The organism is Streptomyces sp. NPDC058469 (genome assembly GCF_042721125.1).
GTDB lineage: Bacteria > Actinomycetota > Actinomycetes > Streptomycetales > Streptomycetaceae > Streptomyces.
Genome location: NZ_JBHXME010000052.1, coordinates 1 through 54,507 on the forward strand (window position 1 = coordinate 1; position 54,507 = coordinate 54,507).

The 54,507-nt window shown below is 69.3% G+C and carries 55 protein-coding genes and 1 pseudogene (1 of these 56 only partly in view); 31 read left to right on the forward strand and 25 right to left on the reverse strand.

The window, feature by feature from the left end:
• Window positions 1–277 (forward strand): hypothetical protein (locus tag ACFWP5_RS22520; RefSeq protein WP_384159252.1); only part of this gene is annotated, 277 nt, incomplete at its 5' end.
• 19 nt (window positions 278–296) lie between these two features.
• On the opposite strand, the gene ACFWP5_RS22525 is transcribed toward ACFWP5_RS22520, so the two are convergent.
• Together ACFWP5_RS22525 and mca are read right to left on the reverse strand one after the other, a co-directional pair.
• Complete coding sequence (locus tag ACFWP5_RS22525; RefSeq protein WP_384159255.1) at window positions 297–566, reverse strand: hypothetical protein; 270 nt, start codon at window positions 564–566, stop codon at window positions 297–299.
• Entirely contained in the window at window positions 559–1,419 is an 861-nt protein-coding gene (mca, locus tag ACFWP5_RS22530; RefSeq protein ID WP_384159415.1) for a mycothiol conjugate amidase Mca, read from the reverse strand. Before mca ends, ACFWP5_RS22525 begins: the two co-directional genes overlap by 8 nt.
• A 148-nt stretch (window positions 1,420–1,567) precedes the next feature.
• On the opposite strand from mca, the gene ACFWP5_RS22535 reads away from it, so the two are divergent.
• Entirely contained in the window at window positions 1,568–1,966 is a 399-nt protein-coding gene (locus ACFWP5_RS22535) for a DUF4307 domain-containing protein (RefSeq protein ID WP_384159258.1), read from the forward strand.
• 168 nt (window positions 1,967–2,134) lie between these two features.
• Window positions 2,135–2,635 carry a transcription elongation factor GreA gene (gene greA, locus ACFWP5_RS22540; protein ID WP_363100201.1) on the forward strand — a complete coding sequence of 167 codons (501 nt, stop codon included), beginning with the start codon at window positions 2,135–2,137 and terminating at the stop codon, window positions 2,633–2,635.
• Between the two features lie 116 nt (window positions 2,636–2,751).
• Here the strand turns inward: greA and ACFWP5_RS22545 are convergent, their stop codons facing one another.
• The 3 genes from ACFWP5_RS22545 to ilvA all read right to left on the reverse strand — a co-directional run bounded on the left by ACFWP5_RS22545 (window position 2,752) and on the right by ilvA (window position 6,050).
• Entirely contained in the window at window positions 2,752–3,609 is an 858-nt protein-coding gene (locus ACFWP5_RS22545; protein WP_384159261.1) for an ABC transporter permease, read from the reverse strand.
• Entirely contained in the window at window positions 3,606–4,622 is a 1,017-nt protein-coding gene (locus ACFWP5_RS22550; RefSeq protein ID WP_384159264.1) for an ATP-binding cassette domain-containing protein, read from the reverse strand. Before ACFWP5_RS22550 ends, ACFWP5_RS22545 begins: the two co-directional genes overlap by 4 nt.
• A 198-nt stretch (window positions 4,623–4,820) precedes the next feature.
• A complete protein-coding gene (ilvA, locus tag ACFWP5_RS22555) occupies window positions 4,821–6,050 on the reverse strand; it encodes a threonine ammonia-lyase (RefSeq protein ID WP_384159267.1) in 1,230 nt (409 codons plus the stop codon).
• A 163-nt stretch (window positions 6,051–6,213) separates the two neighbouring features.
• Between ilvA and ACFWP5_RS22560 the strand changes: the two genes are divergently transcribed.
• From ACFWP5_RS22560 to ACFWP5_RS22570, 3 genes are all read left to right on the forward strand, one after another.
• On the forward strand, window positions 6,214–6,711 hold the full coding sequence (locus ACFWP5_RS22560) for a MarR family winged helix-turn-helix transcriptional regulator (protein ID WP_384159270.1): 498 nt from the start codon (window positions 6,214–6,216) through the stop codon (window positions 6,709–6,711).
• A gap of 149 nt (window positions 6,712–6,860) precedes the next feature.
• A complete protein-coding gene (locus ACFWP5_RS22565) occupies window positions 6,861–7,364 on the forward strand; it encodes a sigma factor-like helix-turn-helix DNA-binding protein (protein WP_384159273.1) in 504 nt (167 codons plus the stop codon).
• Between the two features lie 34 nt (window positions 7,365–7,398).
• Complete coding sequence (locus tag ACFWP5_RS22570) at window positions 7,399–7,647, forward strand: hypothetical protein (protein ID WP_384159276.1); 249 nt, start codon at window positions 7,399–7,401, stop codon at window positions 7,645–7,647.
• A 52-nt stretch (window positions 7,648–7,699) separates the two neighbouring features.
• Here ACFWP5_RS22570 and ACFWP5_RS22575 read toward each other — a convergent pair whose 3' ends face one another.
• The gene (locus ACFWP5_RS22575) at window positions 7,700–8,854 is read right to left on the reverse strand and encodes a cystathionine gamma-synthase (protein WP_384159279.1); all 1,155 of its coding nucleotides are present in this window, start codon (window positions 8,852–8,854) and stop codon (window positions 7,700–7,702) included.
• Between the two features lie 224 nt (window positions 8,855–9,078).
• Here ACFWP5_RS22575 and ACFWP5_RS22580 point away from each other — a divergent pair, with 224 nt between their 5' ends.
• The 8 genes from ACFWP5_RS22580 (at window position 9,079) to ACFWP5_RS22615 (ending at window position 15,390) form a co-directional block, all read left to right on the forward strand.
• The gene (locus ACFWP5_RS22580) at window positions 9,079–10,197 is read left to right on the forward strand and encodes a hypothetical protein (protein WP_384159282.1); all 1,119 of its coding nucleotides are present in this window, start codon (window positions 9,079–9,081) and stop codon (window positions 10,195–10,197) included.
• Between the two features lie 129 nt (window positions 10,198–10,326).
• Window positions 10,327–10,995 carry a peptide-methionine (S)-S-oxide reductase MsrA gene (gene msrA, locus ACFWP5_RS22585; RefSeq protein ID WP_384159286.1) on the forward strand — a complete coding sequence of 223 codons (669 nt, stop codon included), beginning with the start codon at window positions 10,327–10,329 and terminating at the stop codon, window positions 10,993–10,995.
• The gene (locus ACFWP5_RS22590; RefSeq protein WP_384159289.1) at window positions 10,988–11,437 is read left to right on the forward strand and encodes a DUF4304 domain-containing protein; all 450 of its coding nucleotides are present in this window, start codon (window positions 10,988–10,990) and stop codon (window positions 11,435–11,437) included. The genes msrA (ACFWP5_RS22585) and ACFWP5_RS22590 overlap by 8 nt, the downstream gene beginning before the upstream one ends.
• 154 nt (window positions 11,438–11,591) lie before the next feature.
• Window positions 11,592–12,185, forward strand: coding sequence for a DUF4291 domain-containing protein (locus ACFWP5_RS22595; RefSeq protein WP_384159418.1), 594 nt, complete (start codon window positions 11,592–11,594; stop codon window positions 12,183–12,185).
• Window positions 12,166–12,819 carry a hypothetical protein gene (locus ACFWP5_RS22600; RefSeq protein WP_384159293.1) on the forward strand — a complete coding sequence of 218 codons (654 nt, stop codon included), beginning with the start codon at window positions 12,166–12,168 and terminating at the stop codon, window positions 12,817–12,819. The genes ACFWP5_RS22595 and ACFWP5_RS22600 overlap by 20 nt, the downstream gene beginning before the upstream one ends.
• Before the next feature lie 95 nt (window positions 12,820–12,914).
• Window positions 12,915–13,934, forward strand: coding sequence for a threonine/serine dehydratase (locus ACFWP5_RS22605; protein ID WP_384159295.1), 1,020 nt, complete (start codon window positions 12,915–12,917; stop codon window positions 13,932–13,934).
• 83 nt (window positions 13,935–14,017) lie between these two features.
• A complete protein-coding gene (locus ACFWP5_RS22610; protein ID WP_384159298.1) occupies window positions 14,018–14,326 on the forward strand; it encodes a hypothetical protein in 309 nt (102 codons plus the stop codon).
• A 134-nt stretch (window positions 14,327–14,460) separates the two neighbouring features.
• Complete coding sequence (locus tag ACFWP5_RS22615; protein ID WP_384159421.1) at window positions 14,461–15,390, forward strand: DUF5829 family protein; 930 nt, start codon at window positions 14,461–14,463, stop codon at window positions 15,388–15,390.
• A 55-nt stretch (window positions 15,391–15,445) separates the two neighbouring features.
• On the opposite strand, the gene msrA (ACFWP5_RS22620) is transcribed toward ACFWP5_RS22615, so the two are convergent.
• Both msrA (ACFWP5_RS22620) and ACFWP5_RS22625 read right to left on the reverse strand, forming a co-directional pair.
• Window positions 15,446–15,958 carry a peptide-methionine (S)-S-oxide reductase MsrA gene (msrA, locus tag ACFWP5_RS22620; protein ID WP_384159301.1) on the reverse strand — a complete coding sequence of 171 codons (513 nt, stop codon included), beginning with the start codon at window positions 15,956–15,958 and terminating at the stop codon, window positions 15,446–15,448.
• A gap of 137 nt (window positions 15,959–16,095) precedes the next feature.
• Window positions 16,096–17,550, reverse strand: coding sequence for an amidase (locus ACFWP5_RS22625; RefSeq protein WP_384159304.1), 1,455 nt, complete (start codon window positions 17,548–17,550; stop codon window positions 16,096–16,098).
• A gap of 407 nt (window positions 17,551–17,957) precedes the next feature.
• On the opposite strand from ACFWP5_RS22625, the pseudogene ACFWP5_RS22630 reads away from it, so the two are divergent.
• Window positions 17,958–18,134: pseudogene (locus tag ACFWP5_RS22630) on the forward strand (oxidoreductase); the annotation flags it as partial.
• 52 nt (window positions 18,135–18,186) lie between these two features.
• Here ACFWP5_RS22630 and ACFWP5_RS22635 read toward each other — a convergent pair.
• Window positions 18,187–19,278: an aldo/keto reductase gene (locus tag ACFWP5_RS22635; protein WP_384159307.1), complete on the reverse strand. Its 1,092-nt coding sequence runs from the start codon at window positions 19,276–19,278 to the stop codon at window positions 18,187–18,189.
• 162 nt (window positions 19,279–19,440) lie between these two features.
• Between ACFWP5_RS22635 and ACFWP5_RS22640 the strand changes: the two genes are divergently transcribed.
• Both ACFWP5_RS22640 and ACFWP5_RS22645 read left to right on the forward strand, forming a co-directional pair.
• Window positions 19,441–20,343, forward strand: a complete 903-nt coding sequence (locus ACFWP5_RS22640) for an AraC family transcriptional regulator N-terminal domain-containing protein (protein ID WP_384159309.1) — start codon at window positions 19,441–19,443, stop codon at window positions 20,341–20,343.
• Between the two features lie 48 nt (window positions 20,344–20,391).
• A complete protein-coding gene (locus tag ACFWP5_RS22645) occupies window positions 20,392–21,192 on the forward strand; it encodes a hypothetical protein (RefSeq protein ID WP_384159312.1) in 801 nt (266 codons plus the stop codon).
• A gap of 1 nt (window position 21,193) precedes the next feature.
• Here ACFWP5_RS22645 and ACFWP5_RS22650 read toward each other — a convergent pair whose 3' ends face one another.
• Window positions 21,194–21,589, reverse strand: coding sequence for a VOC family protein (locus ACFWP5_RS22650; RefSeq protein WP_384159315.1), 396 nt, complete (start codon window positions 21,587–21,589; stop codon window positions 21,194–21,196).
• 117 nt (window positions 21,590–21,706) lie between these two features.
• Between ACFWP5_RS22650 and ACFWP5_RS22655 the strand changes: the two genes are divergently transcribed.
• The 3 genes from ACFWP5_RS22655 to ACFWP5_RS22665 are packed head-to-tail and all read left to right on the forward strand — an operon-like array spanning window position 21,707 to window position 24,913.
• Entirely contained in the window at window positions 21,707–22,735 is a 1,029-nt protein-coding gene (locus tag ACFWP5_RS22655; RefSeq protein WP_384159318.1) for an ABC transporter substrate-binding protein, read from the forward strand.
• Window positions 22,736–22,769: 34 nt separating this feature from the next.
• Window positions 22,770–23,759, forward strand: coding sequence for a FecCD family ABC transporter permease (locus tag ACFWP5_RS22660; RefSeq protein WP_384159321.1), 990 nt, complete (start codon window positions 22,770–22,772; stop codon window positions 23,757–23,759).
• Window positions 23,756–24,913 (forward strand): FecCD family ABC transporter permease, encoded by a 1,158-nt coding sequence (locus tag ACFWP5_RS22665; RefSeq protein ID WP_384159324.1) that lies wholly within the window; start codon window positions 23,756–23,758, stop codon window positions 24,911–24,913. Before ACFWP5_RS22660 ends, ACFWP5_RS22665 begins: the two co-directional genes overlap by 4 nt.
• 70 nt (window positions 24,914–24,983) lie before the next feature.
• Here ACFWP5_RS22665 and ACFWP5_RS22670 read toward each other — a convergent pair whose 3' ends face one another.
• A complete protein-coding gene (locus ACFWP5_RS22670; RefSeq protein ID WP_384159327.1) occupies window positions 24,984–26,024 on the reverse strand; it encodes an NAD(P)-dependent alcohol dehydrogenase in 1,041 nt (346 codons plus the stop codon).
• A 171-nt stretch (window positions 26,025–26,195) separates the two neighbouring features.
• On the opposite strand from ACFWP5_RS22670, the gene ACFWP5_RS22675 reads away from it, so the two are divergent.
• On the forward strand, window positions 26,196–27,128 hold the full coding sequence (locus ACFWP5_RS22675) for a helix-turn-helix domain-containing protein (protein ID WP_384159329.1): 933 nt from the start codon (window positions 26,196–26,198) through the stop codon (window positions 27,126–27,128).
• Here the strand turns inward: ACFWP5_RS22675 and ACFWP5_RS22680 are convergent.
• The 5 genes from ACFWP5_RS22680 to ACFWP5_RS22700 all read right to left on the reverse strand — a co-directional run bounded on the left by ACFWP5_RS22680 (window position 27,118) and on the right by ACFWP5_RS22700 (window position 34,558).
• Window positions 27,118–27,630, reverse strand: coding sequence for a hypothetical protein (locus ACFWP5_RS22680; RefSeq protein ID WP_384159331.1), 513 nt, complete (start codon window positions 27,628–27,630; stop codon window positions 27,118–27,120). The two genes, ACFWP5_RS22675 and ACFWP5_RS22680, sit on opposite strands and share 11 nt — an antisense overlap.
• 34 nt (window positions 27,631–27,664) lie before the next feature.
• Entirely contained in the window at window positions 27,665–28,435 is a 771-nt protein-coding gene (locus tag ACFWP5_RS22685) for a group II truncated hemoglobin (RefSeq protein WP_384159334.1), read from the reverse strand.
• Between the two features lie 83 nt (window positions 28,436–28,518).
• A complete protein-coding gene (locus tag ACFWP5_RS22690) occupies window positions 28,519–31,854 on the reverse strand; it encodes a S8 family serine peptidase (protein WP_384159337.1) in 3,336 nt (1,111 codons plus the stop codon).
• A gap of 329 nt (window positions 31,855–32,183) precedes the next feature.
• Window positions 32,184–32,870 carry an ABC transporter ATP-binding protein gene (locus tag ACFWP5_RS22695; RefSeq protein ID WP_384159340.1) on the reverse strand — a complete coding sequence of 229 codons (687 nt, stop codon included), beginning with the start codon at window positions 32,868–32,870 and terminating at the stop codon, window positions 32,184–32,186.
• Window positions 32,871–33,082: 212 nt separating this feature from the next.
• Complete coding sequence (locus tag ACFWP5_RS22700; protein WP_384159343.1) at window positions 33,083–34,558, reverse strand: ABC transporter permease; 1,476 nt, start codon at window positions 34,556–34,558, stop codon at window positions 33,083–33,085.
• 234 nt (window positions 34,559–34,792) lie between these two features.
• On the opposite strand from ACFWP5_RS22700, the gene ACFWP5_RS22705 reads away from it, so the two are divergent.
• From ACFWP5_RS22705 to ACFWP5_RS22720, 4 genes are read left to right on the forward strand one after another with little or no spacing between them, the layout of a single operon-like run.
• Window positions 34,793–35,299, forward strand: coding sequence for a hypothetical protein (locus ACFWP5_RS22705; RefSeq protein WP_384159424.1), 507 nt, complete (start codon window positions 34,793–34,795; stop codon window positions 35,297–35,299).
• 28 nt (window positions 35,300–35,327) lie between these two features.
• Entirely contained in the window at window positions 35,328–36,014 is a 687-nt protein-coding gene (locus tag ACFWP5_RS22710) for a hypothetical protein (RefSeq protein WP_384159346.1), read from the forward strand.
• Window positions 36,014–40,708 (forward strand): putative T7SS-secreted protein, encoded by a 4,695-nt coding sequence (locus tag ACFWP5_RS22715; RefSeq protein WP_384159348.1) that lies wholly within the window; start codon window positions 36,014–36,016, stop codon window positions 40,706–40,708. Before ACFWP5_RS22710 ends, ACFWP5_RS22715 begins: the two co-directional genes overlap by 1 nt.
• A gap of 20 nt (window positions 40,709–40,728) precedes the next feature.
• Window positions 40,729–41,244, forward strand: coding sequence for a hypothetical protein (locus ACFWP5_RS22720; RefSeq protein ID WP_384159351.1), 516 nt, complete (start codon window positions 40,729–40,731; stop codon window positions 41,242–41,244).
• Window positions 41,245–41,430: 186 nt separating this feature from the next.
• On the opposite strand, the gene ACFWP5_RS22725 is transcribed toward ACFWP5_RS22720, so the two are convergent.
• Window positions 41,431–41,802 carry an ATP-binding protein gene (locus ACFWP5_RS22725; RefSeq protein ID WP_384159354.1) on the reverse strand — a complete coding sequence of 124 codons (372 nt, stop codon included), beginning with the start codon at window positions 41,800–41,802 and terminating at the stop codon, window positions 41,431–41,433.
• Window positions 41,799–41,984 carry a hypothetical protein gene (locus ACFWP5_RS22730; RefSeq protein ID WP_384159357.1) on the reverse strand — a complete coding sequence of 62 codons (186 nt, stop codon included), beginning with the start codon at window positions 41,982–41,984 and terminating at the stop codon, window positions 41,799–41,801. Before ACFWP5_RS22730 ends, ACFWP5_RS22725 begins: the two co-directional genes overlap by 4 nt.
• A gap of 112 nt (window positions 41,985–42,096) precedes the next feature.
• On the opposite strand from ACFWP5_RS22730, the gene ACFWP5_RS22735 reads away from it, so the two are divergent.
• Together ACFWP5_RS22735 and ACFWP5_RS22740 are read left to right on the forward strand one after the other, a co-directional pair.
• A complete protein-coding gene (locus ACFWP5_RS22735) occupies window positions 42,097–42,960 on the forward strand; it encodes a helix-turn-helix domain-containing protein (RefSeq protein WP_384159360.1) in 864 nt (287 codons plus the stop codon).
• Window positions 42,932–43,213 carry a DUF397 domain-containing protein gene (locus ACFWP5_RS22740; protein ID WP_384159363.1) on the forward strand — a complete coding sequence of 94 codons (282 nt, stop codon included), beginning with the start codon at window positions 42,932–42,934 and terminating at the stop codon, window positions 43,211–43,213. The genes ACFWP5_RS22735 and ACFWP5_RS22740 overlap by 29 nt, the downstream gene beginning before the upstream one ends.
• Before the next feature lie 695 nt (window positions 43,214–43,908).
• Here ACFWP5_RS22740 and ACFWP5_RS22745 read toward each other — a convergent pair.
• The gene (locus ACFWP5_RS22745) at window positions 43,909–45,159 is read right to left on the reverse strand and encodes an Ig-like domain-containing protein (protein ID WP_384159366.1); all 1,251 of its coding nucleotides are present in this window, start codon (window positions 45,157–45,159) and stop codon (window positions 43,909–43,911) included.
• Window positions 45,160–45,368: 209 nt separating this feature from the next.
• Window positions 45,369–45,722, reverse strand: coding sequence for a hypothetical protein (locus tag ACFWP5_RS22750; protein ID WP_384159369.1), 354 nt, complete (start codon window positions 45,720–45,722; stop codon window positions 45,369–45,371).
• A gap of 130 nt (window positions 45,723–45,852) precedes the next feature.
• On the opposite strand from ACFWP5_RS22750, the gene ACFWP5_RS22755 reads away from it, so the two are divergent.
• Both ACFWP5_RS22755 and ACFWP5_RS22760 read left to right on the forward strand, forming a co-directional pair.
• Window positions 45,853–46,146, forward strand: coding sequence for an LAETG motif-containing sortase-dependent surface protein (locus ACFWP5_RS22755; RefSeq protein WP_384159427.1), 294 nt, complete (start codon window positions 45,853–45,855; stop codon window positions 46,144–46,146).
• A gap of 41 nt (window positions 46,147–46,187) precedes the next feature.
• Window positions 46,188–46,994, forward strand: coding sequence for a hypothetical protein (locus tag ACFWP5_RS22760; RefSeq protein WP_384159371.1), 807 nt, complete (start codon window positions 46,188–46,190; stop codon window positions 46,992–46,994).
• A gap of 42 nt (window positions 46,995–47,036) precedes the next feature.
• Here the strand turns inward: ACFWP5_RS22760 and hutH are convergent, their stop codons facing one another.
• From hutH to ACFWP5_RS22775, 3 genes are all read right to left on the reverse strand, one after another.
• A complete protein-coding gene (gene hutH / locus ACFWP5_RS22765) occupies window positions 47,037–48,575 on the reverse strand; it encodes a histidine ammonia-lyase (protein ID WP_384159430.1) in 1,539 nt (512 codons plus the stop codon).
• A gap of 75 nt (window positions 48,576–48,650) precedes the next feature.
• On the reverse strand, window positions 48,651–49,796 hold the full coding sequence (locus ACFWP5_RS22770; RefSeq protein ID WP_384159374.1) for a diguanylate cyclase domain-containing protein: 1,146 nt from the start codon (window positions 49,794–49,796) through the stop codon (window positions 48,651–48,653).
• 314 nt (window positions 49,797–50,110) lie between these two features.
• Window positions 50,111–50,917, reverse strand: coding sequence for an enoyl-CoA hydratase/isomerase family protein (locus ACFWP5_RS22775; RefSeq protein ID WP_384159377.1), 807 nt, complete (start codon window positions 50,915–50,917; stop codon window positions 50,111–50,113).
• Between the two features lie 146 nt (window positions 50,918–51,063).
• Between ACFWP5_RS22775 and ACFWP5_RS22780 the strand changes: the two genes are divergently transcribed.
• A complete protein-coding gene (locus ACFWP5_RS22780; RefSeq protein WP_384159380.1) occupies window positions 51,064–51,678 on the forward strand; it encodes a hypothetical protein in 615 nt (204 codons plus the stop codon).
• A 4-nt stretch (window positions 51,679–51,682) separates the two neighbouring features.
• Here ACFWP5_RS22780 and ACFWP5_RS22785 read toward each other — a convergent pair whose 3' ends face one another.
• Window positions 51,683–52,810 carry an adenylate/guanylate cyclase domain-containing protein gene (locus tag ACFWP5_RS22785; RefSeq protein ID WP_384159383.1) on the reverse strand — a complete coding sequence of 376 codons (1,128 nt, stop codon included), beginning with the start codon at window positions 52,808–52,810 and terminating at the stop codon, window positions 51,683–51,685.
• Window positions 52,811–52,928: 118 nt separating this feature from the next.
• A complete protein-coding gene (locus ACFWP5_RS22790) occupies window positions 52,929–53,792 on the reverse strand; it encodes a biotin--[acetyl-CoA-carboxylase] ligase (RefSeq protein WP_384159386.1) in 864 nt (287 codons plus the stop codon).
• Window positions 53,793–53,903: 111 nt separating this feature from the next.
• On the opposite strand from ACFWP5_RS22790, the gene ACFWP5_RS22795 reads away from it, so the two are divergent.
• On the forward strand, window positions 53,904–54,507 hold the 5' end (the start) of the coding sequence (locus ACFWP5_RS22795; RefSeq protein ID WP_384159389.1) for an acyl-CoA carboxylase subunit beta. 998 nt of this gene lie beyond the right edge of the window; the window shows 604 of its 1,602 coding nt (coding positions 1–604); the start codon lies at window positions 53,904–53,906; its stop codon lies off the right edge, out of view.

Below are 54,507 nucleotides of genomic sequence, written 5' to 3' on the forward strand. Positions count from 1 at the left end.
GGACTGGGCCCACTTCCTGCGCTCCACGCTGCTGCCGTACGCGGCCCCCGGCGGGGTCGAGGTCGGCACGGCGGTCGCCCAGGAGGAACTGGCCCAGCTGTCCCGCGCCGGCCACCCGTACCGCGACGAGAAACTCGACGACTACGTGGAGGCGTACCAGCTGCTGCTGGAGCGGGGCGTGAACCTGGAGGCGGGCTGGCAGGCGTGGCGGCTGGGCATGGTGCCGAGCCGGCATGCGCGGGAGGTGATGGGGGTGGCGGTGTCCGGCACCCCCTGACCTCCCCGGATCGGCCGGGTCAGCCCTGCTTGGCCTTGGGTTCGGCCGGGGCGGACTCCGACTCGACCCTCGACTCGGCCTTGGACCCGGCCTTCGGGTCCGAGCCCTCCTTGAAGTCGACCTTGTTCATCTGCTTGCTCATGGACTTCATCAGTCCCCAGACGGCCAGGGCCATCACCGCGAACACGATGAAGCCGAGGACGCCGGGGGTGACCTTGTTCTCGTCGACCTCGGCGAGGGGGACCAGGTGCGTCATTGCCAGGGCTGCGCTTGAGCTCATGTCAGGCATTGTCGCGGATGCCCGCAAAGAGGTCGTCCTCGGGGAGGGAGGTAGCGACGAGGGACTTCGCGAGCTCGTACTCCTCGGTCGGCCAGACCTCCTTCTGGATCTCCATCGGCACCCGGAACCAACCGCCGTCGGGGTCGATCTGCGTGGCGTGCGCGAGCAGCGCCTTGTCACGGATCTCGAAGAACTCGGCGCACGGGATGTGCGTGGTCAGCACCCGCTCCGTCCGCTCGTTCTCGTTCCACCGCTTCAGCCAGTCCTCGTACGGCGACTCCAGGCCGCGCGCCAGGAGCGCGTTGTGCAGGGCCTCGGTGCGCTGACGGTTGAAGCCCTGGTTGTAGTACAGCTTCTGCGGCTGATACGCCGGGCCGTACTCCGACTCCGGGTACTTCTCGGTGTCCGTCGCGCCCTCGAACGCCACCATCGAGATCGTGTGGGTCATGATGTGGTCGGGGTGCGGATAACCGCCGTTCTCGTCATAGGTGGTGATCACCTGCGGACGGAACGAACGGATCTGCTTCACCAGCTCACCGGCCGCCTTGTCGACGTCCTCCAGCGCGAAGCAGCCGTCGGGCAGCGGCGGCAGCGGGTCGCCCTCGGGCAGCCCCGAGTCGACGAAGCCGAGCCACTCCTGCTTGATGCCGAGGATCTCGCGGGCCTCGTCCATCTCCTTCTTGCGTACCTCGTGGATGTGGTCCTCGATGTACTTGTCGCCCTGGAGCTTCGGGTTGAGGATGGAACCGCGCTCCCCGCCCGTGCAGGTAACGACCAGCACGTCCACCCCCTCGGACACGTACTTCGCCATGGTGGCCGCGCCCTTGCTCGACTCGTCGTCGGGGTGCGCGTGGACGGCCATCAGTCGCAGCTGGTCAGTCAAGACTCAATCCTCAGTAAGTCGGCGCCCCGGTGTCTTGGGGTGCGATCGGCGACTTCTATAGTGACCGAATCCGGGGGCGAATAATTCCGGGGGCCTGCTTCTACGGCCCCTTGCCGAAAGGACGATCATGAGTACGGCGAGTGCGCGACTGCCCGAGGGCCGTTACGGCCGCTCGTCGGACGAGCGTGCCGACCACAAGCTCAAGGTCGCCGGCGCCGTCCTCGCGGCGGGCCTGCTCGCCCTCGTCGGGTACTTCGCCTACCACTATGTCGTCGAGGCCAAGATCAGCGCCGAGGTCATCACCTTCCAGGCCTCCGGCAACGAGGTCAAGGTGCATCTTGAGGTCCACAAGGACTCCGGGACCACCGGCTACTGCACCCTGCGCTCCCAGGCCGCGGACCAGTCCGAGGTGGGACGCGCCGACTTCCACTTCGACGGCTCCGCGACCCGCATCGACAGGGTCGTCACCCTGCGCACCACGGCCAGGGGCACCACCGCCGAGCTGCTCGGCTGCCACTCCGACTGACGTCACCCTTGTTACGTAGGCGCTGACCAGCGTTGACGTATGTCTGACGGCTTATGTCCTCCCCCTGACGCCGTTGAATTGTTAGGCTCGTGGTTTCGCCCTTCCATGAAGGAACATTCTTCTGGGTAGGGCGATGCTTTGTATTCCCAGTACCTACGAGGAGCACCTGTGACCCAGACCAGCGAAGACGTCACCTGGCTCACGCAGGAGGCGTACACCAAGCTCAAGGACGAGCTGGAGTACCTGTCTGGTCCCGCGCGCGCCGAGATCACCGTGAAGATCGCGGCCGCTCGCGAGGAGGGCGACCTGCGCGAGAACGGCGGGTACCACGCGGCCAAGGAGGAGCAGGGCAAGCAGGAGCTCCGCATCCGCCAGCTGACCCAGCTTCTGGAGAAGGCCAAGGTCGGCGAGGCTCCCGCGTCGACGGACGGCGCGGTCGCGCCCGGCATGGTCGTCACGATCGCCTTCGACGGCGACGAGAGCGACACCACGACCTTCCTGCTCGCCTCGCGCGAGTACGCGAGCGCCGACATCGAGACCTACTCGCCGCAGTCCCCGCTGGGCTCCGGCGTGCTCGGCCACAAGGTCGGCGAGGAAGCGCAGTACGAGCTGCCCAACGGCAAGAAGGCCTCGGTGACGATCCTCAAGGCCGAGCCGTACAACGGCTGACCTGCGGTATCTGCCTTTCGGCTTCCATCGGCTTTCGACGAGCCCCCGGCGACCTTGCGGCGCCGGGGGTTTCGTCATGCTCGGGAGCTGCCGCGAGAAGCGGTTCGCGTGGCTCCTCAGGCCGTCGCCGAGCGGTACTTCCGCACCGCCAGCGTCCGGAACACGAGGATGATCAGCAGCGAGTAGATCAGTGACGCCCACACCGGGTGCACCATGGGCCAGGCGTCCGAGGGCGACTGTCCCGGGTTGGCGAAGAGCACCCGGCAGGCCTGCACGGTGGCGCTGAAGGGGTTCCACTCGGCGATGTGGCGCAGCCACGGGGTCATGTTGCCGGTGTCCACGAACGCGTTCGAGATGAACGTCACCGGGAAGAGCCAGATCAGCCCGCCGGAGGTGGCCGCCTCGGGCGTACGGACACTGAGCCCGATCAGGGCGCCGATCCAGGTGAACGCGTACCCGAGCAGAAGCAGCAGCCCGAAGGCACCGAGGACCTTCCCGGCGTTGGTGCCCCCGTCCGACCCGACCCGCCAGCCGACCAGCAGGGCGACTATCGCGAGGACCAGCAGCGTCAGCGCCGTCTGCAGGAGGTCCGCGAGCGTCCGCCCGGTCAGCACCGCGCCGCGCGCCATGGGCAGCGAACGGAACCGGTCGATGAGGCCCTTGTGCATGTCGTCCGCGATACCCGCGCCGGAGCTTGCGGTGGCGAAGGTGACGGTCTGCGCGAAGATGCCGGCCATCAGGAAGTTCTTGTAGTCGGTGGCGCTGGTGCTGCCGCCGATCTGCATGGAACCGCCGAAGACGTAGGTGAACAGCACCACGAACATGATGGGCTGGATGAGCCCGAAAATTACCATTTCGGGAATTCGGGACATGCGAATCAAATTCCGCTTCGCGACGACCAGCGAGTCGTGCACGGACTGGCCCAGCGCGCTGCTCGGCGCCGCGACCGGCGCGGCATCGGTGACGGCACTCACTTCGCGGCCTCCTTCTTGTGCTTGCGGTCCTTGGGGTTCTGGTTCGCGTCCGTGCCGTTCTCCTCGGCCTTCTCCTCGGCCAGGTGGCCTGTCAGGGACAGGAACACGTCGTCGAGGGTGGGGCGGCGCAGGCCGATGTCGTCTATCTCGATGCCGCGGGAGTCGAGCTCGCGGATCACCTCGGCGAGGAGCTTCGCGCCGCCGGTGACGGGCACGGTGAGCTTGCGGGTGTGCTCCTCGACGGTCGTGTCGCCCTTGCCGAAACCGAGCAGCACTTCAGAGGCGATCTGGATGTGGTCGCGTTCGTGCACGACGACCTCGACGCGCTCGCCGCCGGTGCGGGCCTTGAGCTGGTCGGAGGTGCCGCGGGCGATGACACGGCCGTGGTCCACCACCGCGATGTCGTGCGCGAGGTGGTCGGCCTCCTCCAGATACTGGGTGGTCAGCAGCAGTGTCGTACCGCTGGAGACCAGCTGTTTGATGACCTCCCACAGCATCTGGCGGTTGCGGGGGTCGAGGCCGGTGGTCGGCTCGTCCATGAACATCACGGGCGGCGAGACGACGAGCGCCGCCGCCAGGTCGAGCCGACGGCGCATGCCTCCGGAGTAGGTCTTGGCCGTACGGTCGGCGGCGTCCGCGAGGTTGAACTGGTCGAGCAGCTGATCGGCCCGGGCCTTCGCGTCCTTGGCCTTCATCTGGTAGAGCTGGCCGACCATCTGCAGGTTCTCCCTGCCGGTCAGGTACTCGTCGACCGCGGCGAACTGGCCGGAGAGGCCGATGGAACGCCGCACCTCGTTGGGCTGCTTGAGCACGTCGAGGCCGGCGACGACCAGTTTGCCGCTGTCGGGGCGCAGCAGCGTGGTCAGACAGCGGACGGCGGTCGTCTTACCCGCGCCGTTGGGCCCGAGGAGGCCCAGCACGGTGCCCTCGGGGACATCGAGGTCGACGCCGTCCAGAGCTTTCACATCGCCGAAGGTTTTCACCAGGCCTTCGGCATAGATGGCGCCTGGCATATCAGTCTCCACGTCGTCGGGGATTCTTTGAAAAGCCTAGGTATGTGTCTTTTGTTCTGCCCACGGGGGCGGCACGCTCCCGCCTGTGGGCGACACGAGACACACCATAACGCGATGTATCGCGTCTCTCAACAGATTTTCTCGAACGAGTGACGGAACAGCTGGCGAAGGGGCTCTGACCTCGGCCGACGACCGATCTCAGTCGATGACGGTGTACCCCGCGTCGCGCAGGGCGTGACCGACCTCGGCGCAGTGCACCGGACCCTTCGTCTCCAGATGCAGCTCGACCTCCGCCTCCGTGAGCCCGAGCCGAGGATCGGTCCGGACGTGACTCACATCGAGGACGTTAGCGTCGACCACTGACAACACCCCGAGAAGCGTCGCGAGGGCCCCCGGCCGGTCCGTCAGCCGCAGCCGTACGGCCAGGTAGCGGCCCTGCGCGGACATGCCGTGGCGCAGGATGCGCTGGAGCAGCAGCGGGTCGACGTTCCCGCCGGACAGCAGCGCGACGACCGGTCCCTCGAAGCCCCGCGGATCGCTCAGCAGCGCGGCGACCGGGCTGGCACCGGCCGGCTCGACGACCAGCTTGGCCCGCTCCAGGCAGAGCAGCAGCGCGGCGGACAGCTCGTCCTCGCTGACCGTGCGGACCTCGTCCACCAGCTCGGCGACGATCCCGAACGGCACCTCGCCGGGGCACCCGACCTTGATGCCGTCGGCCATCGTCGCCGGATTCTTGATCGGCACCGGGCGTCCGGCCGCCAGCGAGGGCGGGAAGGCGGCGGCGCCCGCCGCCTGTACGCCCACGATCCGCACGTCGGGCCGCAGCGCCTTCACGGCGACCGCGACACCGGCCGCGAGCCCGCCGCCGCCGATCCCGACGACGATCGTGCGCACCTCGGGGCACTGGTCCAGGATCTCCAGGCCGACCGTGCCCTGGCCCGCGATGATGTCCGGGTGGTCGAAGGGGTGGATGAACACCGCGCCCGTCTCATGGGCGTACTCCTGCGCGGCGGCCAGCGTCTCGTCGACCACGTGGCCGTGCAGGCGCACCTCGGCGCCGTACTCCTTGGTGGCGCTGATCTTCGGCAGGGGCGCGCCCTTGGGCATGAACACCGTGGAGCGCACGCCCAGGAGCGTGGAGGCGAGGGCGACGCCCTGGGCGTGGTTGCCTGCGCTCGCGGCGACGACACCGGCGGCGCGCTCCTCGGGGAGCAGTCCGGCGATACGGACGTAGGCGCCGCGGAGCTTGAACGAGCCGGTCCGCTGGAGGTTCTCGCACTTGAAGTGGACCGGCGAGCCGACGAGCTGGGTCAGGTGCCTGCTGCCTTCCATCGCGGTCACCCGCGCCACGCCCGTGAGCATCTTCTGGGCGCCGCGCACATCGTCGAGGGTGACGGGTCGCAAGGAGTCAGCCGTGCTGTAGCTCATGACTCAAGCATCGCAGTTCACAGGCGCGTGCCGCGGCTGTGACCAAGCTCCGAGACTGGTTTGCGCAGCGCCGGTACGGCCTGCCTTCCGGCCGCGTACCCTGTCCCCCAACCCAGCACCCCCTTCATGAAGCGAGCCCCCGGCCATGCCCACAACACCTGAAATGTCGATGGACATGACGACCGTCGGTGAACCCGGTCTCCTCGAGACGCTGCAGCACGAGGTGGCGGTGTTCGCCCGCCGTGCCGAACAGACCCGGCTCGGCGGAGTCGGCCAGGTGCGCAACTCCATGGACCGCGCCGCATATCTGCTGCTCAACCGCCTGGACAAGGAAGGTCCGATGGGCGTCAAGGCGCTCGCCGCGAGCATGGGGATCGACTCCTCCACGGTCACCCGGCAGGTGGCCCCGCTCGTCGACACCGGGCTCGTGAAGCGCACGTCGCATCCCGAGGACGGCCGGGCGGTGGTGCTGCAGCTGTCCCCGCGCGGGCAGTCGCGACTGGAGGAAGTGCGTTCGTCCCGGCGTCAGTTGATGGACGAGCTGACACACGACTGGGCGCCGGAGGAGCGCGAGGCGTTCTGCACGCTCCTCGCACGCTTCAACAGCGCCCTCTCCGCGCGGATGGCGGTCCCGGGCGCCGAGACACCGTCGGCCTCCTGAAGGACACGGGTTCCTGAAACGCGCGGATTCCCGCAAGGGCGCGGGCACACGCGCGTGATGCCCGGCTCCCGCCTTTCGTACCGAACTCTTGACCTCGCGACGGCCCTGGCCTCATATGAAACCGGGTCCTTCAGGGGGGAGGCTGCGCGGTGCGAGAACGGCAGGCGTCCCAAGGCGCCCGCCGGGCCCGGGAGTTCGAGGCGTTCGTCGCGGGCGCGGCAGGGCGGCTGCTGCATGCCGCCACGCTGCTGACCGCGGAGGCCCCGGACGACAACCCGCGCGCGCGGCGCCTGTTGACGCTGTCCCTGGCACACACGTACGCGTGCTGGGACCGGCTGCGCGGCGAGGACCCGTACGACCGCGCCCGCCAGTACCTGGCCACCCGCTTCGCCCGCGCGGCCTGGCACCAGTACGGCGGCCTCGGCCGGGCCCGCCCCCACCCCGACAGCCCGCTGGGCGCCCTCGTCCCCCAGGAGCGTCTGATCCTCGTCCTCAGGTTGTACGAGGGGGTCGCCGAGGAACAGGCCGCCGCACTGCTCGGCCTCCCCACGGAACGGGTCCGGACGATCTGCGAGCGGGCGACGGCGACGCTGCTGCATCCGCCGCGCGGTCCGGCACCGAAGGTGGGCGGGGCCAAGGTGGTGCCGTCATGAGGCCCATGAGGCCGTGGAGCGGGGGTACGCGCGCGTGAACAGGCCCGAGCGGGAGGCGGCCGTACGGCGGATCATGGAGCGGACTCCGCCGCAGGTGCCGCCGGAGCTGTACGCGGACGTCGTGCGCCGCGGCGGCCGGATGCTGCGCCGCAGACGGGCCGCCCGGCGGCTGATGTGGCTGCTGCTGTGGGCGGGGGTCGTGGCGTTCACCGTGTGGGCGCTGATGGCCCATCCCTGGGTGGAGCCGCCGTCGGAGACGACTCCACCGCTGACGGGTTGGTGAGGGCCCTGATGTGTTGACCCGGGCCCGGCTTCGTCTGTCGGGGCTGTCGGGACTAGCCCAGTGCCTGCTGCAGGTCCTCCAGGAGGTCCTGCACGTTCTCGATGCCCACGGAGAGGCGTACGAGGTCGCCGGGGACCTCCAGGGCCGAACCGGCCACGGACGCGTGCGTCATGCGTCCCGGGTGCTCGATCAGCGACTCGACGCCGCCCAGGGACTCGCCGAGCGTGAACACCTTGGCGCGGTTGCAGACCTCGACGGCCGCCTCCTCGCCGCCCTCGACCTGGAAGGAGACCATGCCGCCGAAGGCCCGCATCTGCTTGGCGGCGACCTCGTGACCGGGGTGCTCAGGGAGGCCCGGGTAGAGAACGCGCGTCACGCGTGCGTGCCGGGTGAGCATGTCGGCGATCTTGGTGGCGTTCTCGCTGTGCCGGTCCATGCGCACCGACAGCGTCTTGGCGCCGCGCAGCACCAGCCAGGAGTCGAAGGGCCCGGCGACCGCGCCCATCGCGTTCTGGTGGTACGCCAGCTCGTCGCCCAGCGTCTCGTCGGCCGCGATCAGCGCGCCGCCGACGACGTCCGAGTGACCGCCCATGTACTTGGTCAGGGAGTGCACGACGACGTCCGCGCCGAGGGCCAGCGGCTGCTGGAGGTACGGCGTCGCGAAGGTGTTGTCGACGACGAGCTTCGCGCCCGCGTCCCGCGCGATCTGCGCGACGACCGCGATGTCGGTGATGCCGAGCAGCGGGTTCGAGGGGGTCTCCACCCAGACGACCTTCGTCTTCGGGGTGATGGCGGCCCGTACCGCCGCCGGGTCGCTGGTGTCGGCGACCGACCACTCGACGCCCCACCGGGAGACGACCTTCGCGAAGAGACGGAACGTGCCGCCGTACGCGTCGTTCGGGATGACGACGTGGTCGCCGGGGCTGAGCAGCGTACGCAACAGGCAGTCCTCGGCCGCCAGTCCGGACGCGAACGCGAGGCCGCGGCGGCCGCCCTCCAGGGCGGCGAGGTTCTCTTCCAGGGCGGTCCTGGTGGGGTTGGCGCTACGGCTGTACTCGTAGCCGCCGCGCAGACCGCCGACGCCGTCCTGCTTGTAGGTCGAGACCTGGTAGATCGGCGGGACGACCGCGCCGGTCAGGGGATCGGCGGTGTTGCCCGCGTGGATCGCGAGGGTCTCGAAGTGCTGACTGATGTGCCTGTCGCTCATGAGCCCCGAGCGTAGTGCGCCTGCGGGGTAGACGACGATCCGGAGGTTTTCCACAGGGCGGCGGGGTCAGGGCCGCGGGGTCAGGGCGGCGGCGGTGTTCCACCGGGTCGAGGGGGCAGGGTTGCGGCGTTCTTCCACTGGGCCGAGGGGCGGGGCGACCGTGGTTTTCCACAGGGGGCGGACCGGGTTGGCCAATTGTCGGACCCGTCTGGTTCGCTTGAGGCATGGAGATTCTCTGGGTCCTGATGGCGCTGGTCATGATGGGCTTCGTGCTGATCCCGTTCCTGCGACGCAGGCGCGGGATGATCGAGCGTGTCTCGCCGGGCCACCCGGACGCCGCGGACCCGGCGACCTACGGGTTCGCGCGCGAGGAGGAGCTGGACATCCGCATGCCCGGCCCCGACCAGGACCTGCTGGACGTCCTCGACCTGGTGCAGCGCACCCAGGACTACCGCGCGGCGATGCAACTGCTGGCCGGCACCGAGATCACGGGCGAGCTGCGCTGGCAGCGCGTGCAGGCCTTCGCGGGCGCCGCGTCGCTGGAGCTGCAGCAGCGGCCCGGCGGGGTCAGCGAGACACCGGGCGGGCAGTGGCTGCGCGTGTGGCGTCTTGAACACCCGAAGGACGCGGGCGGCGCGGCCGTACACGCGGAGTTCCTGGTGCAGCAGGCGTGGCGTACGTCGACGCGGGGGACGGACGAGTTCCGGATCATCATGGAGGAGGCGCGGGACGCCTGCGGTCAGGCGGCGCTCCTCTCCCCCGGTGACCCGGTCCCGTACATCGTCGAGCTGTCGGTGGCCCGCGGACTGACGTATCCGCAGCCGGAGTTCGAGCAGCTGTGGCTGAAGATCCTGGACCGCGCGCCGGCACACATGGGGGCGCATCTGGCGGCGCTGCACTACTGGTGCGAGAAGTGGCACGGGTCGCGCGAGCTGGCGAACTCGTTCGCGGAAGCGGCCGCCGCGCGCGCCCCACAGGGCTCCCTCCTCGCCGCGATGCCGCTCTTCGCGGTCTTCGAGCACCTCCCCGAGGTGAACCTGGTCAGCAGCTTCTACCAGAGCGAGGTCGTGGAGAAGGCGATCCACGGCGCGCTCTTCGCCGTCCACGCGGCCCGCCCCGACGACCCGATGCTGGCGCACGTCCGCCATCTCCTGGTCTTCTTCCTGGTCCGCGCGGAGCGCTGGTCCGAGGCGATGAACCAGCTCATACACATCGACGGCCATGTCGGGGCCCTTCCCTGGACCCTGTCGCCGGACCCGGCGGCGGAGTTCGCGGTCTACCGGGCGCTGGCGGTGGCGGGGTACGAGGCGAACGGCGGGAGTCCGGCGAGTCTGCCGCACTGAGCGCCGAAGGCTGGGTTCCGGGGGCGGTCGTACACGAAACGGGTCGTACTCGACAGGAAGGCGGAATTCTCGGAGGGGCTCGCCCGTTGGGCAGGTGCGGACCCTCGTTGTGGCCCGATTGGAGATCGTATGTTCCTGCACAGCCGTACGCCCCAACTACCAAGCCACGAACAGGCTTTGCAGGGCCGGCCGGAGCCGGTGTTCACGGTCCCCGATCGCCACGCCGTTCTCGGCACCCCGTTGCTCGGCCCGTACCCCGAGCATCTGGAGGTCGCCGATTTCGGACTGGGCTGCTTCTGGGGTGCGGAGCGCACGTTCTGGCAGCTTCCTGTGGGCGTGTGGACGACTCTGGTCGGCTACCAGGGCGGCTACACGGAGAACCCCACGTACGAGGAGGTCTGTTCGGGCCTGACCGGCCACACGGAGGTGGTCCGCGTGGTCCACGACCCGAAGCTGATCTCGTACGAGAGGCTGCTGAAGAGGTTCTGGGAGTCGCACAATCCGACCCAGGGCTTCCGTCAGGGCAACGACGTGGGCACGCAGTACCGTTCGGCGATCTACCCCCACACCCCCGACCAGGCAGCCGCGGCGGAAGCCTCGCGCGTGGCCTACCAGCAGGTCCTCACGCGCTCGCGCTACGGCACGATCAGCACGGAGATACTCCCGGCGGAGGGCCGGGTGTTCTACCCGGCCGAGGGGTACCACCAGCAGTACCTCGACAAGAATCCGGCGGGCTACTGCGGGATCGGCGGGACCGGCGTGTCCTGCCCGATCGGCGTGGCGCCGACCGATGGCTGACGGCTCCGCGCCCACCGCGCAGCAGGCGTTCACCTCGCTGATGCGCGCCCGGATCGCACCCGGTCTGCGCGCGCTCGGCTTCAAGGGTTCGGGGCAGACGTACGAACTGCCCCATCTCGAAACCTGGGCGCTCATCGGCTTCCAGAAGGCCCCGCACCACACGGCGGGGCAGGTCGAATTCACCCTCAACGTGACCGTGGCCGACAAGCTCGGCTGGGCCCAGGCCCGCAGACGTCAGCCACACCTGCCCGCCCGCCCCAGCCCGAACACCGTGTACGGCCCGGCGGCCTGGCACAGCCGCATAGGACGCCTCCTTCCCGCGAACCGCGACACCTGGTGGACCATCTCGGCCACGACCGACCCGGAGCCCGTTGCCCGTGGGGTCATCACCGCGGTGACGGAGTACGCGCTGCCTGCCATTCGGGAGCAGCGCCGTTCATGAGCAGGGGTTGCCGTGGCACCGTCGACTCGCGCGGTGCTGCGGCCGATCGCTCTGCGCCGTGGTGAACGGCAGCCGCAAGTGAACAGCCGTAGCAAGTGAACGGCGGTCGAAAACCGGTGGCTTCGTGAACCGGCCGACCCTCACCCTGTACTCCATGGAAGAACCGCAGCGCGGGATCCGTGCGGTCCACTCGGAATCGACGATCACCGTCTACCAGGCGTATCCCCCGGACATCGGCGTGCCCGCCGCTCGCGAGGGTCGCTTTCCCGCCGCGTGGAAGCGGGACCGGATGACGTGGATCAAGCCGTCGTTCCTGTGGATGATGTACCGCTGCGGCTGGGGCGCGAAGGCGGGGCAGGAGACCGTCCTCGCTGTCGAGATCAGCCGTGACGGATTCGAGTGGGCGCTGCGACACGCGTGCCTGTCGAGTTATGTCAGCGGGGTGCATCCCGACCGAGCCGATTGGCAGCGTCAGTTGAAGCGTGCGCCCGCTCGCGTGCAGTGGGACCCCGAGCGGGACCTGCGACTGCAGCCCCTGTCCTGCCGTGCCCTGCAGCTCGGTCTGTCCGGTGAGGCCGTGCGCCGTTACGCGGACGAGTGGACGGTCGCCATCCGCGACGTGACCCCGCTCGCCCACCGGATCCAGGCCCTCGTCAGCGGCGGTGACCTGGACTCCGCCGCCCAACTGCTGCCCCAGGAACGCCCGTACCCACTGGGAGACGAACTCCTTGCCCACCTACGAGGATGACGGGCCGCTGCACTCGACAGCCGACGGCGGCCGACGGGTGAGCACCCGTGACGTAGCGACACCGCTCGCGGCGCTGTGGCGGGAACGGCGGCCGTCGGGTCCGCCCGTCGCCCACATGTTCCGCAGTACGTACGCGGACCGCTGGGTGCGCTTTCACAGTCTCCCCGGCTCGAAGCGGTATCCGGAGTTCGAGGACGAGTACGCGATCGTGCTGCACCGGTACAACACCGTCCTCGACGAGTTGTTCGCGGGCACGGAGGTGTTCGTGGTGACCATGGACTGGTCGTACACGTCCACCGGGCCCGCCCACTGGCCGGAACCGCGCCGGACACTGCACCCCGGCGGCGTCCACTGGTGGACCGAGTCGGACGAGGACGACCCCGACCCGGAGTTGCACGCCCACACCCGCCTCTACGCCGACCGGGGCCCGTGGCAGCACGGTGGTGTCGACGAACTGCTGCGCGCCGTCGCGGACGACACACTCGCCGAAGTGTTCGTCACCGACACCGGCCTTCGACGCATCCACCACCCCTACGACGGTGGGGCGGACGTCATCCTCACCACACCCGCGGAACGGGACCGCCTGCGCGCGAAGCACACCGACTGGCTGTCCAACCGGCCATCCGGCCTCTGACGGAGCAGCACAGGCACCGCGGCGTCCCTGTCGAAGGCCGGCACCAGCAGTACCGCCCGGATGGAACAGCAGTGGTGGCGCTACGCTCCCGTGTCGTGCAGGAGACACGCCTCGACACCGCTCGGATCCGGGCCGCTCGCCGGGTGATCGACCCGGTGTTTCTCGGCACTCCGCTGTACCGCTGCGAGGCGCTGGAGCCCGGTCTCGGGTGTGCGGTGAGCATCAAGCTCGAAACGGCGAACCCCGTCCGCAGTTTCAAGGGCCGCGGCACGGAGGTGGTCGCGAGCCTGCTCGCCGAGCAGGGTCCGCGAGATGTGGTGTGCGCCAGTGCGGGCAACCTCGGCCAAGCCCTCGCCTGGTCCGGTCGCGGCCGGGGGCTCGACGTGACTGTCGTAGCGTCCCGCTTCGCGACATCGGCCAAGCTGGACCGCATCCGCGCGTTGGGCGCCAGGCTGGAACTGGTGGACGGCGACCACGAGTTGGCTCGCGAGCGGGCGGCGGCCATCGCGCGCTACGACGGCATCCGGCTGGTCGAGGACAGCCTGGACATCGAGACCTGCGAGGGTGCGGCGACCATCGGCCTGGAACTGGTGGAAGCGCTGGAACAGGCCGAACAGGCGGAACAGGCGGGCACCGGGCCGCCGTTCGACACCGTCCTGATCGCTCTCGGCGGCGGGGCGCTGGCCACCGGCGTGGGGCATGTGCTGAAGGCCTTGGCACCCGACGTCGAGGTGATCTGCGTCCAGCCGCTGGGCGCACCGGCGATGACGCACTCGTGGCGCGGGCGGCGCGTCGTCACCACCGACTCGACCGACACCATCGCCGACGGCGTCGCCGGCCGGCGCCCCATCCCGGCCGTCCTGGACGATCTCCTCCTGGTCGCCGACGACGCCGTCCTGGTCCAGGAGGCGTCGATCATCGCCGGTATGCGGATGCTCCTCGACCACGCCGGCCTCGTCGTCGAACCGTCGGCCGCGCTCGGCATCGCGGCGATCCTCGAAGACCGCGACCGTTTCGCCGGCCGGCACGTGGTCACCATCGTGTGCGGCAGCAACGTCGACGTGGACGCCTATCAGCGCTGGGTCGGCGCGGCTCCCCTCCCCCACAGGGCCTGACCATCACTCGTCCGCCGCCTACCACGAGCGCCGCCTGCCAGATGTGCTCCGAGGGCTCAGTGAGCGTCATGAGAGGGTGCCGCGTGGTCCACTACTTGCGCTTCTTCTTCGAGGCCGGCGTAGACACTCCGTTGTGGCCGGACGACATGGACAGCCCCTACGGCCACCCCTGTGATCTGGAGCGCCTGCCGATCGCCCCGGCCACCCGTGCCGAGCTGGCGAGGCTGTGCGAGTGGTACCAGTCTTCGATCGACTGGGACTATCCGTCGGACCCGTCCCCGTGGTCCGACGAAGAACTGCGACTGTTCAAACAGCAGGCGCTCACCGCGCTGGAGGTGCTGCGCCGTGAGTTGGGCGCAGGCTGGACAGTCCGGGACGAAAGCCTGTTGTGACAGGCCGCGCGTCCCACCACCGCCTCCCCGCCAAAACGCCACGTGTCAAGCATTTCGGCCTCGTTCAGAAAGTGCGGCGGCCGAGCCCTCCCCGCCCTACGATCCCGCACATGCTGATTCGTCGCGCACTACGGATGATCATCGTGCTCGCTGTGGCTCTCGCCGGAGCGATCGGGGGTGGGGTGGGGACGGCACAGGCCGAGGGGAACCGGGCCTCGTACGATCGGCAGTTGTTGTTCTACAACCACTCCTTCGGCGTCTTCGACCGGGAGACCGCCGACGCCATCGAACACTCCGACTATCTGCGGGAGTTCGCCAACTTCCAGGTCCGCACCACGACCGGTACCGGCGGAGAGACCTGGACCGGCCGCTATCTGATGGGCCGCGAGACCTACCTGGAACTGTTCGGAGTCGGTGACGTCCCCGGCCAGGACGGCACCCTCGGCGCCGCCGGACTGGGCCTCTCGGTCGAACACGCGGGAGACCTGGCGACGGTCAAGCAACGGCTGAAGGACGAGGGGGTCACCGAACCCGTCGACTTCCTCCAGACCAAGGACTTCGGTGACGGTGTGCCCGTGCCGTGGTTCGACGCCGTTCTCACCGCGACCGAGTACGACGCCTTCGATGCCTGGGGGATGGAGTACCGGCCGGAGTACTTCGCCGATCCGCGCAGCAACACCGAGCCGCCGAGTTTCCCCGGTGACGTCGGCCGGGAGCGCTACCTCCCCGACGACTACCGCAGCCACCTCATGCGTGACGTGACCTCCGTCCGCATCGCGGTCACGGAGGGCGACCTCGCCGACACCGTGCCGCTGCTGCGGGCCGGCGGGTTCACCGTCCGGACGGTGACGGGCGGTGGCGTCGTCGCGGAGGGCGGCGGCACCACGATTCGGCTCGACGTCGTCCCGCGCGCGCAAGCGGGATACCAGCAGGTCGACATGTCCCTCAACCGGCCCGTGAAGGACCGGCATGTGGAGCAGATCGGCAACTCGACCCTCACCGTCGGCCCCGGCAGCCGTGCGGTGTGGACGTTCGCCAAGAACGGCACCGCCACCACCCGCTAGACAGCGCGTGCGCCCCCCTCGTCGAGGGGGCGCACGCCTCTGGATGTGCTCGTCGTCAGCTCTCCGCGCGAGCCGGCAGACGCCATCCCGGCCGCGGGAAGTGGCAGGTGTAGCCGTCCGGGTAGCGCTGCAGGTAGTCCTGGTGCTCCGGCTCGGCCTCCCAGAAGGGGCCCACCGGCTCCACCTCGGTGACGACCTTGCCCGGCCACAGGCCCGACGCGTCCACGTCAGCGATTGTGTCCTCGGCGACGCGCTTCTGCTCGTCGTCGACGTAGTAGATCGCCGAGCGGTAGCTGAGGCCGATGTCGTTGCCCTGGCGGTTCTTGGTGCTCGGGTCGTGGATCTGGAAGAAGAACTCCAGGAGCGCGCGGTAGTCGGTCTTCTCGGGGTCGTAAAGGATCTCGATGGCCTCCGCGTGCGTGCCGTGATTACGGTACGTCGCGTTCGGCACGTCTCCCCCGGTGTAACCGACCCGGGTCGCCGTCACGCCCGGGAGCCGGCGGACCAGCTCCTCCATCCCCCAGAAGCATCCGCCCGCCAGCACGGCCCTCTGCGTCTGCGCAGCCATTGCGACCCTCCAATATCCGTCAGCTCGATCACTCGGGCAGTTCGGTCACTCGGCTCGTGTGTCACCGGCATCCCTTACCCAGTGTGCTCAACACACGAAGGTTCCGCGCGATTCCGCGACCGACCTGCTCGTACGCCCTACATGGGTGCCTGGAAGCCGCCGATCCTCTCCTCCAGCAGTTCCGCGAGCCGCAGCGGGGTGCGGTCCTCGAACATCGGGCCGATGAGCTGCACTCCCACCGGCAGGCCCTCGGGCGACCGGCCCGCCGGTACGGCCGTGGCGGGCAGGCCGGGCATGGTGGCCACGCCGGCCCACACGAGCTGGTCGAAGTACGGGTGCGCCACGCCGTCGATGTCGAGCCGGCGTGCCATCGGATCGGGGTTGTGGTCGTGCGGGAACGCGGGCGTGGGCGTCACGGGGCACACCACGGCGTCGAACTCGGCGAAGAGCCGCCGCCAGCCGTGACGGTGCAGCTCGCGGCCGTTGTTCGCCTCGATCCAGTCCCGGTGGCTGAACACCACGCCGCGCAGCCGCACCGCGTCGAGACTCTGATCGTCCGCGCTCAGTCCGGCGGCACGGGTGCGAAGCTGCTCGTACACCTCGACGGGAAACCGGGCGGCAGAGCCCAGCAACTGCGTGTAGAGCAGCGCCGCTTCGGTCAGATCGGGCAGCAGTGGAGTGTGCCGTTCGACGCGGGCACCGGCGTCGGCGAGCGCGTCGGCCACCCGGTGCACGCCCGCCCGCACCGCGGACCCGGTCGGGATGAGCGGATGCTCGTCGAGGACCAGCACCCGGAAGTCGCCGAGCCGCTCGTGGCGCGCGGGCGGCAGCGTCACGTCGTAGGCCACGCCGAGCGTCAGCGGGTCCGGTCCGGCCATGACGTCGAGCAGGAGCGTGAGGTCGCGGGCGGTGCGCGCCATCGGACCTACGACGGCGAGGTCGGGGTCGACAGGGAAGGCCGGCGCGGTCGGCGGGACCATGCCGCGGGTCGCCGCCAGCCCGAGCGTCGGCTTGTGCGCGTAGACACCGCAGAAATGCGCGGGGGTGCGCAACGAACCGGCGATGTCGGAACCGATGGACAGCGCGCCGAACCCGGACGCCAGGGCCGCCGCCGATCCGCCGGAGGATCCGCCGGACGTACGGCCGTGATCCCAGGGGTTGTTGGTGGTGCCGTAGATCTCGTTGAAGCTCTGCACGTCCTGCAGGCCCAACGGCACGTTGGTCTTTCCGAGGATCACCGCGCCCGCGGCCCTGAGCCGCGAGACCTGCACCGCGTCCTCGGCCGGCAGATGGTTCCGGTGCTGCGGTATGCCCCAGGTCGTGGGCAGCCCGGCGATGTCGTACGACTCCTTGACCGTCACCGGGATGCCGAGCAGCGGCCGGTCCTCGCCGCGGGCGCGTGCCTGGTCGGCGGCGTGCGCGGCGGCTCGCGCGCGGTCGAAGTCCCTCACGCAGATCGCGTTGATCGCCTTGTCGTGCCGCTCGATACGGGAGATCGCCTCGTCGGTCAGCTCCGCCGAGGTGACGTCGCCGGCGCGCAGGGCGGCGGCGAGTTCTTCGGCCGTCGGGAAATTCCACAGATTCCGCTCCATGAATCCGACCGTATAGACCACGGGAAGAAGCCACGAAATACCGCTGCGCGCAACGGAGTTGCGGAAAAGTGGGGCATCGCAGGGACGGGTGAGGCGGGTCGGTTCGGGTCGGCGTCAGCCGCTCTGTGACAGCCCTTCGACACGGTTCTTCATGAGAGCCGAGTACTGCGCGGACATCTTGTCGACGTAGGTCAGGATCTGCACCGGCACGTACGGAGCCCGGCCCGGCGCAGGCTCAGCGCCGCGGCGAGTCCGCCGATGCCCGCTCCCACGACGATCGCTGTTGCTCGCATGACCCGGCTCCAGTGCGACGAACTCATACGCCAGCCTTGCGACTTGCGGCGCTCACCCCCGACTCGGGCAGGGTATCGGGCTGAACTCCGTTGCTGTACAAGGCTTTTGAGCCGTCCACCGACTTCGCGGAGGCCTCGACGAACAGTGAAGTCCGGGCGCGGATCACGGCGATGCGGGACCACCTGGCGACCCCGGCCGATGCGATCGCCCGGGCCGTCGCCTTCGCCGTCGAGCAGCCGGCCGACGTCGACGTGAACGAGATGGTCGTACGACCCACCGCGCAGGCCTGATGCTGCCGCCGGTCGACTCCGCGCGTGTCAACCAGCGTTCAGCAGCGCGCCCTCAGTACCGCGCAGCGCTCTGCACCAACGGCGGGTACACCGCGCTCGGCACCCCGTCCACCGTCGCCCCCGCGTACTTGAGCATGTCGCCGACCTGCCGGTTGAGGTCGTAGGGGAAGTTGAGGGTGGGCGTGGACACCTCGTCGAGGGCGGCCGTCTGGGCCGGGGTGAGGTGGAGGTCCAGGGCGGCGAGGTTGGCTTCCAGGTGGGCCAGGGTGCGGGGGCCGATGAGGGTGGAGGTGACGCCGGGGCGGGACTGGACCCAGGACAGGGCTACGGCGGCGGAGGTCGCGCCCGTCTGTTCCGCCACCTCGGCCAGCCTGTCGATCACCGTGAACTGGGCGGCAGTTGGCGCGCCGAGGAGGGCCGCGCGCTTGGTGTCGACGGGAGTCGAGTGGTCGCGGCGGTATTTCCCGGACAGGTAGCCGCTCTTGAGCGGGCCCCACGGCAGTACGGCCATCCCGGCGTCCTGGGCCAGCGGGATCAACTCGCCCTCGATGGTGCGTTCCAGGAGGGAGTACTCCAACTGGAGTGCGGTGACGGGCGTCCAGTCGCGCAGCAGTGCCGTCGTGTGGGCCTTCGCGGTGAACCAGGCCGGGGTGTCCGAGAAGCCGACATAGCGGATCTTGCCCGCCGTCACCAGGTCGTCCAGCGTGCGCAGGGTCTCCTCGACCGGTGTCGAACGGTCGTGGTTGTGCAGCCAGTACAGGTCGATGTAGTCGGTGCGGAGGCGGCGCAGCGAGTCCTCCAGCTGGCCGATGATCGCCTTGCGGCTCGCGCCGCCGCCGTTGGGGTCGCCGAGGTGGAGGTTGCCGTAGAACTTGGTGGCCAGGACCAGGCGGTCGCGCAGTCCGGGGTGGGCGGCGAGGAAGTCGCCGAGGATGGCCTCCGAGTGGCCGTTCGTGTAGAAGTTCGCGGTGTCGACGAAGTTGCCGCCGCGGTCGAGGTAGGTCTGGAGGATCTTCTCCGACTCCTCCACGCCGCAGCCGAAGCCGCCGTCCTCGCCGAAGTTCATCGCCCCGAGACAGAAGGGGCTCACCTTGAGTCCGGAGCGGCCGAGACCGACGTACGAGTCGAGCGAGTCGAGTGCCATGAAATGCTCCTGTGGGAAGAGGTTGGGGAACCGACTCCTCAAGGTCACCACTCTGACCAGGGGAATCGTTAGGGCGATCCCACCGCCCGCTTGCACGATCCTGTCGATCTGCCGTACGGGCGGACGGTTGCGGGCGGCCCCTCCCGGTGCTTGGATCGGGACGTGCACCCACCCGCGCTTCTGAAGGAACTGCGCGCCCTGATCGACCGGCACGCCACCCGCCCCCGTCCCCTCGCCGTCGACGGCCTGCTGCTGACCAAGGCGGACCGCCCCGAGGCGCCGACCGTGAGCGTCGCCCGCCCCGTCCTGGCGATCGTCGCGCAGGGCTCGAAACGGCTCACCCTGGGCGACCGTGTCCACGACTACGGCGCCGGGCAGTACCTCGTCGTCTCGGTCGATCTCCCGGTCGCCGGCCACTACACCCAGGCCAGCCCCGAAGTACCCTTCCTCGCCTGCGGCCTGGCCCTCGAACCCGCGAAGATCGCCTCCCTGCTCCTCGACACGGGGACCACCCCACTCCCCCGCGGCACGACCCCGCACGGTCTCGCCGTCTGCGACGCACCCGCCGAACTCCTCGACGCGGCAGTGCGGTTGCTACGGCTCTGCGACCGTCCCGGCGACGCGCCGGTGCTCGGGCCGTTGATCGAGAAGGAGATCCTGTGGCGGCTGATCACCGGCCAACAGGGCGCTCTCGTACGGCAGATCGGGCTCGCCGACAGTCAACTCACCCATATCGGCAGGGCCATTCGCTGGATCCGCGACCACCACACGGAGACCCTCCGCGTCGACGACCTGGCCCGGCTCGCCGGGATGAGCGCCTCCCCCTTCCACCGCCACTTCCGCGCGGTGACCGCACTGACCCCGATCCAGTACCAGAAGCGCATCCGCCTGCAGGAAGCCCGGTTGCTGCTGATGAGCAGCGCGGGAGATGTCTCCGACGTCGGCTTCGCGGTCGGCTACGACAGCGCCTCCCAGTTCAGCCGCGAATACCGCCGCGCCTTCGGCAGACCGCCGGGGCAGGACGCGGTACGGCTGCGGGGCGAGGTGGCGGGCGCGCGCCCGTGAACGCAAAAGCGTGTGACAGGGGCCGGAGGGACGGGATTTGATGCGTCGGTGAACGAGCCGAGCAAGCCGAGCGAACCGAGCACACCCACCGAGCCGAGTCCGCTCAGGCCCAGTACCTTCCTGATCGGCGGCGGGTGGGCCACCCCCGTCGTCTACGAACCCTTCCTCCGTGCCGCGGGCGGCTCCGCCGGGGCCGTGCCCCGTATCGCCTGTGTGATCGTCGATGAAGGGGAGGGCGACGGGGAGCGGCAATTCGCCCGATACGACGCCGCGTTGAGAAGTGCCGCCGACTGCGCTCCCGTGCCGGTGCTCGTGCCGATCGGTGGACGATTCGACGTCGAGGCGGTCTCGGACGTCGACGGGCTGCTCGTGTGCGGTGGGCTGACCCCCGCCTATCAGGACGCCTTCGCCGGGTGTCTCGACCGGTTGCCGCGGCTTCTCGCCGAGCGGCGGGTCCCGTACGCCGGGTTCTCCGCCGGAGCCGCGCTCGCCGCGCGGTCGGCCGTCGTCGGGGGGTGGCTGCTCGACGGCGTCGCGGTGTGCCCGGAGGACACCGCCGAGGACCTGGACGAGATCGCCGTACGGGAAGGGCTTGGGCTCGTGTCCTTCGCCGTGGACGCGCACGCGGCGCAGTGGGGGACGCTGCCTCGGCTCATCGCCGCCGTCACCCGGCACCGGCTTTCCCATGGCGTCGCGCTCGACGAGAACACGCTGGTCGAGGTGGCGGCGGACGGTCGCGCCCACGTCTCCGGGCTGGGACGCGCGCACTCGGTACGGCCGGCGGCGGACGGCGGGGTGCTCGTACGGTCCTATGGCGCGGGCGAGTCCTTCCCCACCGCCGGCGTCTGAGTCAGCCGCCGCTCCCGTACGGCCGCGTCAGAATCTCCAGGACGTGCCCGTTCGGGTCGTCGAAGTACACCCCCCGGCCACCGTCGTTCGTGTTGATCTCCTCCACCCGCCGATGCGCCGGGTCCGCCCAGTACGTCAGCCCCGCTGCCCGGATCCGGCCGAAGATCGCGTCGAAGTCGTCCTCCGAAACCAGGAACGCGTAGTGCTGCGGAGTGATCTCGGCGAAGCCGGAGCCGGGCTGGTCCATGTAGTCCAGGGTCACCCCGTTGGGGATCGGGACCGGGATGAACGGGCCGTACTGCGGGCCCACTTGGAGGCCCAGGAGGTCGGCGAGGAAACGGGCCGACGTGTGTTTGTCGTGCGCGGCGACGATGGTGTGGTTCAACTGCACGGTCATCGTGTGGGCCTCCTCATGCCCGAGCCTCTTCGACGGCAAGCTAAGGTAAGCCTTACCTGGCCAGTGATCGGAGAGACAGTGATAGTGCGTGCGTTCAAGAGGAAGGCTGTCACGGCGGTGGCCGCCGTGTCCGTCGTCGGGGGGTTGCTGGCCGGGTGTTCGTCGTCCTCCGCCGACAACGATGCCGAGAAGTCGGGGACGGGTGACAGCCAGCAGAACAAGGTGATCGGCGCCTCGGAGGGACCGGCCGCCGCGCCCAGCACCCTCGCGACCGGCATGGGTTCGGACACCGACACCGACGGGACCTTCCCCCGTACCGTCACGCACTTCGAGGGCAGGACGACCATCAAGTCGAAGCCCACGAAGATCGCCGTGCTGAGCACCGGACAGCTCGACGACCTGCTCTCCCTCGGCACCGTCCCGTCGGGCACCACCCGCGCCGACAACGCCGGCCTCGTCCCCGACTACCTCGCGAACGCCTTCCCCGCGGACAAGTCGAAGCTCGCCGCGATGACCGACGCGGGCACGCGCCAGGCGCCCAACCTGGAGACGCTCGCCGCCGCCAAGCCCGACCTGATCCTCGCCAACGACTCGCTCGGCGACCTCTACCCCAAGCTGTCGAAGATCGCGCCGACCGTCATCACCGCCGGCAACGGCGTCAACTGGAAGCGCGACCTGCTCCTCGTCGGCGACGCGATCGGCAAGGGCCAGCAGGCGCAGAAGCTGCTCGACGGGATCGTCGAGGACGCGGGCGAGAAGGGGGAGGCGCTGTCGAAGACCTCCGTGTCGATGCTGCGGTTCACGCCCGGCCGGACCCGGATGTTCGGTGTCTCGTCCTTCACCGGTTCCATCGCCGTCGACATGGGGCTCGACCGGCCCAAGTCGCAGCAGTTCAAGGCGATTTCGCAGGACATCGGCGCCGAGAGCATCGACAAGGCCGACGGTGACTGGATCTTCTACTCCGTGCAGGGCGACGCCGACAAGACCGACGCGGCGAGCGTGCTGGCCGGACCGCTCTGGAAGTCGATGAGCGCGGTCAAGTCCGGACACGCCGTGAAGGTCGACGACGACCCCTGGTACCTCAACGCGGGCCCGACCGCCGCACGCCTCGTCGTCCTCCAACTCGCCGAGGACATCAGCAAGTAGCGAAGCAAGCAGAGAGACGGACAGCGAACACGTTGTGAGCGTCAAACGCCTCGCCTGGCCGGCGGCCGCCCTCGCGGTGGCCGCCGCCGTGCTGCTCAGCCTCGCCGTCGGCACCCGCCCGATCCCCCCGTCCGAGGTACTCAACGCGCTTTTCCACGGCGGGAGTTCACCGGACGCGTTGGTCGTACGGTCGCTACGGCTGCCCCGCACCGAGATCGGACTGACCGCGGGCGCGGCACTCGGCGTCGCGGGTGCCGCACTCCAGGCCGTCACCCGCAACCCCCTCGCCGATCCGGGCATCCTCGGACTGAGCCAGGGCGCGGCGGCCGGCGTCGTCCTCGCCATCGCGACGGGCCTCGCGAGCGGTTTCAGCGGCTACGTCTGGTACGCCTTCGCCGGCGCCGTCCTCGCCGCCTGTCTCGTCTACGGCATCGCCGCGCGCGGCCGGGGCGGGGCCTCGCCGGTGAAACTCGCCCTCGCCGGTACGGCGTTGTCGGCGATGACCGCCGGTGGTACGACCGTTGTCCTGACGTCCAGTTCGGCGACGCTGGACCAGTTCCGGTTCTGGCAGGTCGGCTCGCTGAGCGGACGGGACGCCGACACCGTCGTGGAGATGCTGCCGTTCCTGGTGGCCGGGGCGCTGCTGGTCCTCGCCTGTGCGCGCGGGCTGGACGCGCTGGCCCTCGGCGACGAGACGGCGCGGGCGCTGGGGCACCGGGTGGGGGTCGTGCGGGTGTGTGCGGCGCTCGGGGCGACCCTGCTGGTGGCGTCCGCGGTGGCCGCCGCCGGCCCGATCGCGTTCGTCGGCCTCGCCGTCCCCCACCTCGCCCGCCGCCTCACCTCCGGCGGCCACCGCAGCCTGCTCCCCCTGTCCGCACTGCTCGGCGCCGCGCTGCTGGTCGCGGCGGATGTCGCGGGGCGGGTCGTGCGCTCTCCTGCCGAGGTGCCGGCCGGGGTGATGACGGCGCTGGTGGGGGTGCCGGTGCTGGTCGTGCTGGTGCGGCGGAAGGCGACGGCGGTATGAACAGCGCGTCCGACCCCACCGGGGGCGACCGTACGAGCGTGGCGACTCCTCCCACCGAACGCGACCGTACGACCGCGACGCCCCGCCCCACCGAGCGCGCCCCCGCCCCCGACCCCTTCCGTCCCGCCGGGGTCACCGTCCTCCGACCCCATCCCGCCATCTCCCTCCTCCTGCACCGCCGTTCGGCCGTCGTGGCCGCAACTCTCGTACTGGTGCTGGCCGTTGCGATGACCGCCGCCGCCTGCTGCGGGCAGACCTACATCTCGCCCGGCGAGGTGTGGCACACGCTCCGTACCGGTTCCGGACAATACGGCCTTGTCGTCAACGAGTTGCGGGTCCCGCGGATCGTGCTCGGGGCGCTGGTCGGAGTCGCCCTCGGGCTCGCGGGAGCGCTCGTGCAGACCGTCACCCGGAATCCGCTCGCCAGTCCGGATGTGATCGGGGTCGGGCACGGTGCCGCCGCGGCGACCGTGCTCGCGCTCTCCGCCGGGATGGTGAATTCGCCCGGTGCCATGCCCGCCGTCTCCGTCGCGGGCGGACTCGCGGCCGCAGCGCTCGTGTATGTGCTGGCGTGGCGGCACGGGATGCAGCCAAGTCGGTTCGTGCTGACGGGGGTTGGGATCGGGGTCGCGCTGTCGGCCGTAGTGCAGCTGTATCTCGCGGACAGCGAGTTGCAGGCCGCCGAGCAGGTCAAGCTGTGGCTGACCGGGTCTCTGAACGGCCGGGGCTGGGAGCAGGCGGGGCCCCTGGCCGTCGTACTACTGGCGTGTCTGCCCGCGTTGGTGTGGGCGAGCCGGGCCGTGCGGCCGCTCGGGCTCGACGCCGACACCGCCGCCTCGCTCGGGGTGCGGGTGGACCGGACGCGGCTCGCGGTGACCGTGCTCGGGGTGGTGCTGGCCGCGACGGCCACCGGGGCGGCCGGCCCGATCGGGTTCGTCGCGCTGACCGCGCCGCAGTTGGCCCGGCGGCTCACCCGTGCGCCTCAACTGCCCTTGGTGTGCTCGGCGTTGACGGGTGCCGTGATCCTGGTGGCCGCCGACCTCGCCGCCCGGACGATCCTGCCCCCGCTGGAGGTTCCGGTCGGCGCGCTCACTTCGCTGGTCGGCGGGCCGTATCTGCTGTGGCTGCTCGGGCGGAGCCGGGCGGAACGCTAGGGGGTCTGGAAAAGTGTGACACTTTTCGCGGAAGTGTCACACTTTTCCGGGACAGGTACCCCGGCTGCCGTCAGATCGTGGCGGTGTCGATCACGAACCGGTAGCGGACATCGCTCGCCAGCACCCGCTCGTACGCCTCGTTGATCTGGTCGGCGGAAATCAGCTCGATCTCGGCGCCGAAGCCGTGCTCGGCGCAGAAGTCCAGCATCTCCTGGGTCTCCTGGATGCCGCCGATGCCGGAACCGGCGAGGGTCTTGCGGCCGCCGATCACCGAGAACAGGTTGAGGGAGACGGGCTCCTCGGGGGCGCCCACGTTCACCAGCGCGCCGTCCGTCTTCAGCAGCGAGAGGTACGCGCCGAGGTCCAGCGGGGCCGACACCGTGGAGACGATGAGGTCGAGGGTGCCCTTCAGCTCCTCGAAGGTCTTCGGGTCGCTGGTCGCGTAGTAGTGGTCGGCGCCCAGCTTCAGGCCGTCCTCCTGCTTGCGCAGGGACTGCGAGAGGACGGTGACCTCCGCGCCGAGCGCGTGCGCGATCTTGACGCCCATGTGGCCGAGGCCGCCCATGCCGACGATCGCGACCTTCTTGCCGGGGCCGGCGTTCCAGTGCCGCAGGGGCGAGTACAGGGTGATGCCGGCGCAGAGCAGCGGCGCGGCCTCGTCGAGGGAGATGCCCTCGGGGATGCCGAGGACGAAGTTCTCGTCGACGACGACCTTCTCGGAGTAGCCGCCGTAGGTGGGCTCGCCGTCCTTGCCGACGGAGTTGTACGTGCCGACGTTGCCGCCGGTGCAGTACTGCTCCAGGCCCGCCTTGCAGTTGTCGCACTCGCGGCAGGAGTCGACCATGCAGCCGACGCCCACCCGGTCGCCGACCTGGAACTTGGTGACGCCGGGTCCCACCTCGGAGACGACGCCGGCGATCTCGTGGCCGGGGACCATCGGGAAGATGGCCTCGCCCCAGCCCTCGCGGGCCTGGTGGATGTCCGAGTGGCAGATACCGGCGAACTTGATGTCGATCAGGACGTCGAACTCACGCACGGCCCGGCGCTCGATGGTGGTGCGCTCCAGGGGAGCCTTGGCGGCGGGGGCGGCGTATGCGGCGACTGTGGTCATGCCGGAACTCTCCTAGCGGGGGATGCGCGCCCGGCCGCCTTCTGACCGGGCACGATGCCTAGCCTGCCCGAAAGCCCGACGGCTACCCAGGCCACGCTTCTGCGTACGTCCACTGTGCCTACCACCAGCGAGGTCAGGCTCCTGGGCGTACGACCGGGAATACTGGACCGTATGGACGAACAGCCCGAACCCGCAGCCGAGCCCTCGAACCCCGGCCGGCCCCTGGACCGGCGGGCCGAGCTGAGCGAGTTCCTGCGCACCCGGCGGGCCCGGCTGAAGCCGGAGGACGTGGGGCTGCCGGACTTCGGGCGGCACCGCAGGGTGCCCGGGCTGCGCCGCGAGGAGCTGGCACAGCTGGCCGGGGTGTCGGTGGCGTACTACACACGCCTGGAGCAGGGCAACGGGCGGAACGTGTCGGCGGAGGTCCTCGACGCGATCGCCCGCGCGCTGCGCCTGTCGGACGCCGAGTCCTCGCACCTCACCCACCTCGCGAAGCCGAAGCAGCACAAGAAGAAGCCGTCGGCCCCCACCCAGCACGTGCGGACTCCGCTACGGCAGCTGCTCGACTCGATCGAGACGGTCCCGGCGTACATCTCGGGCCGCCGCTCGGACATCCTCGTCTGGAACCGGATGGCCGCGGCCGTCTTCGGCGACTGGTCGGAGCTGCCGCCGCAGGAGCGGAACTGGGCGCGGCTGGTGTTCCTGCGGCCCGAGTATCGCGAGCTGTACGTGGACTGGGAGCAGAAGGCCACCGACATCGTCAGCATGCTCCGCATGGACGCGGGCTGCCACCCCGACGACCCGCGCCTGTCCGCCCTGGTGGGCGAACTCTCCGTCAAGAGCGAGGAGTTCAGACGCCTGTGGGCCACGCACGACGTCAAGGAGAAGACCTACGGCGTCAAGCGCCTCCACCACCCCCTGGTCGGCGACCTCACCCTGCACTTCGAGGGCTTCCGCCTGAGCGACGGCTCCGAGCAGTCCCTGATCACCTACCACGCGGAGCCCGGCTCCCCGTCCGCCGACGCCCTACGGCTGCTGGCGAGCTGGGGCACGGACGCGACGCGGGCAGGCACATCGACCCAGCGCCCCGACCTCACTCCGTGACGCCCAGATCCGCCCGCATCAACCGCCGCATCGCGGCCAACCGCGGCTCGGCCGCCTTCAGTTCGACCAGCGCCTCCTCGGCACTCTCACCGTCCCGGGCGAGGCCACGATCCAGGCGCTTTACGACGGCGTCGACGCCCGCGAGAACCTGGTTCACCGAGCGGGAGGCGTCCAGGATCCGCTCGGGCACGATCATCTGCGCCTCGGCGTAACGGTCCCGGTAGTCCCGCCGCGCCTCCTCCAACTGGTCGCGCTCCAGCTCGGTGTAGACACCGTCGCGGATGCGGTGCAGGGCGTCCTTGAGCAGCGTGTGGAACTGGCGCGAGGAGCGGTTCATCGCGGTGTAGGCGTCCCGCCGCTCCTCGAACCTCCGCCTGCGCTCCGCGACTTGGGCCTCCTCCGCGCGCTGCCGGGCGGTGAGGCGCTGGCTGAGGACGGGCGCGAAGAGCGTGCCGAGCACACCGACGACGGCGGTGATCATGGCGGTCACGGCGACGGTCATGCGGTGACCCTATGGCACCCCCGATACGGCGATGTCACCCCTGATATGGCGGCATCGACCCCCAACTCCACCGCGGCACCGGCTGTTCCGCCGGCGGCTGCGCGTCCGGGCCGGAGAAGTACACCGCCAGCCGCGTCCCCCACTCCACGTACGCGACGAACGCCGACCGGAACTCCGCGTCCGTCGGCAGGCCCGCGTCGTCCGCCGCGTCCTGGATGAGGTCGACCCAGCGGCGGCGCTGGGGCTCGCTGATGTGTTTGCCGAAGTGTTTGGCGACCATGTGACCGTGGCCGCCCTGGGTCTCGGAGTAGGTCGCCGGGCCGCCGAAGACCTCGCCGAGCCAGAGGGCGACGTGCCGGGCGTGCTCGGGGGCCAGGTCGGCGAAGAGGGGCGCGAGGAGGTCGTCCTTGAGCACCTTGTCGTAGAAGACCTCGGTCAGCCGGGAGAAGGCCTCCGCGCCGCCCGCCCAGGTGTACAGGGTGGGGACGGCGGAGCCGTTGCCACGTACCGGTGTCGGCTCGTAGTGGCGCATCTCCTCGATGTTCTCGACGTACGGGCCGATCTCGGCGAGGAACGGCGGGAACAGCTCCGACCGGCGGAAGCCCTCCAGGTGCGCCTCGGTCGATGTCCAGGTGATGCGCAGGACGAAGTGCTCGGCGTCCTCCTCGCAGCGGGCCAGTTCGTACGACACGCACTGCGGGGCGGCGGCCAGTTGGCGGGCCGCGCGGGTGTAGGCGGCCAGGAACTCCGCCGACCGCTGCTCGGGGATGCGGTACCGGATGTACTCGACGGTCTGGGCTGTCATAGGGCCACAGAAACACGAACGGCCCGCCGGAAGCTGCACTTCCGGCGGGCCGTTCGCTGTCGGCCTACTCAGGTACTAGCGGCTCACTTGCCGTAGTACGCGTTGTAGATCGAGATCGTCGACTTGTTGCCCTTCTTGTCGGCGATCTTCGCGTGGAAGGAGATGGCCTTGCCCTTGGCCGGGTTGGTGACGGTGATCTTGCCGTTGACCACGGGGACCTTCTTCCAGGTCTGGCCGTAGTCGTACGACACCCACACGCCCAGGGACTTGAGGTTGCGGCCGGCTGCCGCGCCCTCGACGGTGACCGGGAAGGTCGCCTTCTTGTCGGCCGCGACGCGGCTGTCCAGGCCGGTGACCGCGTTGAAGCGGGCCGTGGAGACCGGGAGTTGGGCGATGCCGGAACCGCCCGGCTTCTTCGAGGAGAACGTCCAGCTCGCGTCGATCCGGGTGGAGGCGGCGGCGACCTTGACGCTGCGGATGACCGAAGTGGTCAGCTTGTAGGAGGCGTTGGCGGCTGGGACCTTGAACGCCTCCTCGCCGAACAGCGGGTCCTTGTTGGAGCCCACCTTCGTGCCGTTGCGGTACAGCGTCGTGTTGACCGAGGTGAACAGCGACGAGCCGGCGTTCTTCTGGGAGTCGGCGAACAGCGGCACCAACCCGGAGATCTCGTTGCCGGTGCGGAACACGCCGTAGTCGGCGTCGAGGTGCGGGCCGAAGACCGCCGTGTTGAAGGTCCTGGAGTAGGTCTGGCCGCCCTTGAAGTTCTGCAGGCTGTTCAGCGAGTAGGAGGCCTCCGTGATCGGGAAGCCGTCGGCGTCGAGCCCGCCGTCCTGCTCGAAGTCCAGCTCCCACTTGACCCCGTTGACGGTGGAGACGTGCAGGACGCGGGTGCCGGGCAGCTTCTGCTGGATGCCGACGGAGGAGCCGCCGAAGCTGTCGGGCAGCCAGCCGAAGGCGGCGACCGAGCCGGTCTTGCCGCTCGCGGCGGCGCCCAACCGGGTCTTCACCGTGGCGAGTTCACTCGCCTTGTAGTGCTTGGTGTAGCCGGTGGCGAGCTGCTTGACCTTGCTGCCGGTCGTGGTGTCGTACTGCTCGTCGTCGCCCTTGACGAAGTGCGCGTCCCACTGCTCGGACAGCGAACCGTCGGTGATCTGCGGACCGAGGTGCGCGGAGCGGAAGTTGGCGTACGTGTCCAGGAACCAGCCGAAGGAGGCCCCGCCGTCGGCCGTCGTGAGCGAATAAACCGGCGACGCGAAGGCCGACTTGGCGCCGGTGTCCGGCACCGTGATGTCGACCGGCTTGGCGGTGCGGGCGTCGATCGTGACCGACGTGTTCTTGGTGATGTCCAGCTTGGGCTGGGCGATCCAGTCGGCGCCCTTGGAGGCGTCCTCCGGGTCCACGAAGATCCCGGCGTCGAGGATGTAACCGCCCTTGGGGACACGGACCTTGACGGTGCCCGAGGCGTCGTACGGAGCGAAGTAGCCGCCGGCGCCGAGGCCGGACAGGCCCGCCACCGTGGCGCTGTAGTACTGGGCGGCGCTGCCGTCACGGTTGACGAACTTCAACGTGAGGTCGTACGACTGCACTTCACGCAGCACGGCCGCGGCCGTACGGACGCTCTGTCCGCCGCCCGTCGCCGTCACGTACGCGGAGTAGGCGCCGTCGAGCGTGCCGCCCAGCTTGGTGTTGACGGTCAGGCCGACCGAGGCGGTGCCGCCGGCCGGTACGGTCACCGACGTCTTGGCGAGCTTGAAGAAGCCCGAAGGAGCCGCCTGGCCCTTGGGGTTGGTGGCCGCCGCGGTGAGCTTGAGGGTGACGGCCGCGGTGCCGAGGTTGCGGTAGGTGACCTGCTTGGTGACCGGGGTGTCGTCGGTGTGCGGCCACTGCTGGACGCCGAAGCTCTCCGACACCGGGTCGGCGACGACGCTCTGCTTGATGGCCTTGTCGACGGCGATACGGCCCGAACCCTGCTCGAACGGCGTGTAGTTGCCGCCCTTCGCGGACCCGGTGAGCGCGCCCTTCAGCTCGGCGTAACCCCAGGTCGGGTGCTCCTGCTTGAGGATCGCGGCGGCACCGGCGACATGCGGGGTCGCCATCGACGTACCCGAAATGGTCAGGTAGCCGGGCGGGTTCTCGCCGACCTCCTTGTCGATGACGCTGCCCGGAGCCGCGGCGGCGGTGATGTCGACGCCCGGCGCGGTGACGTCCGGCTTGATGGCGCCGTCGCCGACGCGCGGGCCGGTGGAGGAGAAGTCGGCGAGCTTGTCGTTGCCGTCGACCGCGCCGACCGTGATGGCCGCGTCCGCGCTGCCGGGCGAACCGATCGACTGGGGGCCCTCGTTGCCCGCGGCGATCGCGAACAGAATCCCCTTCTCGGTGGAGAGCTTGTTGACCTCCGCCTCCAACGGGTCGATCCCCGGGGTGTCCTGGCCGCCGAGGCTCAGGTTGACGATGTCGGCGCCCTGCTGGGCCGCCCACTCCATGCCGGCGAGGATGCCGGAGTCGTCACCGGAGCCGTTGTCGTCGAGAACCTTGCCGTTGAGGATCTTCGCGTCGGGCGCGACACCCTTGTACTTGCCGTGCGACTTCGCACCGGTGCCCGCCGCGATCGAGGCGACGTGCGTGCCGTGACCGAAGTGGTCGTTCGCGTCGGTGGCCGTGGAGAAGTTCTTGGACTCGATCACCTGGGTTTTCAGGTCCGGGTGATCGGCGTCGACTCCGGTGTCCAGTACGGCGATCTTGACGCCCTTGCCCGTGTAGCCGGCCGCCCACGCCTTCGGGGCGCCGATCTGCGGCACGGACTTGTCGAGGCTGGCCTTGCGGACGCCGTCGAGCCAGACGTGCGCGATACCGGAGGCCGACTTGTCGCCGTTGGTGACGGCCTTCCACAGCTCGGGCGCGTCCTGCTGCGGGGTCTGGACGGCATCGGCGTTCAGCGTCTTCAGGGACTGGCGCAGCGTGCCCGCGTCCCGGACGTCGGCCTTGGTCGCGGTGGCGGCCCCTTGGTAGCCGACGATCACCTTCAGACCGGCCTTCTGGGAGGCCCGCTCCGCCGACTTGTTGAGCTCGGTGACGTCGAAGAGCCGCTGGTCGAGCTTGCCGGACGCGACGAGTTGGGCCGCGTCGACGGGTATGACGAGCGTGTGCCCGTCGAGCTTGCGGACCTGAACCGGTATGTGTTCACGGCCCTTTGCCGGCTGCAGACCGGCGACCCGGCCCTTGGCATCGACGGTGACGCGGTCGCCGGTGATCAGGGTGATGTGGTGGCCGCCCTTGAGGCGGGCCTGTGCGGCACCGGCCGCACGCTGACCGGAACTGGTCGCGCTCTGCTCGGACTTCGCGGACGCCGGGCTGGTCATACCGGCGGCGAGGGCTACGGCGGCGGACGCGGCGACGGTGGCCGCGCACGCTCTCTTCACGTGTCTGCGCAAGGCTCCCCCTGGAGCTGAGGTACCGGGCGAATTCCCCGTTCACCCGGCCGGGGGAAGGCCCGCACACCCGTGCGTGACACCCCCCGGAATACGCAGTATGCCGAGGGGTGATCACCCGCTCAAGAGATGAGAGGAGGGTAAGGATGCGCGTCCGCGAACTGTTACGCCGTCGCGCGGACTCCGTTACGCAGTCGCCGGGTGAAGCTCGCGAGAACTCCGGTAGGGAGCCGCGAAGTCATCTCACCCGAGCGCCGAACTCCCTTGCACCGCACCCGAGTTATTTGAACCCGGCGTTGGCTACTTGAACGCGGCGCTGGCTACTTGGACGCGGCGTTCTCCTTCACCGTGATCTTCCCCTTGCGGATGGTGGCGAGGCGCGGGGCCTTCTTCGCGATGGCGGAGTCGTGGGTGACCATGATGAAGGTCAGCCCGTGCTCCTTCCACATGCGCTCCAGTACGTCCATGATCTCGTCGCGCATCGACTCGTCGAGGTTGCCGGTCGGCTCGTCGGCGAGCAGTACCTTGGGCTGCTTGACCAGCGCGCGGGCGATGGCGACACGCTGCTGCTGGCCGCCGGACATCTCGCCGGGCAGGTGGTTGGCCCGCTCGCCCAGACCGACCGAGACCAGCGCCTCGGCGGCCCGTTCACGCCGGATCTTCGCCTTGATGCCGAGCGGTACGAGGGCGGTCTCGACGTTCTCCTGCGCGGTGAGCGTCGGGATCAGGTTGAAGGACTGGAACACGAACCCGATGTTCTCGCTGCGCACCTTGGTGAGCTTGGCCTCGGACAGTTTCGCCAAGTCCACGCCGTCCAGGATGATTTCACCGGAGCTGGGCCGGTCGAGGGCGCCGATCATCTGCAGCAGCGTCGACTTGCCGCCGCCGGTGGGGCCCTGGATGACCAGGCGGTCGCCGTCGCCGATGGTCAGGTCGATGCCGTCGAGGGCGTGGACGACTTCCTTGCCCCGCGAGTAGCGCTTGGTGACGCCTCTGAGTTCGTACATGGTGCAACTCCTGGGAGAAGTAAAGGGGGTTGGGGCCCGCGGGAGCGCTCCGCTGGATGTGCCGCGTTACGCCGTCGTGCGTCTGCGGGCCCGTCGTGGCTGGTCGCGCTCGCGCGGCGGTAGCCGCATATCGATACAGCCTCGCGCCCCTTTGGGGCGTTGCAGTACCGCTGCTGCCGACCACGCCGGACCCGCTCCGGTGATTCGGTCGGCTACTCGACGCGGCGCAGGGCGTCCGCGGGGCGCAGCCGGGAGGCGCGCCAGCCGCCGAAGGCACCGGCGATCAGACCGCCGGCCACGGCGAGACCGACCGCGAGCGCGATGGTGGCGCCGTTGACGGGCGCGGTGAGTGCGACGTCCAGCGTCTTGGCCGCGGCCTGCCGGCCACCGCCGAAGCCACCGCCACCACCGCCGCCACCGGGACCGCCAGCCCCACCGCCGCCGCCCGTGCTGCCGAGGGAGGCCGACAGGGTCGGGCTGATCGCGGTCACGACGTACGCGCCCGCCAGGCCGAGCGCGATACCGAGGACGCCGCCGACCAGACCGTTGACGATGGCCTCGCCGACCACCTGCCGGGTCACCCGGCCCGACTTCCAGCCGAGCGCCTTCAGCGTGCCGAACTCCCGCACCCGGCGGGAGACCGCCGAGGAGGTGAGCAGACCGGCGACCAGGAACGCGGCGATCAGGACCGCGATCGACAGCCACTTGCCGACGCTGGTGGCGAGGCTGGAGGCGGTGGACAGGGACCCGGAGACGGTGTCCGCGAGATCGGCGGACGTGGTGACCGTCGTACCCGAGACATTGCCCTGAATGGTCTTCTTGACGGCCGAGATCTGCTTGGAGTCGGACGCCTTGACGTAGATCGTGGTGACCTTGTTCTTGTCACCGCTCAGGGTCTGCGCCTGCGTCAACGGGACGTACAGGTTGGCCGCCGCGTCACCACTGGTGGCGGTGGCGATCCCGATGACCTTGTACTTGACACTCTTGATGGTGACGGTCGAACCGACCTTGAGCTTCTTCTCCTTGGCGTACGCCGAGTCGGCGACGACGACCTTGGAGTTGGCCTCGGCGGTGGTGAAGGTACGGCCGCTGGTGATCTTCGAGGAGGTCAGCGGGCCGAGCGCGGGCTTGGTGACGTCCGTGCCGTAGACCGAGTACGAGTTGATGTTGAAGTTGGCGCCACCACCGGTGACTTCGCCCTGCGGCGCGCCGGTGCCACCACCGCGGTTACCGCCGGTTCCGGTGCTGCCGCTGCCCTGGTCCTGCTGGAACTGGCCGCGGGTGAACTGCCCGTCGACCTTGACGACGTTGAGGCTGAGCCCGCCAACGGCGTCGGAGACGCCCTTCTGCCCCGCCACCTTGGTGACGGTGGTGGAGGCCAGGGTGGTGAAGCCCTGGACCATGACGCGGTCACTGCTCTGCGTCTTGCTGTCGTCGTTGTTGTTGGCGTCGAACTGGAACCGCGGCTGCTGCGAGCCGCTCGCTGTGGGCGTGGCCGCCTTGGTGACGGTCATGTCCGTACCGAGTCCGTACAGCGACTGGAGGACCTTGTCCTGTGCCTTCCCCATGCCGGAGGACACGGAGTTGACCACGATGACCAGCGCAATGCCGAGTGCGAGGCCGGAGGCGACGACGAGGGCCGCTTTTCTGCGGCGGCGCAACTCGCGCCTCAGGTAGGTGAAGAACATGGCCCGCAAGCTAGGTACAGCGCGTGATGATGCCATAAGGCCGACATAAGAGAACGATGAGAAGGCTGTCCATGGCCAAAGAATGAGCCTGCGTGGGGCTGTCAATAGGGTTGCGCTCTATACCGTTTTACGATGCTTTCGGCGCCGGTCAGATCCTGTTGCGGGTATCCGCGTTGCCGTACGCGATGTGCTGGTGTGATGATTTCACCCATGTCCGATCGCGGGGGAAACGACATGGAGAACAGCGGGAAGGACGCCGGGGAGACCGGCGAGGCCAGGGGCATACGACGGTCCCGGTTGCTGGACTACGCGGAGATGGGCGAGGCGGAGCCACCTCCTGCACCAATCACCGAGTTCGAGCCCCTGAACAGCGGCGATGCCGTGCGCAGACGGCATGAATTCGCGGTGCTGCTGGGCGAGTTCCGTCGTACGGCGGTACTGGTTCCCACCGACGAGGACAACGCACCCTTGGTCGGCGATTTCGGCGGTATCCGGTGGATCTACGCGTTTTCGAACGAGTCGGCGTTGGCGAGGTTCGCGATCGCGAGGGGTGAAGGCGGGCGGGAGTGGCCGTATCAACGGCTGCTGGGAGCGCGCTTGTTGGACTCGGCGGTGCCTTCTGTGGATGTGCCGTGCGGAGTGGCCCTGGATGTGGGTACCGAGGGCGAGGGAGTGCTGTTTCCGCCGGTGACGGGGGTCGTGCCGGAGGCGGCGGCGGTGGACGCGGAGGTGCGGGGATGAGCGGGGACGGGGACGGGGCGGTGCGGGCATGAGCGGGGACAGCGGCGAGAACATCAGGGCGGCCGGGCTCGAAGAGATAGCGCAGGGCATCACGCTGGTGCTGGGCGAGTTGAAGGATCTGGGCATCGACAGCTTGGCCGGAGCGGGCCGGGGCTTCGCCGAACTAAGCCTGTCAGGCCTGGAGTTGGGCAACGGGGAGTTGCTGTCGGGGTTCACGTCGTTCTGCGAACGCTGGGAGTGGGGCGTGCGCGCGCTGGTGAACGAGGGCAACAACTTCGCGGCGGGCGTGGGTCTTTCGGCGGGCACGCTGTACGAGACGGACCAGTACGTCGAGGGCACGATGAAGATCGTGGTGAACGCGGGGATGGGCAATCCGTACGCGTCGGAGGACGAGGTCACGAAGCAGGGCTGGGGCGACCTGGTGCGCAACAACGAGTACACGGGCGGCGTGGACTACAGCGCCGCGTCGATGGACAAGGCGATGGACAACAGCGAGCAGGCCTACAAGGACGCGGCGCGGGATGTGATGACCTCGCACACGATCAGCCCGTTGGGCCCGGGCCTCAACCCGGCGAACCTGGCGAGCGCGGCCGGGCTGAGCGGGGACGAGTACAACCAGTTCCTTGACAGCGGGTTGGGCCCGTCACCGGAGGAACGGGCGAAGGCGGCAGAGGCTGCGCAGGAACAGGCTCAGCAGGGCGGGGACGCGGGCTGATGGGGATCGGCGATCTGGTCAACTCCGGGCTGGGCAAGGTCGGCGATGTCGTCGACCAGGGCAAGAAGCTCACCGGCGAACTCGTCGACAAGGGCACGGATGTCGCCGGCGACGCGCTGGACAAGGTCGGTGCGCACGACCTCGCGAACAAGGTCGAGAACGCGGGCGACCGTATCGCCTCGGACCTGGGCGCGACCCCGGGCGAACAGCAGTTGGGCCAGACCGACCAGCCGAAGGACCTGGTCCACGGCGACGCGAAGGCGATCCGGGCGACGGCCAAGCACCTGACGGACTTCTACACGGCCTTCGACAAGGTCGGCGACGGCATGCGGAGGCTCAACTCGTCATCCTGGCAAGGCGAGGCGGCTGAGGCGTTCCGCAGGAAATTCGCGATGCACCCCACGAAGTGGCTCCAGGCGGCGGACGCCTGCGACGCGGCGGGCAAGGCGCTGTCGTCGTACGCGGACACGGTGGAGTGGGCGCAGGGGCAGGCGCAGGACGCGATCGATCTGTACGGGCCGGGGAAGAAGGCGTCGGACGCGTACAAGGCGGACGTAGCGAAGCACAAGGACGACGACAAGAAGCACGAGCCGTCGACGGACCCCGGCGCAGCCGCCGTACAACGTGCCCACGAGATCCTGAACGAGGCCCGCCGCCAACGCGACGAGGCCGCCCGCACGGCGGCGGGCGCGGTCCGCAAGGCCCTGGCCCACGCCCCCGCCGAACCGCCCCCGCTGGCCCGGTTGAAGGCGGACGCGGTCGACGGCTACCAGGCCGTCAACACGGAGATCCTGCACTTCGGCGGCGGCGTGGTGAAGGGCACGGCGGGCATCCTGAACTTCGCCCGCGGCCTCAATCCGATGGACCCGTACAACCTGACGCACCCAGCTGCGTACGTCCAGAACGTCAACATGACGTTGGCGGGGCTGATTTCGACGGGCGCGCATCCGGAACGGGCCGCGAAGACGATGCTGGACGACTTCATGAAGGACCCGTCGGAGGGGACGGGCCGGCTGATCCCGAACCTGTTCGGCGACGGGGCGGGGCTGGAGGCGGCGTTCGGCCGGGCCGCGCTCAAGGACGGCGTGGAAAGTGCCGTCGAGACAGGGGTGCAGCGGTCGGCGAAGGACGCGGCCGGGGAGTCGGCGGGCGCCGGGCGCAAGGGCGCGACGGAGAACCCTGAGGGCAGCAGTCGGCAGCCGAACGAGACGGTCTGCGAGGGCGACCCCGTAGACGTCGCGACCGGCCGAATGGTGCTGCCGCAGACCGATGTCTCGCTTCCAGCCCATCTGCCACTGGTCCTCAAACGCCGTTTCGAGTCCTCCTACGATCTCGGCCGCTGGTTCGGCCCGTCATGGTCCTCCACCCTCGACCAGCGCCTGGAGATCGACTCCGAAGGCGTCGTCTTCGTCACCGAGGGCGGCCTGCTTCTGACCTACCCGCACCCCGCCCCCGGCCTGCCCACCCTGCCCAGCCACGGCCCGCGCTGGCCTCTGGACCGCGCCGACGGCGGCTACACCGTCACCGACCCGCAGACGCGCCGGGTGTGGCACTTCACCGACCGCACCGAGAACCTGTCGGTCCTGGAACAGATCGACGACCGCAACGGCAACTGGGTCACCTTCGAGTACGACACCGACGGCACTCCGCTGGCTGTCGTCTCCAACGGCGGCTACCACGTCCGCATCACCACGCAGGCGGGCCGGATCACTGCGTTCCATCTGGCGGCCACCGGTCAGGAGCTGAAGCGCTACGGCTACACCGACGGTCACCTGACCCAGGTCATCAACTCCTCTGGGCGCCCTCTGCGCTACACGTACGACGACGCCGGCCGTATTACCTCGTGGACGGACACCAACGATCACAGCTACACGTACGAGTACGACGACCAGGGCCGCTGCATATCCGAGGGAGGGTACGCGGGGCACTTGACCCGGCGCATCACATACGACGGCACCACCCCGGACACCGACTTGCGGGTCACGACCACGGCCACAGCCGAGGGTCACATCCGCCGCTTCTTCGTCAATGACGCCTGCCAGGTGGTGGCCGAGGCCGACCCGCTCGGCGCGGTCACCCAGTACCAGCGCGATCGCTACAACCGCCTGCTCTCCGAGACCGATCCCCTGGGCCACACCGCGTCGTTCCGCTACGACGAGGCGGGCAACCTACTCGTCGCCGCCCGCCCGGACCGACGCGAGGCGAAAGCCGAGTACAACGAACTTGGTCTGCCGGTGAAGGTGGTGAACCCGGACGGCACGGTCTGGCGTCAAACGTTCGACCAGCGCGGGAACAGGACATCGCTGACTGCCCCCACAGGCCAGACCACACGTTTCTCATACGACGACGTCGGCCATCTCACGACCGTCACCGACCCGCTTGGCAATGTGACCCTGGTCCGCTGCGACCGGGCCGGACTCCCTGTCTCGATCACCGATCCGCTCGGGGCGACAACGACGTACGAACGAGACGCCTTCGGCCGACCGGTGGTGGTCACCGACCCCACGGGGTCAGTGAGCCGACTGGAGTGGACGATCGAGGGTTGCCTGACCCGCCGCACCGCTCCCGATGGCACAACCGAGTCCTGGACGTACGACGGCGAGGGCAACTGCACCACCCACGCCGACCCACTCGGCGGCATCTCCCGCTTCGAGTACACCCACTTCGACCTGCTCACCGCCCGTACCGGCCCCGACGGTGTCCGCCACGAATTCGAGTACGACACAGAACTACGCCTGACGCGGGTCATCAACCCGCAGGGTCTGCTGTGGACATACGAGTACGACCCGGCTGGGCGTCTCGTCGGGGAAACGGATTTCGACGACCGCTCCGTCTCCTATGCCTACGACACAGCGGGCCGTCTGGTCTCCCGCACGAACGCGCAGGGTCAGACGGTGGCCTTCGAGCGAGACGTACTCGGTCAGGTGACACGCAAAGACACAGCCGGACAACTGACCACGTACGCCTACGACTTGACGGACCAGCTGGCTCAGGCGACGGGACCTGACGGTACGACGGTGACCGTACTGCGGGATCGCTTCGGCCGCGTGCGCTCGGAGACTGTCAATGGTCGGGCGGTGACTTACGAGTACGACGTGCTCGGCCGTCGCACGGGCCGCACCACGCCGAGCGGGGCACGGTGCACTTGGTCGTACGACGCCGCCGGCAACCGTGTGGACATGGTGACGTCCGGCCGCCGGGTCGACTTCACCTATGACGAAGCAGGTCGCGAACTGACCCGCCACATAGGCGAGATGGTGACACAGACGCATGCGTACGACGTCTCGGGCCGCTTGACGGAGCAATCCGTGGCCGGTGTCGCCGGTCGCAGGATTCAGCACCGCGCGTACACCTACCGCGCCGACGGCAACCTGACCGCAATCGACGACCACCTCTCCGGCGCACGCAGCTTCGACTTGGACGTGGTGGGCCGTGTAACGGCGGTACACGCGGCGAACTGGACCGAGTCGTACGCGTACGACGAGGCAGGCAACCAGACCCGGGCTTCCTGGCCGGCGGCCCACCCCGGTCAGGAAGCGAGAGGCGAGCGGGAGTACACCGGCACCCGCGTCACCCGCGCGGGCAACGTCCGCTACCAGCACGACGAACTCGGCCGCATAATTCTGCGCCAGAAGTCCCACTTGTCGCGCAAACCTGACACCTGGCGCTACGAATGGGACGGGGAGGATCGCCTGACAGCGGTTACCACCCCGGACGGAACCCGTTGGCGCTACACCTACGATCCTTTGGGTCGCCGCACGGCGAAACTTCGTCTGGGCCGCCACGGTGACACGGTGGTCGAGCGGATCGACTTCACCTGGGACGGCACAACGCTCTGCGAAGAGACCACCACGTCCCTGGAACTGCCCAATCCAGTCACGCTGACCTGGGATCACCAGGGTCTGCGGCCCATCGCCCAGACCGAGCGCATCACGGCAGCCGAGGCACCGCAAGAAGAGATCGACTCCCGATTCTTCGCCATCGTCACCGATCTCGTCGGAACTCCCAGCGAACTCGTCGACGAACACGGTGAGATCGCCTGGCGTACTCGCAACACCCTGTGGGGCAATACCGCTTGGGCCGCCAACAGCACCGCCTACACACCTCTCCGCTTTCCGGGCCAGTACTACGACCCCGAAACGGGGCTCCACTACAACTACTTCCGCCACTACGACCCCGAGACAGCGCGCTACGTCACGCCTGACCCTCTCGGACTGTCGCCGGCCCCGAACCCTCTGGCCTATGTCCTCAACCCTCACATCTGGGTCGACCCGTTCGGCCTGAAGTGCCCTGACCTGCCCGAGGGACACACCTCGCAGCCGGCCTTCACCAAGGACCCGTACAACCCGAATGTCGTGGATCAGCGCGTTCAGGACATGCGTGACTTGTACGGGATCAAGGAGCCTCCCCCCGCTGCATCCAGCAGCATGATCGACGCCAACGGCACTCAGGTGACCAGTAAGACGATGTGGAACCACGGCCCGTACCGCATTGACGTCGAGAACCCCAATCCCGGGCAGCGTGCCGGGCAGTTGCACTTCCAGGACCAGAGCAATCCCACAGCTAAGTACCAGTACAATTTCAGCACCGAAAAGTTCGAGGGGCTGCCGCGTTCCGTCGAGAAGGAAATAGGCAGGAATCCTGGATTCCAGGCAGGAATCGACAAGGGGCTGAGAATGCTGGGAGAGGGATGACCATGAGAATGAATGCCAGGATGTCCGAATTCTTTAAGGCGGTCGAGCACATCGTCCAGGAAGAGGATGTACCGGATCCGTTCCGTGCCATCGTCCGAGCCGGTTGGACTTCAGAAGGCGATGCGCAACTCCTGACAGCGCTGTTTTCTGGCTACTCCGGCACACCGCTCACAGAATTCGATGATGTCATCCATTACGAGGCCACCGTAAACGGCCGCGGCATGACGGACTACGATCTCCCGGAGTCGGATCCGGAAAGGGATAAAACACTCCTGCGCCGCTCTCTCGGCTATGCCTGCATCGCCCTTCTGGCTGTGCCGGTGAGTCACCCATGGCCAATGTTCGGGTACGTCTCTTTGTCCGAGGGAGGCCTGGAGGGCGACCTGCTCACCGCGCATGTGACCTTCAGTTCCGAACGCCCGGGTCTGCCTCGCTACGTGGACGACATGGATTCCTACAAGCACGAGGCACTGTTGGAGGTTTCCCAGGATGACGCGAAGGCCCTGCTCAGGAAGTCCGGAACTCGATCTCGATGAGATCGAGGAGATGTGCTCGGCCGCCACACCAGGTCCATGGTTCGTCAGGAACCTCGATGACGATCACGCCATGAACCTGGTCGCGGTCAGTACGGTCCAGGACACCGGGCTGGGCGTGGAGGTGGCCCGAGAACGCGGCGTTCATCGCCATGGCCAGAGAAGCAGTTCCCCAACTGGTCGAAGAGGTCAGGCGTCTTCGGCGCCTGCTTGGTTCATGAGCACGCACCACACCGTCTTCCGATCCGCCCCCTGCTCCACACCCCACCGCTGCGCGAGCGCATCGAGAAGGGCCATGCCCCGGCCGTGTTCGTCAGTCGCGGTGGCCCTAAGCAGAACAGGCAACGCGCGCGGATCCGGGTCGGTGACCTCGACGCGCGTGTGACCGTCATCCGTGCCGAGGACTCTGACGGTCACCGGAGTTCCCTCCCCAACATGGTCGATCACGTTCGTCACCAACTCCGTTGCGCAGAGGCGGACGTCGTAGGTGTGGTGGCGGAGGTGGTGGCGCAGTTCCGGTACGGCCTTCGGGGTGGCGAGCAAGCGGAGTTCGAAGGTCACCGTTCCGCCGCCTTGCGGAGAGCGGCGGCGAGTTCGCGGGCCGTGGCGGTGTTGCAGTTCCCGAGCGCGACGAGGCCGGCGGTCAGGATGTCCACGCCGAGGGAGGGGAGCGTGATGTCGTGCAGGGCGAGGGCGTCGCGGAGTTCCTCCACGCAGAGGGTGGTGTCGTAGGGGGTGGACATGAACGGATGCCTCCTGTGCGCTCTGTGACGAACTCCTCACAGACTGGCGTTTCGCTGGCTACCGTAAAAGAGGTTTCGCGTTCGCGACCGGGGCTGCGGAGGAGGGCAAGTGGTGGCACGGGGCAAGGACATCGACGGGTCGATGAGCGTTCCGACCTTCTACGGCAAGGAGTTGAGGTGGAAGCGGGAGGAGGCGGGGCTGTCGTTGGATTCGTTCCTCAAGGGCAGCTTCTACAGCAAGACGTACCTGAGCGACATCGAGCACGGTGAGCGAAGGATGCCGCTCGATCTGGCCCAGCACGCGGATCGGAAGCTGGGGACGGACGGGTTCTTCGAGCGGAACTGTGAGGTTGTGCGGAAGGCACGGAGGGGGCCGCACGCCGCGTACTTCGAGAAGGTCCTGGAGGCGGAGAAGCACGCGGAGTCCATCGAGGAGTGGTGCCCCATCAACATCCCGGGGCTGCTGCAAACCGCCGCCTACGCGCGGACGATGGTCCGGTCGGCTCACCCGGCGGCCTCCGACGAGTGGGTCGAGGAGAAGGTGACGGGCCGCCTCACCCGCGCCCGCCTCTTCGAGGACGACCACTCCACCCCGGAGTACTGGGCGATCCTGCACGAGTCGCTGCTTGCCGACCCCGTCCTGCCGCCACGGGAGATGGCCGAACAGCTCGACCGGATCGTGGAGTTGGCCGAGCGGCGTCGGGTCACTCCGCAGATCGTTCCGCGGACGTGCGGCGCGCATCCTCTGATGGCCGCCTCCATCAAGGTCATGGCCTTCCCGGACGCTCCGCCGTTGATCTACACCGAAGCGTCGTACAGCGGTGACACCATCGACGATCCGGCCCTCGTGAAGCAGTACCGCAAGGCATACGATCGGCTCAGGGCCGTCGCACTGTCACCGGAGGCGTCCCTGGCGATGATCGAGGCAGCGGCAGAGGAATACCGAAATGGTAAGCAACGGGACCGACTTGAGTGACGCGCTCTGGCTGAAGAGCAGCTACAGCAACGGGGACGGCGGGGACTGCGTCGAGGTCGCCAGCGACTTCCCCGGCGCCGCCCTCTGGCGCAAGTCGAGCTACAGCAACGGGGACGGCGGCAACTGCGTCGAGGTCGCCCACAACCTCCCCGGCCTCGTCCCCGTACGCGACTCAAAGGCTCCGCACCGCCCTGCAGTCGTCCTCACCGCCCCGGCCTGGGCCCCTTTCATCGCCGCTCTGAAGAGCTGCTGACAGTCGGACGCCCCCTCCCCGGAGGGTAAGCCGCAGAAGTGTGACACTCCGCGCCAAAGTGTCACACTTTCGCGAAGAAGCCCCCCCGGCCGACCTCGGCAAAGGACCACAGCTCGAAGGCGGCCACCCACCCAGGCAGCCGCCTTCATCAGCGCGCTCAAGACCCCTGTTGACAAGTCGGGCTTGCTGCGGGCGCCGTAGCCGGTATCGTCGTCGGCGAAGAGGAACGAGCCCCCGCCACGGCGGGTATCCGTGACAGGGGCTCAGGCTCACTCAGGAGCCTTCGGAGGCCCCTAATACCGCTGGGGGCCTCCGGCTACCTGGTGATCCACCAGAGCCACCACCTCCTCACGTGCTTGGCCCACGATTCCGGCAACCGCCGGGTGAGCCGACACACAAGAGTCAGCTTTGGTCTGGCATGACGTCCCATGGGTGCGCCTCCCTTTTCTCAGGGAGGCGGCCTTTTTTTGTACCCGGAACCGCCTCGCTTCGGGCCGGGCCCCGAGGGGACGGGACCCGGAACAAGGGAGGCGCACCCGAGGGTGCGTCATATGACGGATATTACCGGCAACTCGCATATGCCGTAGGCCACTTGAGCCAGGCAGCGAAAAGACGGCCACCCCCACTCAGGGGCAACCGCCTTCACGCGTACCGAAGTTGACCGGAGTCGACAGGTCAGGTCAGACCGGGGCGGGTCAGACCGCCGACCCCGCCTTCCACTGCGCCCAGTCCATGTTCCAGCCGTTGAGGCCGTTGTCCGGAGACACCGTCTTGTCGCCGGTGTTGGAGATGACGACGACGTCACCCACGATCGAGTTGTTGTAGAACCACGCCGCCGGCATGTTCTTGTCGCCCGCGCCCTTCACGTCCTGGAGGCCCACGCAGCCGTGGCTGGTGTTGACGCTGCCGAACACCGAGGGCGAACCCCAGTAGTTGCCGTGGATGAACGTGCCGGAGCTGGTGAGGCGGATGGCGTGGGGGACATCCTTGATGTCGTACTCACCCTTGCCGTCGTCATCCGTGAAACCGACCGTCGCACCGTTCATACGCGTCTGCGTGAACTTCTCGGACATGACCATCTGGCCGTTGTACGTGGTGTGTTCGGGGGAGCCGGCCGAGATCGGGATGGTCTTGACGACCTTGCCGTCCTGCTCGACCTTCATCTGCTTGGACTTCGCGTCGACGTACGAGACCTGGTTGCGGCCGATGTGGAAGGTGACCGTCTTCTGCTGCACGCCGTAGACCCCGGAGGCGCCCTCCACGCCGTCGAGCGCGAGCTTCAGCGTGACGGTGGAGTTCTCCTTCCAGTAGTCATCGGGGCGACAGTCCATGCGCTGGGTGTTGAACCAGTGGCAGACGACTTCCTGGCCGCTGGTGGAGGTGACCGTGATGCCCTTCTGGACGGCGGCCTTGTTCGTGATCGCCTTGTTGAAGTTGATCGACACCGGCATGCCGACGCCGACCGTGGAGCCGTCCTCGGGCGTGAAGTTCCCTATGAAGCTGTTGGCCGGGGAGACCGTGGTGAAGGAGGCGTTCTCGTGGGCGGCGAGCCCGGCGGAGTCCTTGGCCGTGGCCGCGACCTTGTACGTGGTCGAGCGGTCCAGCTGCGCGCTGGGCTTCCAGCTGAGCTTGTCGGCGGCGATGGTGCCCGCGACGGCCTTGCCGTCCGCCGTCGTCATCGTCACGGCCGTGAGCGTGCCCTTGCTGACAGTCACCGCGGCCGAGTTGTTGATGGAGGCGTTGTCCGAACCGTCCGCCGGCGTGATCTTGATCTGCGCCTCGGAGGACTTCTTGGCGGCCGCCTCGTCGGCCTTCGACTGCGAGCTCTGGCTCGAGTCGCTCCCGGACGACTTGTCGTCGCTGCCGGAACACGCCGTGAGCACGAGCACACCGCCGAGCAGTGCGGACGCAGCCATGAAGCTCTTGCGCCGCTTACTGTCCGTCATCACACGCTTCTCCATCGTTGCCGAAAAACCCGAAAACCCCGAGTGACCCCGTTAGCCCCGCCGCAGTCCCCGTTTAACAATCCTTGATAAACCAACGCTACGACTGGTGCGTCCCGTTCCGCTTATCGCCCATGTGTGGGGCACACCACGTCCACGACGAAACCCCGGGCAGCGGTTGCCGCCCGGGGTCACCTACGCCCCAGCACAGCTCAGCCGACCACTGCCGCCTCGTCCGCTTCCTCATCGCCGTCGACATCATCCTCGTCGATGTCCCAATCCGGCGAATCCGGGTCGTAGTCGATCTCCTCGCTGCTCCACGAGGCCTGGGCAAGCTCGACCCCGGGCATCTCGCTGACCAGGTCGAACGGGTCCACGAGATAGGCGAGGGCCTCGGCGGTGTCTTCTGTCACAGCGCTCTCGGCGTGTGTGCGTTCGTCGCCGGGCAGCTCGGGATCGTCGGCGATCTTGGCCAGCGCGGCCTTGGTCACGGCGTCCTCGTTCTCGACTTCAAGAACGAGTTCGACACGAAGGCGTACAAAACGTGATGTCTCTGGGGTGCTCATGCCGGGAGCGTACGGCCCACAGCTCCCGTGACTTTCCCGCGACCCGCACAGTTCATTAGCATCGCTCCACACGGCCAATTCGCCAGCACCACAAGGGGATCGATATTCCGTGTCAACCGCTCGCCGAACGATGCTGACCGCCACCGCCGCGGGCACCCTGCTGGGCGCCCTCTGGTTCGTCCCCTCCGCCAACGCGACGGTGACCGACCAGGCCAGAGTGGAGACTTCGGCGACGCCCACCTCGCAGGTCACCCAGCAGGCACGGGTCACCTCGACGGCCGTCACCGCCTCCTCCGACGACGCCCAACTCGCCGACACCGGCAGCCCGAACACCACGCCGTACATCGTCGGCGGCACGGTGTTCCTCGGCCTCGGCGCGGGTTTCGTGGCGTATTCGGTACGACGGGAACGGCTTGGCTTTTAACTGGCTTGACGCTTCTTTGACTCAAGCTTCATAGTCCGCTCATGAAGAGATCATCGGGCATACGGCTGTGCGTCACCGTCGCGGTGAGCGCACTGTCGCTGGCCCTCATCACCGGCTGCTCCGACGGCGGTTCGGACGACGCGAAAGACTCCGGCAAGGACTCCGGCAAGGGGTCCACGAAGGCGCTCACCGCCGCCGAGTTGAAGAAGCTGATCATCGCGAAGGGCGAGGTCGACGGCTACGAGGTCGCGGCGGCCCCCAAGTCCATCTCGATTCCCAAGAGCGGTGTCACGGTCGACAAGGAACAGTGCCGTCCGCTGGCCTGGGCCATGACCGCCCTGGCGCCGGGTGACGCCGCCGCGGCCACCAGCAGGATGGTCACCGAGGCGAAGCCGGTCTCCGCGTCCGCCTCCCCCTCCAAGTCGCTGGAGGACCTGAGCGAGGAGGAGTTCGACGACGCGTGGAGTGCCGCGCTCAGCCGCACGGTCACCTTCGTCGGGCTGTCCTCGTACGACGGTGACGGCGCCGCGAAGACGTTCAAGTCCGTCTCCGACGCGATCGGAAGCTGCTCGAGCGGCTACACCCTCACCCCGGGGACCGACGGCCAGAAGTACACCAAGATCGCCGCCGAGAAGGCCTCCGGCACCGGCGACGAGTCCGTGGCGTTCGCCGCGAGCGGTGAGATGGACGAGGCCGACGGCCAGACGGGCACCGTGCACACCGAGGTGGTGCGCCGCGGCAGCACCCTCGTCACGTACTACACGGTCAACCTCGGTGCCCTGATGTCGGACAAGGCCTACGACGTGCCGTCCGCCGTGATCGACGCACAGACCGCCAAGCTCAAGTGACCGACGGGGCCCAGCCGTTGGCGGGACGGGGCCCCAGCTGTCCTACCGCAGCGGCCCGGTGACCTTCTCCACGGCCTCGACCACGTGCCCGCCCCGCACGAACGCGTCCGCCGCGGCGAGGTCGGGAGACAGGAACCGGTCCGGCCCCGGACCCTCAACTCCCGCCGCCCGTACGGCGTCGATGACCGCCCGGGACGCGGGAGCCGGAGCCAGCCCCTCGCGCAGCTCCACGGCGCGCGTCGCGGCGTAGAGCTCGACGGCGATGATCCGGGTGAGGTTGTCGACGGCGGTGCGCAGCTTGCGCGCGGCCGACCAGCCCATGGAGACGTGGTCCTCCTGCATCGCGGAGGACGGGATCGAGTCGGCGGAGGCCGGTACGGCGAGCCGCTTCATCTCGCTGACCAGCGCGGCCTGCGTGTACTGGGCGATCATGAGCCCGGAGTCGACCCCGGCGTCGTCCGCGAGGAACGGCGGCAGCCCGTGCGAGCGGTTCTTGTCGAGCAGCCGGTCGGTACGGCGCTCGGCGATCGAACCGAGGTCGGCGACGGCGATGGCGAGGAAGTCGAGGACGTAAGCCACCGGCGCGCCATGGAAGTTGCCGTTGGACTCGACCCGACCGTCGGGCAGCACAACGGGGTTGTCGACGGCGGACGCCAACTCCCGTTCGGCGACGAGCCGTGCGTGCGCGATGGTGTCCCGCCCGGCACCGGCGACCTGCGGGGCGCACCGGACGGAGTAGGCGTCCTGGACGCGGGGCGCGCCGTCCTGGTGGTGCCCGGTCAGCTCCGAACCGGCAAGCACGGCAAGCATGTTGGCGGCACTGGCACCCTGCCCGGGGTGCGGACGGATGGCGTGCAGCTCGGGCGCGAGCACCTTGTCGGTGCCGAGCAGCGCCTCCAGGGAGAGGGCGGCGGTGACGTCGGCGGACTTGTAGAGCATGTCGAGGTCGGCGAGGGCCATGACCAGCATGCCGAGCATGCCGTCGGTGCCGTTGAGAAGGGCGAGGCCCTCCTTCTCGCGCAGCTCGACCGGCGCGATACCGGCTTCCGCGAGCAGATCGCCGGCGGGCCGTACGACCCCGTCCGGGCCTTCGGCGTCGCCCTCGCCCATGAGCGTCAACGCGCAGTGGGAGAGCGGGGCCAGGTCGCCGGAGCAGCCGAGGGAGCCGTACTCGTGGACGACGGGGGTGATCCCGGCGTTCAGCACGTCGGCCATGGTCTGCGCGACCTCGGGCCGTACACCGGTGTGCCCCGAGCAGACGGTCTTCAGCCGCAGGAACATGAGCGCGCGGACGACTTCCCGCTCCACCCGCGGACCCATGCCGGCGGCGTGCGAGCGGACGATGTTGCGCTGCAACTGTGCGCGCAGTTCCGGGCTGATGTGCCGGGACGCCAACGCCCCGAACCCGGTGCTCACCCCGTACACGGGCTCCGGCTTGGCGGCCAGCGCGTCCACGATCTCCCGCGCCGCGGCGAGCGCCGCGACGGCCTCACCGGAAAGCTCGATCCGGGCGCCTCCACGCGCCACGGCGAGAACGTCGGACGCGGTGACCCCGGACGTCCCCACCACCACAGTGTGCATATCCATATTCAGGAGCGTACGCATTGAATGCGGCGGTGTCACTACCGGGTCACCGGTTAGACCCTTACAGCTAGGTCACGTCCTACGGCCCCGGAACCGCCGCCGCTCGGCAGGCATCTCCGGCGTCGGGGAGTCGGCGAGCTGCACCACCGGATCGTCCGGGCCGTCCCGCCCGGCCACCACCGGCTTGTCCGCGCGGAGCGCCTTCGCACGGTACTGGGCCGCGTCCGCCAGCCGGAACAGACGCCGACCCGAACGCACCGCCCCGATCGGATCCTCCGTCGAAGCCACCCCGCAGGCGACACCCTCCCCCAGCTCCAACTCGGCGGCGCGGCGGCACAGTTCGACCGCCGCGTCGACCACCTCGTCGGCGGGCGGCCCGACCGCGAGCAGGCAGAACTCGTCCCCGCCGAGCCGCGCCGCGAGCGCGCCCGGCAGCATCGCCCCGCACAGCGACAGCACCGAGCCGAAGCGTTCGAGGAGCCGGTCACCGACCGCATGCCCCTGAGTGTCGTTGACGCGCTTGAGCCCGTTGAGGTCGCAGACGACGAGGCTGACCACGACCCCGTCGCGCCGATGCCGCTCGACCGCCTCGTCGAGCCGTACGTCGACGGCCCGCCGGTTGGCGAGCCCGGTGAGCGCGTCCGTGAAGGCGAGCCGCCGGGCCTCCTCCAGCCGCTCGGTCTGGGCGATCCCGGCCGCGACGACGGAGGCCAGCACGGTCGCGAAGTCGGCGTCCCCCCGGTCGAAGACGGGTGCACCGACCGGCCGCGCCACATACAGCTCACCCCAGGCCCGCCCGTGCAGCACGATCGGGGCGACCACACAGCATCCGCGCCTACGACGCCGTAGGGCCGCCACGCGCTGGTGGCAGTAGCCGGGGCTGCCCGCTGCCGGGCCCTCGGCGGTCTCGACCCAGGCGTTGGGCTCGCCGCCGCCGGCCCATCGCTCGTGCAGGAACTCGGTGATCTCGGGAAACTGGTGCACGGGATAGGTCTCGCCGTCCGGGAACTCCTCCTCGCCCCGGGCCCGCTCCCCGACGTTCGCCAGGACCCGCAGCCGGCCCAGCTCCCGCTCCCACACCGACAGCGCGGCGAAACTCCCGTCCAGCGCCCGGCACGCCCCGGCCGCCGCCGCCCGCCAGGACTCCCGCGGTGTGTGCGCCGCCGCCATCCCCTGCGCCAGCTCCACCACGGCCGCCAGCCGCCTGTCCTCACCCATCACTCCAGGCTAGGGAGGTTTGGTGCATAGCGGGACATTGATGCGGCGAACAGGTGTCGTGAGCGGATGAACGGCAGCGGGGTCCACTCACCGGCGAACAGCAGCGCGGGGCGGCGATCGGAGAGGCGGCGAGGTCCGCCACCAATACCCCGGGCGACACATGCGACTCCGCCGCGCGGGCGCGACCGATACAGGCCCACTAACCAACGCGGCCAGCACCGACCCCTAGGGGCGCGGGGAACTGCGCGATCAGCCCCCACCGGCCCGCACCCGGCAGACAACCCAAGCCCCCTCTTCCTCCTCCGCGACTCTCCCTACTCCCCCGGCCACTCCGGCGTCCGCTTCTCGTTGAACGCCGCCACGCCCTCCGCCCGGTCCCCCGAGAACGCCACCGACCGCCACGCCGCGTCCTCGACCTCGAGGCCGGCGCGCAGATCCAGCCCGTGCCCCAGCCGCAGCGCCCGCTTGGCCGCCCGGAGTCCGACGGGCGAGTTCGCGGCGATACGCGCACCCAGCGCCAGCGCCTCCTCGCGGTCCCGGCCGGCCTCCACCAGGACGTCCACCAGGCCCAGCTCCGCCGCCTCGGGCGCCTCCAACCGCCGCGCGGTGAAGATCAGTTCGGCCGCACGCGCCGCGCCCACCCGGCGGGGCAGCAACTGTGTGCCGCCACCCCCCGGAATCACGCCCACCGACACCTCCGGCAACCCCACCACAGCCGTACGGTCCGCCACGATCAGGTCGCAGGACAGGGCCAGTTCGAAGCCGCCGCCGAGTGCGAAGCCGTGCACGGCGGCGATCGCCGGCATCGGCAACTCCAGAACGCCGGTGTACGCGCCGCGCGCGAGCGGGCGCTGCCTTACGAGTTCCGCGTCCGTGAGGGAGTTGCGCTCCTTCAGGTCCGCGCCGACGCAGAACGCCCGCTCGTGCGAGGAGGTCACCACGGTCACGCGTACGTCCCGGTCCGCCGCCAGTGCCGTACAGGCCGCGGCGATCGAGCCCGCCATCGCCGTGGAGACGGCGTTCATGGCCTTCGGCCGGTCCAGGACGAGTTCCGCGACGTACCCGTGCCGCCGCACCAGCACGAACTCCCCGAACCGTGTCTCGGACCGCTCCTCGCTCATGACCGCCTCCTGGTTAACGTGGGTTAACAGACCTCGCCCCGATCATCGCACGCACCTTCCCCGTTCGGGTGACATCCCGCCCAACTCCCGCCGCACCGCCCGTAGAAGCGCATAACGTGCGTCCGCCACACCACAGGGGAGGGATCGTGACGACGACCACGAAGGCGGAGCCGGCCGAGGACACCTCGGAGATGGAACCGCCGCTCCCCCGGACCCCGCGCGGCCGGCACCGCCGCCCCCGCCCCCGCAAGGTCATGCTCGCCGTCGGAGGGCTCGCCGTGGCCGCCGGTGTGCTGAGCCTCGTGCGACTGACGCCCGAGTCGGCAGTCGGCGGACTGGGCACGGCAGAGGCGGACCCCCGCCCGGACCCGGGCACCGGCACCGGCACCGACCGCCCGGCCAACGCCGCCGCCACCATCAGCGCCGACCCGACGGCGATCCCCTCGGCGACCTCGGTGATGGGCGGCGCGAGCGCGAGCCCGACGACGACCTCCGGGGTCGTACCGACTCCGTACGCGACCGCGACACCCACGCGTGCGGAGTCGACGACCATCCCCGAGACGACGACGGCCACCACGCCACCACCCGCAGCTCAGGAACCGGCCTCCCGTCCGACACCGACCACGGCGCCCGCACCCACCGCCACTCCCACGCCCACACCGAGCCGGAGCGCCAACTCCCCTGCCCCCGCGCCGAGTCGGCCGAGTCTGTGCGTGCCGATCATCGGGCTCTGCGTGGACCCGCTGGTCCATCGCAACTGAGGTCCTACGCCGGTGACGAGTCCCGGCGCGTGAGCAGCCACGGTTCGACGACGCCGAGGCCGCGCACCGGGCGCTGCCACATCGGCTGGAGGGCGAAGCGGTAGGTCGGGGGCTCCTCGCCTTCCTTCTCGGCAGCCGCCGCGGCTTCCGCCGCCTCCGCCTCGGAGGCGGGGGACTCGCCGCTGCGGATGAGTTCCTCGGCGAAGGCGCTGTCGACGAGGACGGCGTCGCGGGGAGCTATCGACGTGAGCCGGGAGGCGAGGTTGACCGTCGTGCCGAAGACGTCGCCCATGCGGGTCGTCACCGTGCCGAAGGCGATGCCGACGCGGAGTTCGGGCATCGTCTCGTCGTTGGCCATGGTCTCGATCAGGCGCAGGGCGATCTCGGCGGCGACTCCGGCGTCGTCCGCGGAGAAGAGGACCTCGTCGCCCAGGGTCTTGATCAGGCGTCCGCCGCGCGCGGCGACCAGGTCGGCGGCGGTGGTCTCGAAGGCCTCGACGAGTTCGCCGAGTTCCTCCTCCTCCATCCGGCGGGTCAGCCGCGTGAAGCCGACCAGGTCGGCGAAGCCCACCGCGAGCCGCCGGTCGACCATCTCCTCGTCGTCGCCCGCCTGGACGACCCGGCCGGCCGAGGCGGCGAGCTGGCGACGCCAGACGTAGACGAGGAACTCCTCCAGCTCGGGCAGCAGCAGCTCGATGATCGGGTACGTCACCTCGGTGCGCGACATGCCCGGTTCCGGCGGCTCGGTGAGGCCCTCCAGGAACGAGTCCATCTGCCAGCCGGCCAGCCGTGCGGTGGTCTGCCCGGTCGAACGGGCCACCTGCACCGCCATCGCCTCGCTCAGCAGCCCCGCCTCGACGAGACCGGCGAGGCGCCGCAGCGCGAGGACGTCCGCCTCCGTGAACGCCTTGGCCTGGCCGACGTCGGCGAAGCCCATGGCCCGCCAGAAGCGCGTGGCCAGCTCCATGGAGACACCCGCGGTGCGGGCCGCCTGAAAGGGGGTGTAGCGGCGCTCGGCACCCAGAATCAGCCCTTCGAGCCGGAGCGCGAGGGGGTTTTCACTGGGATCTGCGGCATCGGGGTCCACCCGGCCGTCCGCGTCCGCGCCGGAGCCCGTGTCGTCGACGGTCACGCCTGCTGCCCTTCCGATCTGCCACGGTCAGGTATCGACCGGGCCCAATGCTACGGCAGGTGTGGGCCAGCTCACTCCGTGAGTCACACGGACATCGCGGCCACAAGGGCGGTCGGGGTCACGCGGGGCGCAGGTGGACGATGTCCCCCGCCCCCACGGGCTCCTGCACGCCGTCCTCCGTCGCGAGGACGAGCCGCCCGTCGCCGTCGATGGCGACGGCCTCGCCGGTGATCGACCGGTCCCCGGGCAGTTCGGCCCGTACGACCCGGCCGAGCGTCGAGCAGCCGGCCGCGTAGGTCTCCTGGAGGCCGCTGGCGGCCGGGTCGCCGCCCGCCGCGCGCCACTTGTCGTACCAGTGCTCCAGGGAGCGCAGCACCGCCCGCAGCAGGGGGTCGCGGTCGGTGGTGACCGCTCCGGCCAGGGCCAGGGAGGCCGCCTGGGGCACGGGCAGCTCGTCCTCGCGCAGGGTGACGTTGATGCCGACGCCGACGATCACGGCGTCGTCCCCGGCGCGCTCGGCGAGGATGCCGCCTGCCTTGCGTTCCTCGCCGCCGACAGTCACCAGGAGGTCGTTGGGCCACTTGAGTGCCGTGTCCACGCCGGCCGACCGGGACAGGCCCGTCGCGACGGCGACCCCGGTGAGCAGCGGGAGCCAGCCCCAGCGGGCCACGGGCACGTCGCGCGGCTCCAGCAGGACGGAGAAGAACAGGCCGGAGCGGGCGGGTGCCGTCCACTGCCGGTCGAGCCGCCCGCGCCCGGAGGTCTGCTCCTCGGCGACCAGGACGGCGCCCTCGGCCGCCTTGCCGGCGACGGCCAGGGCGACGAGGTCGGAGTTGGTGGAACCGGTGCTCTGCACGACCTCCACACCGGTCCACAGCCCGCCCGCCCGCACGAGTCCGCGGCTGAGCGCACCGGCGTTGAGGGGCGGCCGTTCCAGATCGGACCAACGGCTGCTGTCGTCTGAGGCATCTCGCGGCGTCATGCAAGCCACCCTAGGTGTGTTGTACGCCGCACTGCCGATCGGTAGGCCCGCCACTACTCTACGGATGAGTAACCCGTTCCCCTTTTGAGCAGGCAGGGAGCCGTAATCCCGATGTCCGAGCCGGAAGCGCCTCAAGAGATCGACATTCACACGACCGCCGGGAAGATCGCGGATCTTCAGCGCCGTATCCAGGAGGCGACGCACGCCGGCTCGGAACGTGCGGTCGAAAAACAGCACGCCAAGGGCAAGTTGACGGCCCGTGAGCGGATCGACCTGCTCCTCGACGAGGGGTCCTTCGTCGAGTTCGACGAGTTCACCCGGCACCGCTCCACGGACTTCGGCCTGGAGAAGAACCGCCCCTACGGCGACGGGGTCGTCTCCGGGTACGGCACGGTGGACGGACGTCCGATCGCCGTGTTCTCCCAGGACTTCACGGTGTTCGGGGGCGCCCTGGGCGAGGTCTACGGCCAGAAGATCGTCAAGGTGATGGACTTCGCGCTGAAGACGGGCTGTCCGGTCATCGGCATCAACGACTCCGGCGGCGCCCGCATCCAGGAGGGGGTCGCCTCCCTCGGCGCGTACGGCGAGATCTTCCGCCGCAACACCCACGCGAGCGGTGTGATCCCGCAGATCAGCCTGGTCGTGGGCCCGTGCGCAGGGGGCGCCGTCTACTCCCCCGCGATCACCGACTTCACGGTGATGGTCGACCAGACCT

What these genes read in the sequence shown, in the direction of transcription:
- ACFWP5_RS22560 (WP_384159270.1), top strand. Translation starts at nt 6,214, where the DNA reads ATGTCGATGGACATGACGACCGTCGGTGAACCCGGTCTCCTCGAGACG.
- msrA (WP_384159286.1), top strand. Translation starts at nt 10,327, where the DNA reads ATGTTCCTGCACAGCCGTACGCCCCAACTACCAAGCCACGAACAGGCT.
- ACFWP5_RS22590 (WP_384159289.1), top strand. Translation starts at nt 10,988, where the DNA reads ATGGCTGACGGCTCCGCGCCCACCGCGCAGCAGGCGTTCACCTCGCTG.
- ACFWP5_RS22790 (WP_384159386.1), bottom strand. Translation starts at nt 53,792, where the DNA reads ATGACGCCGCGAGATGCCTCAGACGACAGCAGCCGTTGGTCCGATCTG.
- ACFWP5_RS22535 (WP_384159258.1), top strand. Translation starts at nt 1,568, where the DNA reads ATGAGTACGGCGAGTGCGCGACTGCCCGAGGGCCGTTACGGCCGCTCG.
- ACFWP5_RS22695 (WP_384159340.1), bottom strand. Translation starts at nt 32,870, where the DNA reads ATGTACGAACTCAGAGGCGTCACCAAGCGCTACTCGCGGGGCAAGGAA.
- ACFWP5_RS22745 (WP_384159366.1), bottom strand. Translation starts at nt 45,159, where the DNA reads ATGACGGACAGTAAGCGGCGCAAGAGCTTCATGGCTGCGTCCGCACTG.
- ilvA (WP_384159267.1), bottom strand. Translation starts at nt 6,050, where the DNA reads ATGAGCTACAGCACGGCTGACTCCTTGCGACCCGTCACCCTCGACGAT.
- ACFWP5_RS22615 (WP_384159421.1), top strand. Translation starts at nt 14,461, where the DNA reads ATGATCATCGTGCTCGCTGTGGCTCTCGCCGGAGCGATCGGGGGTGGG.
- ACFWP5_RS22760 (WP_384159371.1), top strand. Translation starts at nt 46,188, where the DNA reads ATGAAGAGATCATCGGGCATACGGCTGTGCGTCACCGTCGCGGTGAGC.
- ACFWP5_RS22675 (WP_384159329.1), top strand. Translation starts at nt 26,196, where the DNA reads ATGGACGAACAGCCCGAACCCGCAGCCGAGCCCTCGAACCCCGGCCGG.
- ACFWP5_RS22685 (WP_384159334.1), bottom strand. Translation starts at nt 28,435, where the DNA reads ATGACAGCCCAGACCGTCGAGTACATCCGGTACCGCATCCCCGAGCAG.
- ACFWP5_RS22740 (WP_384159363.1), top strand. Translation starts at nt 42,932, where the DNA reads ATGGTAAGCAACGGGACCGACTTGAGTGACGCGCTCTGGCTGAAGAGC.
- ACFWP5_RS22525 (WP_384159255.1), bottom strand. Translation starts at nt 566, where the DNA reads ATGCCTGACATGAGCTCAAGCGCAGCCCTGGCAATGACGCACCTGGTC.
- ACFWP5_RS22755 (WP_384159427.1), top strand. Translation starts at nt 45,853, where the DNA reads ATGCTGACCGCCACCGCCGCGGGCACCCTGCTGGGCGCCCTCTGGTTC.
- ACFWP5_RS22580 (WP_384159282.1), top strand. Translation starts at nt 9,079, where the DNA reads ATGGAGATTCTCTGGGTCCTGATGGCGCTGGTCATGATGGGCTTCGTG.
- mca (WP_384159415.1), bottom strand. Translation starts at nt 1,419, where the DNA reads ATGGCCGTCCACGCGCACCCCGACGACGAGTCGAGCAAGGGCGCGGCC.
- ACFWP5_RS22625 (WP_384159304.1), bottom strand. Translation starts at nt 17,550, where the DNA reads ATGGAGCGGAATCTGTGGAATTTCCCGACGGCCGAAGAACTCGCCGCC.
- ACFWP5_RS22720 (WP_384159351.1), top strand. Translation starts at nt 40,729, where the DNA reads ATGTCCGAATTCTTTAAGGCGGTCGAGCACATCGTCCAGGAAGAGGAT.
- ACFWP5_RS22650 (WP_384159315.1), bottom strand. Translation starts at nt 21,589, where the DNA reads ATGACCGTGCAGTTGAACCACACCATCGTCGCCGCGCACGACAAACAC.
- ACFWP5_RS22550 (WP_384159264.1), bottom strand. Translation starts at nt 4,622, where the DNA reads ATGCCAGGCGCCATCTATGCCGAAGGCCTGGTGAAAACCTTCGGCGAT.
- ACFWP5_RS22670 (WP_384159327.1), bottom strand. Translation starts at nt 26,024, where the DNA reads ATGACCACAGTCGCCGCATACGCCGCCCCCGCCGCCAAGGCTCCCCTG.
- ACFWP5_RS22715 (WP_384159348.1), top strand. Translation starts at nt 36,014, where the DNA reads ATGGGGATCGGCGATCTGGTCAACTCCGGGCTGGGCAAGGTCGGCGAT.
- msrA (WP_384159301.1), bottom strand. Translation starts at nt 15,958, where the DNA reads ATGGCTGCGCAGACGCAGAGGGCCGTGCTGGCGGGCGGATGCTTCTGG.
- ACFWP5_RS22665 (WP_384159324.1), top strand. Translation starts at nt 23,756, where the DNA reads ATGAACAGCGCGTCCGACCCCACCGGGGGCGACCGTACGAGCGTGGCG.
- ACFWP5_RS22775 (WP_384159377.1), bottom strand. Translation starts at nt 50,917, where the DNA reads ATGAGCGAGGAGCGGTCCGAGACACGGTTCGGGGAGTTCGTGCTGGTG.
- ACFWP5_RS22770 (WP_384159374.1), bottom strand. Translation starts at nt 49,796, where the DNA reads ATGGGTGAGGACAGGCGGCTGGCGGCCGTGGTGGAGCTGGCGCAGGGG.
- ACFWP5_RS22750 (WP_384159369.1), bottom strand. Translation starts at nt 45,722, where the DNA reads ATGAGCACCCCAGAGACATCACGTTTTGTACGCCTTCGTGTCGAACTC.
- hutH (WP_384159430.1), bottom strand. Translation starts at nt 48,575, where the DNA reads ATGCACACTGTGGTGGTGGGGACGTCCGGGGTCACCGCGTCCGACGTT.
- ACFWP5_RS22705 (WP_384159424.1), top strand. Translation starts at nt 34,793, where the DNA reads ATGGAGAACAGCGGGAAGGACGCCGGGGAGACCGGCGAGGCCAGGGGC.
- ACFWP5_RS22710 (WP_384159346.1), top strand. Translation starts at nt 35,328, where the DNA reads ATGAGCGGGGACAGCGGCGAGAACATCAGGGCGGCCGGGCTCGAAGAG.
- ACFWP5_RS22575 (WP_384159279.1), bottom strand. Translation starts at nt 8,854, where the DNA reads ATGAGCGACAGGCACATCAGTCAGCACTTCGAGACCCTCGCGATCCAC.
- ACFWP5_RS22635 (WP_384159307.1), bottom strand. Translation starts at nt 19,278, where the DNA reads ATGGCACTCGACTCGCTCGACTCGTACGTCGGTCTCGGCCGCTCCGGA.
- ACFWP5_RS22595 (WP_384159418.1), top strand. Translation starts at nt 11,592, where the DNA reads ATGGAAGAACCGCAGCGCGGGATCCGTGCGGTCCACTCGGAATCGACG.
- ACFWP5_RS22700 (WP_384159343.1), bottom strand. Translation starts at nt 34,558, where the DNA reads ATGTTCTTCACCTACCTGAGGCGCGAGTTGCGCCGCCGCAGAAAAGCG.
- ACFWP5_RS22730 (WP_384159357.1), bottom strand. Translation starts at nt 41,984, where the DNA reads ATGTCCACCCCCTACGACACCACCCTCTGCGTGGAGGAACTCCGCGAC.
- ACFWP5_RS22680 (WP_384159331.1), bottom strand. Translation starts at nt 27,630, where the DNA reads ATGACCGTCGCCGTGACCGCCATGATCACCGCCGTCGTCGGTGTGCTC.